At 57.6% G+C, this 57,086-nt stretch carries 54 protein-coding genes (2 of these 54 only partly in view); 38 read left to right on the top strand and 16 right to left on the bottom strand.

Features of this window, described 5'->3' with window-relative positions; genetic code table 11:
* Both acnB and yacL read left to right on the top strand, forming a co-directional pair.
* Positions 1 to 484, top strand: the 3' portion of a protein-coding gene (acnB, locus tag H0S68_RS20695; protein WP_046372654.1) for a bifunctional aconitate hydratase 2/2-methylisocitrate dehydratase. It extends 2,114 nt beyond the left edge of the window; only the last 484 of its 2,598 coding nucleotides appear in the window; its start codon lies beyond the left edge, outside the window; the stop codon is at positions 482 to 484.
* A 139-nt stretch (positions 485 to 623) separates the two neighbouring features.
* Positions 624 to 986: a protein YacL gene (gene yacL / locus H0S68_RS20690; protein ID WP_020828579.1), complete on the top strand. Its 363-nt coding sequence runs from the start codon at positions 624 to 626 to the stop codon at positions 984 to 986.
* Positions 987 to 1,020: 34 nt separating this feature from the next.
* On the opposite strand, the gene speD is transcribed toward yacL, so the two are convergent.
* The 3 genes from speD to H0S68_RS20675 form a co-directional block, all read right to left on the bottom strand.
* Complete coding sequence (gene speD, locus H0S68_RS20685) at positions 1,021 to 1,815, bottom strand: adenosylmethionine decarboxylase (protein WP_020828578.1); 795 nt, start codon at positions 1,813 to 1,815, stop codon at positions 1,021 to 1,023.
* A gap of 27 nt (positions 1,816 to 1,842) precedes the next feature.
* Positions 1,843 to 2,706 carry a polyamine aminopropyltransferase gene (gene speE / locus H0S68_RS20680; RefSeq protein ID WP_041415683.1) on the bottom strand — a complete coding sequence of 288 codons (864 nt, stop codon included), beginning with the start codon at positions 2,704 to 2,706 and terminating at the stop codon, positions 1,843 to 1,845.
* A 109-nt stretch (positions 2,707 to 2,815) separates the two neighbouring features.
* Complete coding sequence (locus tag H0S68_RS20675; protein ID WP_041415681.1) at positions 2,816 to 3,163, bottom strand: YacC family pilotin-like protein; 348 nt, start codon at positions 3,161 to 3,163, stop codon at positions 2,816 to 2,818.
* Between the two features lie 173 nt (positions 3,164 to 3,336).
* Here H0S68_RS20675 and cueO point away from each other — a divergent pair, with 173 nt between their 5' ends.
* Positions 3,337 to 4,926, top strand: coding sequence for a multicopper oxidase CueO (cueO, locus tag H0S68_RS20670; protein WP_262255778.1), 1,590 nt, complete (start codon positions 3,337 to 3,339; stop codon positions 4,924 to 4,926).
* A gap of 99 nt (positions 4,927 to 5,025) precedes the next feature.
* A complete protein-coding gene (hpt, locus tag H0S68_RS20665) occupies positions 5,026 to 5,562 on the top strand; it encodes a hypoxanthine phosphoribosyltransferase (protein ID WP_071827054.1) in 537 nt (178 codons plus the stop codon).
* A gap of 36 nt (positions 5,563 to 5,598) precedes the next feature.
* On the opposite strand, the gene can is transcribed toward hpt, so the two are convergent.
* The gene (can, locus tag H0S68_RS20660; protein WP_012146699.1) at positions 5,599 to 6,255 is read right to left on the bottom strand and encodes a carbonate dehydratase; all 657 of its coding nucleotides are present in this window, start codon (positions 6,253 to 6,255) and stop codon (positions 5,599 to 5,601) included.
* Between the two features lie 237 nt (positions 6,256 to 6,492).
* Between can and H0S68_RS20655 the strand changes: the two genes are divergently transcribed.
* From H0S68_RS20655 to H0S68_RS20645, 3 genes are all read left to right on the top strand, one after another.
* Entirely contained in the window at positions 6,493 to 7,416 is a 924-nt protein-coding gene (locus H0S68_RS20655) for an ABC transporter ATP-binding protein (RefSeq protein ID WP_020828573.1), read from the top strand.
* Positions 7,413 to 8,183, top strand: coding sequence for an ABC transporter permease (locus tag H0S68_RS20650; RefSeq protein WP_020828572.1), 771 nt, complete (start codon positions 7,413 to 7,415; stop codon positions 8,181 to 8,183). Before H0S68_RS20655 ends, H0S68_RS20650 begins: the two co-directional genes overlap by 4 nt.
* 289 nt (positions 8,184 to 8,472) lie before the next feature.
* On the top strand, positions 8,473 to 9,753 hold the full coding sequence (locus tag H0S68_RS20645; RefSeq protein ID WP_046372656.1) for a polysaccharide deacetylase family protein: 1,281 nt from the start codon (positions 8,473 to 8,475) through the stop codon (positions 9,751 to 9,753).
* A 203-nt stretch (positions 9,754 to 9,956) separates the two neighbouring features.
* Here H0S68_RS20645 and panD read toward each other — a convergent pair whose 3' ends face one another.
* The 3 genes from panD to panB form a co-directional block, all read right to left on the bottom strand.
* Positions 9,957 to 10,337 (bottom strand): aspartate 1-decarboxylase, encoded by a 381-nt coding sequence (gene panD, locus H0S68_RS20640; RefSeq protein WP_037416822.1) that lies wholly within the window; start codon positions 10,335 to 10,337, stop codon positions 9,957 to 9,959.
* Positions 10,338 to 10,472: 135 nt separating this feature from the next.
* Positions 10,473 to 11,327, bottom strand: a complete 855-nt coding sequence (panC, locus tag H0S68_RS20635) for a pantoate--beta-alanine ligase (protein WP_048760036.1) — start codon at positions 11,325 to 11,327, stop codon at positions 10,473 to 10,475.
* Positions 11,328 to 11,474: 147 nt separating this feature from the next.
* On the bottom strand, positions 11,475 to 12,269 hold the full coding sequence (panB, locus tag H0S68_RS20630; RefSeq protein WP_020828568.1) for a 3-methyl-2-oxobutanoate hydroxymethyltransferase: 795 nt from the start codon (positions 12,267 to 12,269) through the stop codon (positions 11,475 to 11,477).
* A gap of 169 nt (positions 12,270 to 12,438) precedes the next feature.
* Here panB and qseB point away from each other — a divergent pair, with 169 nt between their 5' ends.
* Both qseB and qseC read left to right on the top strand, forming a co-directional pair.
* Positions 12,439 to 13,101 (top strand): quorum sensing response regulator transcription factor QseB, encoded by a 663-nt coding sequence (gene qseB, locus H0S68_RS20625; protein WP_020828567.1) that lies wholly within the window; start codon positions 12,439 to 12,441, stop codon positions 13,099 to 13,101.
* Positions 13,098 to 14,456: a quorum sensing histidine kinase QseC gene (gene qseC, locus H0S68_RS20620; protein WP_128865423.1), complete on the top strand. Its 1,359-nt coding sequence runs from the start codon at positions 13,098 to 13,100 to the stop codon at positions 14,454 to 14,456. The genes qseB and qseC overlap by 4 nt, the downstream gene beginning before the upstream one ends.
* Positions 14,457 to 14,491: 35 nt before the next feature.
* On the opposite strand, the gene folK is transcribed toward qseC, so the two are convergent.
* From folK to thpR, 6 genes are all read right to left on the bottom strand, one after another.
* Positions 14,492 to 14,983, bottom strand: a complete 492-nt coding sequence (folK, locus tag H0S68_RS20615) for a 2-amino-4-hydroxy-6-hydroxymethyldihydropteridine diphosphokinase (protein WP_020828566.1) — start codon at positions 14,981 to 14,983, stop codon at positions 14,492 to 14,494.
* The gene (gene pcnB / locus H0S68_RS20610) at positions 14,983 to 16,533 is read right to left on the bottom strand and encodes a polynucleotide adenylyltransferase PcnB (protein ID WP_071844533.1); all 1,551 of its coding nucleotides are present in this window, start codon (positions 16,531 to 16,533) and stop codon (positions 14,983 to 14,985) included. The genes folK and pcnB overlap by 1 nt, the downstream gene beginning before the upstream one ends.
* A gap of 61 nt (positions 16,534 to 16,594) precedes the next feature.
* On the bottom strand, positions 16,595 to 17,506 hold the full coding sequence (gene gluQRS / locus H0S68_RS20605) for a tRNA glutamyl-Q(34) synthetase GluQRS (RefSeq protein ID WP_259218530.1): 912 nt from the start codon (positions 17,504 to 17,506) through the stop codon (positions 16,595 to 16,597).
* A 72-nt stretch (positions 17,507 to 17,578) separates the two neighbouring features.
* On the bottom strand, positions 17,579 to 18,034 hold the full coding sequence (dksA, locus tag H0S68_RS20600; protein ID WP_020828563.1) for an RNA polymerase-binding protein DksA: 456 nt from the start codon (positions 18,032 to 18,034) through the stop codon (positions 17,579 to 17,581).
* A gap of 183 nt (positions 18,035 to 18,217) precedes the next feature.
* Complete coding sequence (gene sfsA, locus H0S68_RS20595; protein WP_115058047.1) at positions 18,218 to 18,925, bottom strand: DNA/RNA nuclease SfsA; 708 nt, start codon at positions 18,923 to 18,925, stop codon at positions 18,218 to 18,220.
* Positions 18,922 to 19,464 (bottom strand): RNA 2',3'-cyclic phosphodiesterase, encoded by a 543-nt coding sequence (gene thpR, locus H0S68_RS20590; protein WP_020828561.1) that lies wholly within the window; start codon positions 19,462 to 19,464, stop codon positions 18,922 to 18,924. The genes sfsA and thpR overlap by 4 nt, the downstream gene beginning before the upstream one ends.
* Before the next feature lie 56 nt (positions 19,465 to 19,520).
* Here thpR and hrpB point away from each other — a divergent pair, with 56 nt between their 5' ends.
* The 9 genes from hrpB (at position 19,521) to H0S68_RS20545 (ending at position 32,380) form a co-directional block, all read left to right on the top strand.
* On the top strand, positions 19,521 to 21,983 hold the full coding sequence (gene hrpB, locus H0S68_RS20585; protein ID WP_242506320.1) for an ATP-dependent helicase HrpB: 2,463 nt from the start codon (positions 19,521 to 19,523) through the stop codon (positions 21,981 to 21,983).
* A 288-nt stretch (positions 21,984 to 22,271) separates the two neighbouring features.
* Entirely contained in the window at positions 22,272 to 24,776 is a 2,505-nt protein-coding gene (gene mrcB / locus H0S68_RS20580; protein ID WP_217331562.1) for a bifunctional glycosyl transferase/transpeptidase, read from the top strand.
* Between the two features lie 253 nt (positions 24,777 to 25,029).
* A complete protein-coding gene (gene fhuA, locus H0S68_RS20575) occupies positions 25,030 to 27,228 on the top strand; it encodes a ferrichrome porin FhuA (RefSeq protein ID WP_116691766.1) in 2,199 nt (732 codons plus the stop codon).
* A gap of 47 nt (positions 27,229 to 27,275) precedes the next feature.
* Positions 27,276 to 28,073 (top strand): Fe3+-hydroxamate ABC transporter ATP-binding protein FhuC, encoded by a 798-nt coding sequence (fhuC, locus tag H0S68_RS20570; protein ID WP_046372664.1) that lies wholly within the window; start codon positions 27,276 to 27,278, stop codon positions 28,071 to 28,073.
* Positions 28,073 to 28,981 (top strand): Fe(3+)-hydroxamate ABC transporter substrate-binding protein FhuD, encoded by a 909-nt coding sequence (gene fhuD, locus H0S68_RS20565; RefSeq protein WP_128865421.1) that lies wholly within the window; start codon positions 28,073 to 28,075, stop codon positions 28,979 to 28,981. Before fhuC ends, fhuD begins: the two co-directional genes overlap by 1 nt.
* Positions 28,978 to 30,966 (top strand): Fe(3+)-hydroxamate ABC transporter permease FhuB, encoded by a 1,989-nt coding sequence (gene fhuB / locus H0S68_RS20560; RefSeq protein ID WP_410528995.1) that lies wholly within the window; start codon positions 28,978 to 28,980, stop codon positions 30,964 to 30,966. Before fhuD ends, fhuB begins: the two co-directional genes overlap by 4 nt.
* 263 nt (positions 30,967 to 31,229) lie before the next feature.
* Positions 31,230 to 31,562 carry a type II toxin-antitoxin system RelE/ParE family toxin gene (locus H0S68_RS20555; RefSeq protein WP_046372667.1) on the top strand — a complete coding sequence of 111 codons (333 nt, stop codon included), beginning with the start codon at positions 31,230 to 31,232 and terminating at the stop codon, positions 31,560 to 31,562.
* A 1-nt stretch (position 31,563) separates the two neighbouring features.
* Positions 31,564 to 31,848 (top strand): NadS family protein, encoded by a 285-nt coding sequence (gene nadS, locus H0S68_RS20550; RefSeq protein WP_046372668.1) that lies wholly within the window; start codon positions 31,564 to 31,566, stop codon positions 31,846 to 31,848.
* A gap of 379 nt (positions 31,849 to 32,227) precedes the next feature.
* Positions 32,228 to 32,380, top strand: a complete 153-nt coding sequence (locus H0S68_RS20545) for a Hok/Gef family protein (RefSeq protein WP_041415673.1) — start codon at positions 32,228 to 32,230, stop codon at positions 32,378 to 32,380.
* Positions 32,381 to 32,506: 126 nt separating this feature from the next.
* Here the strand turns inward: H0S68_RS20545 and metK are convergent, their stop codons facing one another.
* Complete coding sequence (gene metK, locus H0S68_RS20540; protein WP_020828554.1) at positions 32,507 to 33,661, bottom strand: methionine adenosyltransferase; 1,155 nt, start codon at positions 33,659 to 33,661, stop codon at positions 32,507 to 32,509.
* 759 nt (positions 33,662 to 34,420) lie between these two features.
* On the opposite strand from metK, the gene H0S68_RS20535 reads away from it, so the two are divergent.
* From H0S68_RS20535 to rluF, 4 genes are all read left to right on the top strand, one after another.
* Entirely contained in the window at positions 34,421 to 34,564 is a 144-nt protein-coding gene (locus H0S68_RS20535) for a virulence promoting factor (RefSeq protein WP_115058053.1), read from the top strand.
* Complete coding sequence (gene speA / locus H0S68_RS20530) at positions 34,557 to 36,533, top strand: biosynthetic arginine decarboxylase (protein ID WP_041414938.1); 1,977 nt, start codon at positions 34,557 to 34,559, stop codon at positions 36,531 to 36,533. Before H0S68_RS20535 ends, speA begins: the two co-directional genes overlap by 8 nt.
* Before the next feature lie 330 nt (positions 36,534 to 36,863).
* Positions 36,864 to 37,784, top strand: coding sequence for an agmatinase (gene speB / locus H0S68_RS20525; protein ID WP_044553357.1), 921 nt, complete (start codon positions 36,864 to 36,866; stop codon positions 37,782 to 37,784).
* Between the two features lie 223 nt (positions 37,785 to 38,007).
* On the top strand, positions 38,008 to 38,871 hold the full coding sequence (gene rluF, locus H0S68_RS20520) for a 23S rRNA pseudouridine(2604) synthase RluF (RefSeq protein ID WP_020828550.1): 864 nt from the start codon (positions 38,008 to 38,010) through the stop codon (positions 38,869 to 38,871).
* Between the two features lie 49 nt (positions 38,872 to 38,920).
* Here the strand turns inward: rluF and H0S68_RS20515 are convergent, their stop codons facing one another.
* Entirely contained in the window at positions 38,921 to 40,168 is a 1,248-nt protein-coding gene (locus H0S68_RS20515) for an MFS transporter (protein WP_130016760.1), read from the bottom strand.
* A gap of 395 nt (positions 40,169 to 40,563) precedes the next feature.
* Between H0S68_RS20515 and H0S68_RS20510 the strand changes: the two genes are divergently transcribed.
* The 14 genes from H0S68_RS20510 (at position 40,564) to H0S68_RS20445 (ending at position 53,590) form a co-directional block, all read left to right on the top strand.
* Positions 40,564 to 40,881 carry a non-heme iron oxygenase ferredoxin subunit gene (locus H0S68_RS20510; protein ID WP_020828548.1) on the top strand — a complete coding sequence of 106 codons (318 nt, stop codon included), beginning with the start codon at positions 40,564 to 40,566 and terminating at the stop codon, positions 40,879 to 40,881.
* A gap of 2 nt (positions 40,882 to 40,883) precedes the next feature.
* Entirely contained in the window at positions 40,884 to 41,192 is a 309-nt protein-coding gene (locus tag H0S68_RS20505; RefSeq protein ID WP_044553351.1) for a recombinase-like helix-turn-helix domain-containing protein, read from the top strand.
* 20 nt (positions 41,193 to 41,212) lie between these two features.
* Complete coding sequence (locus H0S68_RS20500; RefSeq protein ID WP_128865418.1) at positions 41,213 to 42,256, top strand: aromatic ring-hydroxylating oxygenase subunit alpha; 1,044 nt, start codon at positions 41,213 to 41,215, stop codon at positions 42,254 to 42,256.
* Complete coding sequence (locus H0S68_RS20495) at positions 42,253 to 43,008, top strand: SDR family oxidoreductase (protein ID WP_217331559.1); 756 nt, start codon at positions 42,253 to 42,255, stop codon at positions 43,006 to 43,008. The genes H0S68_RS20500 and H0S68_RS20495 overlap by 4 nt, the downstream gene beginning before the upstream one ends.
* A gap of 24 nt (positions 43,009 to 43,032) precedes the next feature.
* Entirely contained in the window at positions 43,033 to 43,827 is a 795-nt protein-coding gene (locus H0S68_RS20490; RefSeq protein WP_020828544.1) for an IclR family transcriptional regulator, read from the top strand.
* A gap of 169 nt (positions 43,828 to 43,996) precedes the next feature.
* Complete coding sequence (locus H0S68_RS20485) at positions 43,997 to 44,938, top strand: VOC family protein (RefSeq protein ID WP_115058058.1); 942 nt, start codon at positions 43,997 to 43,999, stop codon at positions 44,936 to 44,938.
* Complete coding sequence (locus tag H0S68_RS20480; protein WP_130016759.1) at positions 44,935 to 46,146, top strand: NAD(P)/FAD-dependent oxidoreductase; 1,212 nt, start codon at positions 44,935 to 44,937, stop codon at positions 46,144 to 46,146. Before H0S68_RS20485 ends, H0S68_RS20480 begins: the two co-directional genes overlap by 4 nt.
* Positions 46,147 to 46,170: 24 nt before the next feature.
* Complete coding sequence (locus H0S68_RS20475; RefSeq protein ID WP_046372673.1) at positions 46,171 to 47,433, top strand: MFS transporter; 1,263 nt, start codon at positions 46,171 to 46,173, stop codon at positions 47,431 to 47,433.
* Positions 47,434 to 47,466: 33 nt separating this feature from the next.
* Positions 47,467 to 47,991 (top strand): cupin domain-containing protein, encoded by a 525-nt coding sequence (locus tag H0S68_RS20470; protein WP_020828540.1) that lies wholly within the window; start codon positions 47,467 to 47,469, stop codon positions 47,989 to 47,991.
* Entirely contained in the window at positions 47,991 to 48,809 is an 819-nt protein-coding gene (locus H0S68_RS20465; protein WP_262255784.1) for an alpha/beta fold hydrolase, read from the top strand. Before H0S68_RS20470 ends, H0S68_RS20465 begins: the two co-directional genes overlap by 1 nt.
* Entirely contained in the window at positions 48,806 to 49,600 is a 795-nt protein-coding gene (locus tag H0S68_RS20460) for an SDR family oxidoreductase (RefSeq protein ID WP_020828538.1), read from the top strand. The genes H0S68_RS20465 and H0S68_RS20460 overlap by 4 nt, the downstream gene beginning before the upstream one ends.
* A 17-nt stretch (positions 49,601 to 49,617) precedes the next feature.
* Positions 49,618 to 50,412: an aspartate dehydrogenase gene (locus tag H0S68_RS20455; protein ID WP_115058061.1), complete on the top strand. Its 795-nt coding sequence runs from the start codon at positions 49,618 to 49,620 to the stop codon at positions 50,410 to 50,412.
* A gap of 15 nt (positions 50,413 to 50,427) precedes the next feature.
* Positions 50,428 to 51,897: an aldehyde dehydrogenase gene (locus H0S68_RS20450; protein ID WP_020828536.1), complete on the top strand. Its 1,470-nt coding sequence runs from the start codon at positions 50,428 to 50,430 to the stop codon at positions 51,895 to 51,897.
* A gap of 52 nt (positions 51,898 to 51,949) precedes the next feature.
* Positions 51,950 to 53,590: a thiamine pyrophosphate-binding protein gene (locus H0S68_RS20445; RefSeq protein ID WP_046372677.1), complete on the top strand. Its 1,641-nt coding sequence runs from the start codon at positions 51,950 to 51,952 to the stop codon at positions 53,588 to 53,590.
* 39 nt (positions 53,591 to 53,629) lie between these two features.
* Here the strand turns inward: H0S68_RS20445 and H0S68_RS20440 are convergent, their stop codons facing one another.
* Complete coding sequence (locus H0S68_RS20440; RefSeq protein WP_020828534.1) at positions 53,630 to 54,382, bottom strand: M48 family metallopeptidase; 753 nt, start codon at positions 54,380 to 54,382, stop codon at positions 53,630 to 53,632.
* Positions 54,383 to 54,620: 238 nt separating this feature from the next.
* On the opposite strand from H0S68_RS20440, the gene tkt reads away from it, so the two are divergent.
* On the top strand, positions 54,621 to 56,615 hold the full coding sequence (gene tkt / locus H0S68_RS20435) for a transketolase (RefSeq protein ID WP_020828025.1): 1,995 nt from the start codon (positions 54,621 to 54,623) through the stop codon (positions 56,613 to 56,615).
* 353 nt (positions 56,616 to 56,968) lie between these two features.
* Positions 56,969 to 57,086, top strand: partial view of an ABC transporter substrate-binding protein gene (locus H0S68_RS20430; protein ID WP_369982361.1) — the 5' end (the start) only. 938 nt of this gene lie beyond the right edge of the window; 118 of the gene's 1,056 nt are visible here — the first part of the coding sequence; its start codon is at positions 56,969 to 56,971; its stop codon lies off the right edge, out of view.

Genomic DNA, 57,086 nt, shown 5'->3' with positions numbered 1-57,086 from the left:
GTTTATCGGTTCCTGCATGACCAACATCGGCCACTTCCGCGCGGCCGGCAAGCTGCTGGATCAGCACAAAGGCCAGTTGCCGACCCGTCTGTGGGTTGCTCCGCCAACCAAGATGGATGCGGCTCAGTTGACCGAAGAAGGCTACTACAGCGTATTCGGCAAGAGCGGTGCACGTATCGAGATCCCAGGTTGTTCACTGTGCATGGGTAACCAGGCGCGCGTGGCCGACGGTGCGACGGTGGTTTCCACCTCGACCCGTAACTTCCCGAACCGTCTGGGGACCGGTGCCAACGTGTATCTGGCTTCTGCAGAACTGGCGGCGGTGGCTTCGCTGCTGGGTCGTCTGCCAACGCCGGACGAGTACCAGACGTACATGGCACAGGTCGATAAGTCAGCGGCGGATACCTACCGTTATCTGAACTTTGACCAACTGGGTCAGTACACGGAAAAAGCCGACGGCGTGATCTTCCAAACCGCTGTTTAAGTCGCTATATTGCGCAACTGTTTAACGGGAGGCCTTGGCCTCCCGTTTTATTTTTCTCAGTTGCCAACTTTGCGAGCGCTCACTGAGTTAGTCATGAATTAATGTTTACACTAAGAGAAAGGGCTCAGGAGGGCGTGCTATGGATTACGAATTTCTGCGTGACGTTACCGGTCAGGTAGTGGTCAGATTTTCGATGGGGCATGAGGCGATTGGCCACTGGATCAACGAAGAACTCAAAGGCGACTTCAACCTGCTCGATCGCATCGAAGCCGGGGCGGCGCAAGTGAAGGGCAGCGAGCGTCAATGGCAGCTGGAAGGCCATGAATACACGTTGCTGATGGACGGGGAAGAAGTGATGATCCGCGCTAACCTGCTGGAGTTCGAGGGCGACGAGATGGAGGAGGGGATGAATTACTATGACGAAGAAAGCCTCTCATTCTGCGGCGTCGAAGACTTTTTGCAGGTATTGAAGGCCTACCGTTCTTTTATGCTGAAATACTGAACGTAAGGGCGCGGCGTGCCGCGCCCGATACAGATTACAGATGCGGAATATTGCGGCCGTAATAGATTTCCTGCATCTCTTTCCACAGCAGATCGGTAATCTCTTTACGCTCGGCTTCGCTCAGCGCGTCCGGTTTGGCATTAAACAGGTAGTGCTTCAGATCGAAATCCTTCAGCAACATCTTGGTATGGAAGATGTTTTCCTGATAAACATTCACGTCCATCATGTGGTACAGCGCCTTCATATCATCAGACATAAAGTTCTGGATCGAGTTGATCTCATGATCGATGTAATGCTTCAAGCCGTTTACGTCGCGGGTAAAACCGCGCACGCGGTAATCCATGGTGACGATGTCAGATTCCAACTGGTGGATCAGATAATTCAACGCTTTAAGCGGTGAAATCACGCCGCAGGTGGACACTTCGATATCGGCGCGGAAGGTGCAAAGACCGCCTTCCGGATGGCTCTCCGGATAGGTATGAACGCAGATGTGGCTCTTGTCCAGATGTGCGACTACCGTCTTTGACAGTGGGCCCGGGTGTTCTGAAGTATCGACATCGTCCGGGTCGACCGGCTCTTCGCTGACCAGAATGGTGACGCTGGCGCCCTGAGGCTCGTAGTCCTGACGTGCGATGTTGAGAATATTGGCGCCAATGATCGAGCAGGTCTCGCTGAGGATCTCGGTCAGGCGGTTGGCGTTGTATTGTTCGTCAATGTAGGCGATATAGCCAGCGCGGTCGTCCGCGGTTTTGGCGTAACAAATATCGTAAATACAAAAACTCAGGCTTTTGGTCAGGTTGTTGAAGCCGTGCAGTTTTAGCTTATGCAATTTGGTTCACCTCCTTTATCTTCTCGCTTAACGTGAAACGTTCAGTGCGTCGAGCAAATACTGCGGCAGAGCAAAGCTGCCCGCGTGAATTGCCGGGTTATAATAACGACAGTTTAAGCCGCTTTGATGAAAGCGATGTTGCAGCGTTGGCAAGTCGAGCTGACGCAGCGCCGGATTTTGGCTGGCCCAGGCGAAAGTCATAATGCCGCCGTAATAGGTCGGGATCGCCGCCTGGTAGAAACTGACGTCCTTGAAGTATTGGCTCAGCTTGGTGTGGCTATTGACCGCTTCGTCTTGCTGCAGGAAGCACACGCCGTTCTGCGCAACAAAAATGCCGCCCTCGTTCAGGCAGCGTGCGCAGCCTTCGTAGAATGCCGAGGTGAACAGGCTTTCGCCGGGGCCGATAGGATCGGTGCAGTCAGAGATAATCACATCGAATTTTTCATCGGTCTGATTAACAAAGTTGACGCCGTCGTCGATCACCAGCTTAAAGCGTGGATCGTCGTAAGCACCGGCATTGTGATTAGGCAGGTATTGGCGGCAGAATTCCACCACGCCGGCGTCAATCTCGACCATGGTGATTTGTTCAACGCCCTGATGACGGCTGACTTCGCGCAGCATAGCGCCGTCACCACCGCCGATGATCAGGATTTTCTTCGCCTGACCGTGAGCCAGCAGCGGTATGTGGGTCATCATCTCGTGATAGATGAACTCATCGCGCTCGGTGGTTTGCACCACGCCGTCGAGCGCCATAACGCGCCCCAGAACCGGGTTTTCAAAAATCACCAAATCCTGATGCTCGGTCTTCTCACGATACAGCACGTTCTCTACCGAGAAGTACTGGCCGAAGTTGGCATGCAGTGTTTCATACCAAATTTCTTTCTGGGTCATGTGCGGGAACTCCGTAATAACAGCCATGAAAAATTGGCGCAACATCATAGCTAACTCTGCCTGGTGATGCACGGCTGAATTTCAAACAGAGATAGCGGAAGGCGGGGGATTAGTTAGCGTAGGCCAGCAGGCTTAGCGAGTCGCGTGCCAGAGATTTGCATTTGTTCGGGGTAGGAATGGCGATACCACTGAGATCGCGATAGCTGTCTTCACCCAGAGCCTTCATATTAAAACTATTATAGTTGGTCAGATCCCAACGGTTTTGCTGCGCGAAATAAACGATGGCGCGTTTGATTTGCGCATTGGGCAAGTCGTTGTAGCCGCAATCGTTTTTCAAATAAATAAACACCGCCGTCAGATCGGCCAGATCTTCCGCTTCGGACTCATTCAGCGCCAGACTGGCGTTGGAGAACCCCAGCATGGTGAGCAACAGCACCAGTAAACTTGTTTTTTTCATCATGAAAATAGACCTGTTTGTTGTCTACAGACGTTATCACACTTGCCTGTAAAGGCACCAAATTTTATTACTCACAGGTAGCATAACCGGCAGCAAAGGCTTGACCTTCCGCTAAGGGGAGGGTTTAGGCTGACGTTTAGATGAGTTAGATCACTGAGAAAAGGGAGTCAGCGATGTTACGCCGTGATTTTATCAAACTGACCGCTGCGCTGGGCGCGGCAAGCGCTTTACCGTTGTGGAGCCGGGGCGCGTGGGCGGCTGAATTGCCGGCGTTACCGATCCCGCCACTGCTGATGCCGGACGCACAAGGGAACGTTGCTCTGGCGCTGCAAACCGGTGAGGTGAACTGGCTGCCGGGCAAGGCGACCCAAACCTGGGGTTTTAATGGCGCGTTGCTGGGGCCGGCGGTGCGCCTACAGCGTGGCAAATCGGTCACGGTGGATATCCGCAATGCGTTGCCGGAAGCCAGTACCGTTCACTGGCACGGTCTGGAAATCCCCGGTGACGTAGACGGTGGACCGCAGGCGCTGATTCAGCCAGGCGCAACGCGCAGGGTGCAGTTCACTATCGAGCAGCCTGCAGCTACCTGCTGGTTCCATCCGCACACCCACGGCAAGACCGGTCAGCAGGTGATGAAGGGCTTGGCCGGGCTGGTGCTGCTCGAAGATGACGAAAGCAGTAAGCTGCCGCTGCCGAAAACCTGGGGACAGGATGATATTCCGGTGATCCTGCAGGACAAGCGGCTGGGCAAGGACGCGCAAATTGAATACCAACTGGACGTGATGAGTGCTGCCGTTGGTTGGTTTGGCGACCGCATGTTCACCAACGGCGCTCAGTATCCGCGCCACGTGGCCCCTCGCGGCTGGCTGCGTCTGCGTTTCCTCAATGGCTGTAATGCACGCTCGCTAAACCTGGCCGCCAGCGATAACCGTCCACTCTATGTGATTGCCAGCGACGGCGGTTTTCTGGCCGAGCCGGTCAAACTAACCGAATTGCCGATGCTGATGGGCGAACGTTTCGAAGTGCTGGTGGATGCCTCTGACGGCAAAGCTTTCGATATCGTCACGCTGCCGGTCAAACAGATGGGCATGACGCTGGCACCGTTCGACCAGCCGCTGCCGGTATTGCATATCCAGCCTTCGCTGGCGCAGGGCATCAAGACGATGCCAGACAGCCTGGTGAAATTGCCAGCGCTGCCTGCGGTGACCGGCATTCAGGAGCGTTGGCTGCAGCTGATGATGAACCCGCAGTTGGATAAGCTGGGTATGCAGGCGCTGATGGATCGCTATGGCCATCAGGCCATGGCCGGCATGAGTATGGATCACGGCAGCATGAAGGGTATGGATCACGGCAGTATGAAGGGCATGGACCACGGCAATATGAAAGGCATGGATCACGGCGCGAAGCCGTTCGATTTCAGCCATGGCAATATGATCAACGGCAAGGCCTTCGACATGACCAAGCCGATGTTTGAAGCCAAACGCGGCAAGTACGAAAAGTGGACCCTTTCCGGCGAAGGCGACATGATGCTGCACCCGTTCCATATTCACGGCACCCAATTCCGCATCCTGTCGGAAAACGGTAAACCGCCGGCGGCCCATCGCAGCGGCTGGAAAGATACGGTGCGCGTAGAGGGTTGGCGCAGTGAAGTGTTGGTGCGCTTCGATCACCTGGCCAATAGCGATCACGCCTATATGGCTCACTGTCATCTGCTGGAACACGAAGATACCGGCATGATGATGGGCTTTACGGTAGCTGACTGATCTCCTCGTTGTCTTTCAAGTGGCGGCGCACTCGCGTCGCCACCGGCTTCAGGCTATGCTAAACTCTGCGCCCTTCTTCCGGCAACTGACCTGAAAACTATGAAACACACTGTAGACGTAATGATTTCCGAGCAGGAAGTTAAGACCCGTATTGCCGAACTTGGCCGCCAGATCACCGAACATTACCGCGACAGCGGCAGTGATATGGTGCTGGTCGGGCTGCTGCGCGGCTCCTTCATGTTCATGGCTGACCTGTGTCGCACCATCGAAGTGCCGCATGAGGTCGACTTTATGACCGCTTCCAGCTACGGCAGCGGCATGTCCACGACTCGCGACGTGAAAATCCTTAAGGATTTGGATGAAGATATCCGCGGCAAAGACGTGCTGATCGTGGAAGACATCATCGACTCCGGCAATACGCTGAACAAAGTGCGTGAAATTCTGGCGCTGCGTGGGCCGAAATCCTTGGCGATTTGCACCCTGTTGGACAAGCCTGAACGCCGTGAAGTGGAAGTGCCGGTTGAGTACGTCGGTTTCTCAATCCCGGACGAATTCGTGGTGGGTTACGGCATTGACTACGCTCAGCGCTACCGCCATTTGCCGTACGTCGGCAAAGTGGTGCTGCTGGACGAGTAAACTGCTGTGGGCGCGGCATGCCGCGCCCTATGAGCTTTAGATGCCTTTATCCTGTTGCAGCGTGGCCATGGCTTTGCGATAGCCCATTTCCAGGCTTTCGCGGCTGGTCGCAGCCACTTCCAAATCGCGCAGGCGGCCGTCCTGGATCCCGTACACCCAACCGTGAATCATCACTTTCTGGCCGCGTTTCCATGCTGATTGCATGATGGTGGAATGGCCCAGGTTGTAGACCTGCTCAATAACGTTGATTTCACACAGCACGTCGAGACGTTGTTCCGGTTCCAGTTCACCCAGCAGTGAGCTGTGTTTGTACCACAGGTCGCGAATGTGCAGCAGCCAGTTATTGATCAGCCCCAGTTCCGGGTTCTCGACCGCCGCTTCCACGCCGCCGCAGCCCAGGTGACCGCAGATAATAATATGCTCGACTTCCAGCACGTCGACGGCGTATTGCACCACCGACAGGCAGTTTAAATCGGTATGGATCACCAGGTTCGCCACGTTACGGTGAACAAACAGCTCACCCGGCTCCAATCCGGTCAGTCTTTCCGCCGGTACGCGGCTATCAGAACAACCTATCCATAAAAAACGGGGCTTTTGCGCCTGTGCTAAGCGTTCAAAAAAGTTTGGGTCTTCCTTGCTGATGTTAGCTGACCAGGTGTGGTTATTGGCGATAAGCTTTTCGATCTCTTTCATGGCGGTTATAGGCCTGTAACGAACAGATTGCGTTGGGGTAATATAGGACAAGCGTCACAATTTGGATATCGGAACAGTGGCGCCGGGCGATATTCGGCCACTTTTTATTCAATATGGCGGGATGGAACCTGAATATACCGCACGGATTTGCCTCAGTGAAAACGCTGCTGATGATAAGATCATCTTCATTACAAAAACGCAGCAGCATACTCATCGTCACAAGGTACTTTTTAACTTATGAATTATGCACTGGAATTAGCGCAGTTAACCAAGACTTACGCCGGTGGCGTCAAGGCGTTGCGCGGGATCGATCTCAATGTCGAAGCGGGGGATTTCTATGCCCTGCTGGGGCCGAACGGCGCCGGAAAATCCACGACCATCGGCATCATCAGTTCGTTGGTTAACAAAACCTCCGGCAGCGTACGGGTGTTCGGCTACGACATCGACAAAGACATCGTTAACGCCAAGCGTCAGCTCGGGCTGGTACCGCAGGAGTTCAACTTTAACCCGTTCGAAACCGTGATGCAGATTGTGGTCAATCAGGCGGGCTACTATGGCGTGACCCGCCGCGAAGCCTTGGCTCGTGCGGAAAAATACCTGACTCAGCTGGATTTGTGGGGCAAGCGCGAAGAACGCGCTCGCATGTTGTCCGGCGGCATGAAGCGCCGCTTGATGATCGCCCGGGCCTTGATGCATCAGCCAAAACTGCTGATCCTCGATGAACCGACTGCCGGGGTGGATATCGAGCTGCGTCGCTCGATGTGGGGCTTCCTGAAAGAGCTTAACGCCCAGGGCACCACCATTATTCTCACCACTCACTATCTGGAAGAAGCAGAAATGCTGTGCCGCAATATCGGCATTATCCAGAACGGTGATCTGGTAGAGAACACCTCGATGAAAGGCCTGCTGGCCAAGCTGAAGTCCGAAACCTTTATCCTCGATCTGGCGGCGAAAAGCCCGCTGCCGAAGCTGGACGGCTACCGTCATCGCCTGACAGACACCTCGACGCTGGAGGTGGAAGTGATGCGTGAGCAGGGCCTGAACGGCCTGTTTACCCAGCTCAGCGCACAGGGCGTCCAGGTCCTGAGCATGCGTAACAAGGCCAACCGGCTGGAAGAGCTGTTTGTCACCCTGGTTAACGGTAATGGAGAAAAAGCATGACGCGTTTGTATTGGGTGGCTTTGCAGAGCATTTGGGCTAAAGAGATCAACCGATTTGCCCGTATCTGGATCCAGACCCTGGTGCCGCCGGTGATCACCATGACGCTGTATTTCATCATCTTCGGCAACCTGATTGGTTCACGTATCGGCGAAATGCACGGTTTCGATTACATGCAGTTTATCGTTCCCGGCCTGATTATGATGGCGGTGATCACCAACTCGTACGCCAACGTGGCCTCGTCGTTCTTCAGCGCCAAATTCCAGCGCAATATCGAAGAACTGCTGGTGGCTCCTGTGCCGACGCACGTGGTGATTGCCGGTTACGTCGGCGGCGGCGTGGCGCGGGGTATCTGCGTCGGCGTGTTGGTGACCGTGATCTCGCTGTTCTTTGTGCCGCTGCAGGTGCATGCCTGGTGGGTGATTGTGGTCACGCTGCTACTGACGGCGATCTTGTTCTCGTTGGCGGGCCTGATTAACGCGGTGTTTGCCACCACCTTTGACGATATCAGCCTGATCCCGACCTTCGTGCTGACGCCGTTGACCTACCTGGGCGGGGTATTCTACTCGCTGACGCTGCTGCCGCCGTTCTGGCAGGCGGTGTCCAAGCTGAACCCGATCGTCTATATGATCAGCGGTTTCCGCTACGGTTTCCTGGGTATCAGCGATGTACCGTTGGCGTTCACCATGGCAGTGCTGGTGGCGTTTATCGCGGTGTTCTATCTGCTGGTCTGGTTCCTGATCGAGCGCGGCCGCGGTTTGCGCACCTGATAGTATGGCGTCCCCGGGCAGACGTACGGGGACGCGTTTATCAATCTGCGGCAAGCATCCCGTAAATCAATAAAATTGCTCGAATAACCCCTTTCTCCCCGCTGTTCAAATCGTGCTATGCTGACGCTCCACATTTTCTCCATTTTGTTATATACCCTATGAATTTCAAGTTGCAGCCAGGCGGCCAGCTCACTCATCCTCAGGTAAATCATGAGATGATCGAGTGCAGGTAACAACGCTGCAGTCTGAAATACGACGGGTATTACGTACTCGTAAGTAGAATATAACCATGCGGTCTACACACAAGATAGCGGCTGGAGTACTCGGCATCCTGTTGTCGTTTGCTTCCCCGGCCGGCCTGGCAAGTTTGTTGTCGGAAGACAGCGCCGTTAAATCCGAATATATGGAAGCGCAGCGCGACAGCGAGGTTTATTCGCTGATTGGCGAACACGTTATTCCGGTCGGCGAAGTGAAGCAGGGGCAACTGATTCAGGTGTTCCCGGCGGATGCGGAGTATTACGAGTTCAAATTCGGTCACGGCACCGGGTTTATCGATAAAGACGATGTGCGCGATCTTAAAAAATCGCGCAAGGTGAAGGACGATCTTGGCGAACTGAATAAGCCGCTGACCAACCAGAACCTGATCACTCAAAAGGCGATCAACGTCTATACCGATGCGGATAACACCAGTGATGTGTTTGGCGTGCTGGAAGAGAATCTGCGCTACCCGATTATCGGCAAGCTGAAGGATCGGCTCAACAATACCTGGTATGAGATCAACATTGGCGATCGTTTGGGTTATGTCAGTGAGCTGGACTGCGAGATCGACACTGGTATTCCGGTGCTGACCTACCATCACCTGCTGAAAAACGAAGAGAACAAGCGTTTCCGCCATACCTCGACCACCACTTCCGACGTGGCGTTCAGCAATCAGATGACCTACCTGAAGCAGGCGGGCTACGACACGATTTCCCTGTATCAGTTGGAAGCCTATCTGAACAACCAGATCAACCTGCCCGGCAAGGCCGTGGTGCTGACGTTCGATGACGGGCTGAAATCGGTCTACCGTTACGCTTACCCGGTATTGAAGAATTACGGCTTCCGCGCCACGGCGTTTATTATATCTTCACGCATCAAGCGCCACCCGCAAAAGTGGAATCCTGATTCGCTGCAGTTTATGAGCATTTCCGAACTGAAGCAGATCCAGGACGTGTTCGACGTGCAGTCGCATACGCATTTCCTGCATCGCACCGACGGCAATCGTCAACCGATCCTGCTGAGCCGTTCGCTGCACAACATAGAATTCGATTTTGAGCACTCGCGCCGCGCGCTGTCGCAGTTTAATCCGCATGTGCTGTATGTGTCATACCCGTTTGGCGGCTATAACCAACGGGCGATACAGGCGGCGAAGGATGCCGGTTTCCATATGGCGGTGACCACGGTGCAGGGCAAAGTGAAGCCGGGAGATAACCCCTATACGCTGAAGCGGTTGTACATTCTGCGTACCGACTCGATTCAGACCATGGCGGACAGAATCGCCAACAAGCCGGGAACGCTGGTGGTGCAGTAATCAGGAAGAAACGGGCGCCGACGGCGCCCGTTCAGATTATTGACAAAGGGGGATAAAAGCGTGGTTTTTCCCCCTTTGTGGTATCAGCCGAAAATCAATAAATTGATTTTCCTGATTTATTATCAAAACTGTTAGCGCCTGCCGCCAAACATTATAGGTTTGTCAGCAGTCACAACGGGCGTCGACGGCGCCCGTTGTGACTTTTAGGCGACCTGAACCGGCACGGCTTTCGCCTTGCGCTGCAGGTTATTGTCGCCTTCGAAGTAGGCCACTTTCGGATGGTGTTGACGGGCATCGGCATCGCTCATCTGCACGTAAGAACAGATGATCAGCTTGTCGCCGACGCAGGCGCAACGCGCTGCCGCCCCGTTGACCGAAATAATGCGCGAGCCGCGTTCGGCGGCGATGGCATAGGTTGAGAAACGCTGACCGTTATCAACGTTATAAATATCGATAGCTTCATATTCCAGAATGCCTGCGGCCTCCAGGAAGTCCTGATCGATGGCGCAGGAGCCTTCATAGTGCAAGTCGGCCTGAGTCACTTTCACCCGATGCAGCTTGCCTTGCAGCATAGTACGTATCATAACTTTACCTAACTGAGTATCCGCCTTCACAGGCGATTGAGGTTGAACATCCATCCGGCGTTTATCGTCACCGATAAGTCCCTCCATGTCTACTTTCAGAGGGGCTGTAACAGTGACGACTGCACAAAAAGTAGCTTACAGCGTCAGATCAACCTGCTGGTTGTCAATCAAGCGCGCCTTGCCGAGCCAGGCGGCCATCAGCACCACTGCCCGTTGGCTTTCCACGCCCAGCGGTTGCAGGCTGTCGGCGTCACGGATAAACAGTTCGTCCGGTGTGAAACCAGCGCTGCGCAACTGAGCGGCGGTGTGTTCCAGCAACTCGTCGACATGGCGTTCGCCGTTGCTGAGCTGTTCTGCCAGCGCATTCATGATCTTGCTGAGTTGAGGGGCGATTTTACGCTCTTCGGCGGTCAGGTAGCCGTTGCGTGAACTGAGCGCCAGGCCATCCTTAGCGCGTACGGTAGGCACGCCGACGATGTCGATGTCGTAACCCATGTCCGCCACCATTTTGCGGATCAACGCCAGTTGCTGATAATCCTTCTCGCCAAAACAGGCCAGGTCCGGCTGCACCAGGTTGAACAGCTTGCTGACAATGGTCGCGACGCCGCGGAAGTGGCCCGGACGGCTGGCCCCTTCCAATATGGAGGACAGGCCAGGTACGTCGACATAGGTTTGTTGCTCCAGCCCCTGAGGGTAGATATCGGCCGGCGCGGGTGCGAACACCAATTCTACGCCGCGACGGGTCAGCTTCTCGCTGTCCTCTTGCAGGGTGCGCGGGTAGCGCGCCAAATCGTCAGGGCGTTCGAACTGCATCGGGTTGACAAAAATACTGACCACCACGACATCGGCACGTGCACGTGCTTCATCGACCAGCGTCATATGGCCTTCGTGCAGGTTGCCCATGGTCGGCACCAGCGCGATGCGTTTACCCTCTTGACGCCAGCGGCGGATCTGCTGACGCAACAGAGGCAGGGTTTCGATAATTACCATTCCATAACTCCTTGATAGGCTATTTTGCTTGCCTGATTGCGATTGGGCAGTGCTCGTTCTCCTCACGTACTAGGTGTACGCTCCGGGAACTGCGCGCTGGCCGCACTCAACCAGGCGGCGCCAATCACGCCTATTTAAACCATGCCGTTAATTAAATGAGTGCTCTTCAGCGGGGTAAATTCCTTGCTCCACGTCCTGAATATAGTGTTGCACCGCCGAGCGGATATCGCCGCTTTGCGCCAGGAAGTTTTTAGCGAATTTAGGCGTGTGGCCGCCGGTGATGCCGAACGCGTCGTGCATCACCAGGATTTGGCCATCGGTGGCATTGCCGGCACCGATGCCAATCACCGGAATGGTCAGTTCTTCGGTGATCTTACGCGCCAATTCGGTTGGCACGCATTCCAGCACCAGTAGCTGCATGCCGGCCAGCTCCAGATTTTTGGCATCTTCCAGCAGTTGCTTGGCGGCAAGCTCATCACGGCCCTGCACTTTGTAGCCGCCAAACACGTTAACGGATTGCGGTGTCAGGCCAAGGTGGCCGCACACCGGCACGGCACGTTCGGTCAGCATTTTCACCGTTTCGCACAGCCAGCTGCCGCCTTCCAGCTTCACCATGTTAGCGCCGGCCTGCATCAGCTCGGCGGCATTGGCACAGGCCGATTGCGGCGTGGCGTAACTCATAAAAGGCATATCGGCCAGCAACAGACAGGCTGGGGCGCCGCGGCGGACGGCGCGAGTATGATAGGCAACGTCGGCGACGGTGACCGGCAGCGTGGAGTCGTGGCCCTGCAGCGTCATCCCCAGCGAGTCGCCTACCAGCAACACTTTAACGCCTTGCTCTTCAAACAGTTTGGCAAAGCTGGCATCGTAGGCGGTGAGGGAAGCAAACTTGCGTTGTTCCTGCTTCCACTGGCGCAAATGGGTCACGGTGGTGGGTTTCATCACTACGTCTCCTGAATAGGGCCGAGCGGTATGCACAGGGCCCTGGCTGCAAAAAAGTGCTGTCATTCTACTGTAACCCTAACGGGGTGGGTAGCGCAGATCATCATGCTTAAGAGCTTCTTAAGAACCTTGTGGTGTAATGGGCGGCAATGGCTAAAAAAGGACGCACATGCGAATTTTGCTGATAGAAGATGACAAGTTAATTGGCGACGGCATCAAGGCCGGCTTGACCAAACTTGGCTTTAATCTGGACTGGTTTACCGATGGTCTGGTGGGGAAAAACGCGCTGGAAAGCGCGCCTTACGACGCGGTTATTCTCGATCTCAGTCTGCCGGGTCTCGACGGTTTGGATCTGCTGCGACAGTGGCGGCAGGCTGGCCACGACGTGCCGGTGCTGATCCTCACCGCGCGTGATGCGTTGGAGCAGCGGGTCAGCGGCCTGCAGAGCGGCGCTGACGATTACCTGTGCAAGCCTTTTGCCCTGGCGGAAGTTGCGGCTCGCCTGCAGGCGTTGATCCGTCGTCGCCACGGCCAACTGATGCCGCAGCTGGTGCATGGCAATGTGGTATTTGACGCCGCCACCCGCAGCGTGAGCTGTAACGGTGAACCGGTCACGCTGACACCGCGCGAGCTGGCGGTGCTGGAACTGTTTTTGCACAACAAGGGGCGGGTGCTGGCGCGGCCGCTGATCCAGGAAAAATTGTACAACTGGGACGACGAGGTCAGCAGCAACGCGGTAGAAGTGCATATTCACCACCTGCGACGCAAGTTGGGCAATAGTTTTATCCGCACCATTCACGGCGTGGGTTATACCCTGGGGGATGTGCCGTGAAACATCTTAGTCTGCGGTTGCGGCTGATCCTGATCTTCAGCCTGCTGGCATTATTGACCTGGTGCTCCGCCAGTTTGGTGGCGTGGATGATGACGCGCAACAACATCAACGAAGTGTTCGATACCCAACAGATGTTGTTCGCCAAACGCCTGGCGACCGCCAATCTGGGGGATCTTTTGGCCGACGAAAATGCACGCAGCCTGCCGAAAACCAAGAAGCTGGTGCATCACGGTAAACGCGGCGAGCAGGACGACGATGCGCTGGCGTTCGCCATTTTCGACCGTAACGGCAAGATGTTGCTCAATGATGGCGAGAACGGGGCGGATTTCCTGTTTGATGGCGAGCGAGAAGGCTTTACCGATGGTGAACGCAAAGGCGATGACGATAGTTGGCGGCTGCTGTGGCTGACCAGCCCGGACGGGCGTTATCGCATCGTCGTGGGGCAGGAGTGGGACTATCGACGCGATATGGCGTTGGGCATGGTGACCGGGCAACTGGTGCCCTGGCTGGTGACGCTGCCGATCCTGATGCTGCTGATTGCCTTGATGGTCGGGCGAGAACTGAAGCCATTGCGCACGGTCGCCGCTGGACTGCGCAAGCGCGCTCCGGATGACGCCACACCGCTGGACGCGCGCCAGGTACCTACCGAAGTGCGCCCACTGGTGGATGCGCTTAACGCGCTGTTTGCCCGCATTAATGCGCTATTGGTGCGTGAGCGGCGCTTTACCTCCGATGCGGCCCATGAGCTGCGCAGCCCGCTGGCGGCGCTGCGGGTGCAGACGGAAGTGGTGCAACTGGCGGGTGATGATGAACAGATGCGCGAGCATGCGCTGGAAAACCTGACGGTGAGTATCGATCGCGCGACCCGGCTGGTGGATCAGCTGCTGACGCTTTCGCGGCTGGATTCCCTGTCTGATCTGGCCGAACTGGAAGCGGTCGACTGGGGGCAACTGGTGCCGATGACCCTGGCCGAACAGGATCGTCATGCCCATGCCGCAGGTGTCACGCTGCGCTATGAACAGCAGGGCACACCACCGCCGTTACAGGGGCAAGCGCTGCTGCTGTCGCTGCTGGTGCGCAATCTGGTGGATAACGCAGTGCGTTACACACCGGCAGGCGGCACCGTTACGGTGAAGCTTACAGAGCGGATGCTGAGGGTCGAAGACGATGGTCCGGGCGTGACGGAGGAACACCTGACAAGGCTGGGGGAACGTTTTTATCGCCCACCAGGACAGGAACAAACCGGCAGCGGGCTGGGATTATCCATAGTGCAGCGTATCGCCAGTTTGCATGGTCTGCGCGTCAGCTTTGCCAATCGGCCGGAAGGGGGATTTGTCGCGCAGGTGGTGCTGTGAGGGCGCCGTATATGAACTGCGCACGACGCTGGCGTTTACTTGGGTTTATGCCACAGTTCCATGCCGTTTTCCGGCACGCGCTTCAGGCAACTGGTCAGCGACTCGCCGTCCGGGAAAATCAGGTCAGGGGCGATTTCCGCCAGCGGGTAGAGCATGAACTCGCGTTCTTTCAGGCCGTAATGCGGCACCGTCAGGCGATCGGTATGAATAACCTGATCGCCGTACAGCATGATGTCTAAATCGAGGGAGCGTGGGCCCCAGCGCTCATCTTTGCGCACGCGGCCCTGATTGCGTTCTATCGCCTGGGTATGATCCAGCAGCTGTTCCGCGGGCAGCAAGGTATCCAGCGCCACCACCGCATTGAGAAAGTCCGGCTGGTTTTGCGGCCCCAGCGGCTTGGTACGGTAAAACGAAGAACAAAGGATCAACCGGGTGCGCGGGAGATGCTCCAGCGCTTCCAGTGCGGCCTTGACCTGTTGCAACGGGTGCGCCAGGTTACTGCCCAGCGCGATATAAACGCGGATCATTATTCCCCTTCTTTACGCGGCGTCCGACGGCGAGGGCGGCGTTGACGCGTGCGACGCGGCGCCGGATCGTCACCCAAGGTACTCAACATGTTCTTTTGGCGCGCCGGGGTGGCTTCCTGGAACTCGCCCCACCATTCGGTCAGACGCAACATCTCCTGGTTTTCTTCCACTTCGGCACGCAGCGCCAGCAGATCGTAAGCGGCGCGGAATTTCGGGTGTTCCATCAGCTTGTGCGCGCGCTTGCCCTGGCGGCGAGACAGACGGAGCTGCAACTGCCAGATATCGCGAACCAGCGTGGTAATGCGTTTCGGGATCGCCAATGAACGGCATTGCTCGTCCAGCACGTCATTCATCGCCAGTGCGAAGGCGTCGTAGTACGCCAGACCGCTTTCCTGCGCCAGTTTCTGCGCATGTTCCAGCAGCGGATACCAAAGCATAGCAGCAAACAGGAATGCCGGATTGACGCGCATGTCGTTTTGCAGACGGTAGTCGGTGTTCTTCAGCACCTGAACCAGAATACGCTCCATTGGCGTGTCATGGGTCGGGGTGAAGTGACGTGCGATCTGCGGGAACAACGGCTGGAACAGCTGGTATTCACACAGCTTCAGATAGGTTGGGTAACCGTAGCCTGCCTGCAGCAGTTTCAGCGACTCTTCAAACAGGCGTGCCGGTGGGATCTCATGCAGCAGCGAGGCCAGACGCGGGATCGGCTCGGCGGTTTCGTCACTGATGGTCATGTCCAGCTTGGCGGCAAAGCGCACTGCACGCAGCATGCGTACCGGGTCTTCGCGGTAGCGGGTTTCCGGATCGCCGATCAGACGAATCACGCCCTGCTTCAGGTCGCGCAGGCCGTCGACGTAATCACGCAGGGTGAAGTCCGCCACGCCGTAATACAGGCTGTTGATGGTGAAGTCGCGACGCTGAGCATCTTCTTCGATCGAACCGAAGATGTTGTCGCGCAGCAGCATGCCGTTTTGGGCCTGCTGGGAAGAGTTCTTGTCAGAATCCGGCGTTTGCTGTTCGTGGTGGCCACGGAAGGTGGCAACCTCGATGATTTCCGGCCCGAACATCACGTGCGCCAGGCGGAAACGGCGGCCCACCAGGCGGCAGTTACGGAACAGCTTGCGCACTTGCTCCGGCGTGGCGTTGGTGGTGATGTCGAAATCTTTCGGTTTTTTGCCCAGCAGCAGGTCACGTACACCGCCGCCGACCAGATAAGCTTCGAAGCCGGATTTATTCAGGCGGTACAGCACCTTCAGCGCGTTCTCACTGATGTCTTTACGTGAGATGGAGTGCTGATCGCGGGGGATAACGGTCATTGGGCCGGTTCCCTCTGCGGCAGGAAAAGGTGGGCGTTTACGCGGTGCCTGCCGGCGGGCAGGAGTATCTCTGCCGCGATCGGCGGAACGTTGCTGCGGCGCAGACGGCTTCGCAGCCACCGCGCTTTCTTCGCGGACTACGTTTGTATCGCTGACCGGCGCATCGTCACGCGGCAGCTTGTCATCGCGGGTTAGCACCTTACGGCAGAAATTGGCTACTCGGGTAAAAATGGTACACCTCGATAGTGTCTGAAAAAAATGGCGCTAACAAAAAATAGCGGCTAATCATAGCTCACCATGGCTCTTTTGAGAATGCTGATGTGTTTTCGTCCAGGGGAATAGCCTCCTGACGCGGCACATCATCCAGCTTCCAGTGTGCGATCGCCCAGCTCAATAATAACGGCAGGTCAAGATCTTGCCAGCTTTCCGGCACCGGTTGGCGCAGAAACTTCAGTGCGGCAACCAGCACCGGGCGCGGATCGCCTGTGGGCAGCGCGGGCGCATGGTTTTGCTTCGACAATTTGATGCCGTTGGCACCCAGCGCCAACGGCAGATGAACATAGGCGGGCACCGGCGCCTGTAACTGACGGTACAACGCAATCTGACGCACGGTAGGTTCGATCAGATCGGCGCCGCGCACGATTTCGGTCACGCCCTGAAAATGGTCATCAACCACCACCGCCAGGTTATAAGCGAACAGCCCATCGCGTCGACGGATAATAAAGTCTTCCCGCGCCAACGCCGGATCGGCCTGCAATTCACCCTGCAGGCGATCGTGAAAGGCATAAACCGGGCTGGATTGGCGCAAACGGATGGCGGCGCCCTGCGGGCCGAGATTCAAAGCACGGCAATGACCATCATAAAGACCGCCAATCTGCTGGATACGACTGCGGGTGCAGTTGCAGAAATAGCTCAGTCCCTGCTGATGCAGGTGTTCCAGAGTGGCGCGGTAAGCTTCGTGACGTTGGGATTGATAGATGACCTGGCCGTCCCAGTGGAGACCATAGTGTTCCAGAGCGGATAAGATACGATCGGCCGCACCGGCGACTTCGCGCGGGGGATCGATATCTTCAATGCGAACCAGCCATTGCCCGTGTTGGGCACGAGCCTGGAGGTAGCTTCCCAGAGCGGCAATCAGCGAACCAAAATGCAGATCCCCGGAAGGCGATGGGGCAAAGCGCCCCACATAATGTCTTTCTTGCATATCAGAGGGGAAACTTTCCCTTTTCTCTGTGCGGCGCACACTGACGCGCACGCCGCAGCGATAACAACTGTATTAGCCGGCCATCTGCTTTTCGCGGATTTCGGCCAGAGTCTTGCAGTCGATGCACAAATCGGCAGTCGGACGCGCTTCGAGGCGACGAATGCCAATCTCCACGCCGCAGGATTCGCAGTAGCCGAAATCTTCGTCTTCTACTTTTCGCAGCGTTTTCTCGATCTTTTTGATCAGTTTGCGTTCGCGATCGCGGTTACGCAGTTCAAGGCTGAATTCTTCTTCCTGAGTGGCACGGTCGGCCGGGTCAGGGAAGTTTGCTGCCTCATCCTGCATATGCGATACAGTACGGTCCACTTCATCCCTGAGCTGGTTGCGCCATGCTTCAAGAATGCGCTTGAAATGCGACAACTGGGCGTCGTTCATGTACTCTTCGCCCGGCTTCTCTTGGTACGGCTCCACCCCAGCGATGGCGAGAATGCTCAAGGACGAGGTTTTACGGGTTTGCCCTTCTTGCATGTTGCTTCTCCTACATACACACGCACTATCGAATCCCCAATGCGGGGGAAAAACAGGCCGCTATAAATACCAGATGGGGAGTAGGTTGGCAATTATTCCTGTCGCCTGCTTGACAATGGTGTGAAGGAAGGCGTATTTGGCGATGCGATAACCGGTAGTCGGATTATTTGTACCCGGTCAGCGCTAATCGATAAAAAACGGTAACTTATCGCAGAGAGATATACCGTCAGGTGATAATTTAGCCCCATAACAAACCACTTCTACGCCCAACTGCTGAACCTGTGCCAACAGTGCCGCATAACGCTCATCTATATGATGTGCCGGTGCGACCTGCTCAATACCGCTATGTAACACAGCAAAGAACAATACCGCCCGTTGCCCGTTTTCAACCACGCTTTGCAACTCACGCAAGTGTTTCTGTCCTCTGAGCGTTACCGCATCAGGAAAGTAACCACGTTGTTGTTGCAGTAATGTGACTGACTTAACTTCAATATAGCAGTTGGCTCGATTTTCTGCCTGTAATAACAAATCGATACGGCTATTTTCACTGCCATATTTTACTTCGCTGCTGATTTTACTGTAACCGGATAATTCATTGATTAGATTCTGTTCGATTGCCTCGCGTACCAGCCCATTGGCACGCAGGGTATTTACGCAGATCCAATCCCCCTGTTGGGTATGCGTCAGTTCCCAGCTGTGGGCGTATTTGCGTTTGGCATTATCCGAGGTGGAGTACCAAACGGTGTCGCCGGGAGTCGCACAGCCGGTCATGGCCCCGGTATTGGCGCAGTGCAGCGTGAAGGTTTCCCCTTCTGGCGTGACGACGTCCGCCAGAAAGCGTTTGTAACGTTTAATCAGCGTGGCATGGCGCAGGGGGGGCGTAAAAATCATGGGGTGTCCTGAGGGGCTAAGGGCCATTGTTCAAGCATCTGATAACGCGTGCGGCCGTTTTCAAAAACTGACTGGTATAAGGCGAATTCGTTGGCGCTGAAGTGCCAGCCCGGCGTTGCGGGCGGTATGGCGACCGGCTGGGTCGCGGAGCGCAGCAGGGTGATATGCGGATGAAACGGCATTGGGCTTTGGTAGCAGCCGCTGCGCGCCGCCTGCGAGCGCAGCAATTCCGCCAGTTGCAACAGCCCACGTGGTGCGCGCCGGGTGCCAAGCCAAACGACGCCGGGACGCGGCCAGTGACCGAGATCATCGAGCACCATGCTGAAACCGGGCTGACTGATGCGACCGGCCAGTTTTTTCAACGCCGTTTCTTTCTGCGCCGTGACGTCGCCGAGAAAGGCCAGCGTCAGGTGCAAATTGGCGGCCGCGACCGGCCGACCGGCTTCCGGCGTAAAGGCATCGGCACGCCAGCGGATCACCTGCTGCTGCAGCGCATCAGGCAAGGTCAGGGCGAAAAACAGGCGGCGCGAACTGGACATAGATACCCGGCAAGTAAATGAAACGCAGAGTCTAATGCTACAATGTGCGCCGTCTAATGTTAACCACTACGGAGAGTTCTGTGTCTTCACTGCCCGTCAGCGCGGTTCTTGATGAATTGCTTACTGCGCTGCAATCCGCTCCGCAGGTTCTGCTGCATGCGCCGACCGGCGCCGGTAAATCGACCTGGCTGCCATTGCAGATCCTGGCTAAAGCCGGATTGCCTGGCCGCATTATCATGCTCGAACCCCGGCGGTTGGCGGCGAAGAACGTGGCGTACCGGTTGGCGCAGCAGTTAGGGGAAGAACCCGGTCAGACCGCGGGCTACCGCATGCGCGCCGAAAGCAAAAGCGGGCCGGAGACCAAGCTGCTGGTGGTGACCGAAGGCATTCTCACCCGCATGCTGCAGCAGGATGCCGAGCTGCAGGGCGTTTCACTGGTGATCCTCGACGAATTCCACGAGCGCAGCCTGCAGGCCGATTTGGCGTTGGCGCTATTGCTGGACGTCCAACAAGGGCTGCGCGACGATCTGAAACTGCTGATCATGTCGGCGACGCTGGATAATGCCCGTTTGGCGCAGCTGTTGCCACAGGCACCGGCGGTGGTATCTGCCGGGCGCAGCTTCCCGGTAGAGCGCCAGTATCAGCCCCTGGCCAGCCACCAACGGCTGGAGGACGGCGTGGCGGCGGCGGTGAAGCGCCTGCTGTCTGAGCAAACGGGATCGCTGCTGCTGTTCCTGCCCGGCGTGGCAGAAATCAACCGGGTGCTGGAGCGGTTGAACGGTGAAGTGGCGGCCGATACCGAGCTGTGCCCACTGTACGGCGCTTTACCGCTGGCGCAGCAGCAGAAGGCGATTCAACCGGCGCCGACCGGTCGCCGTAAAGTGGTGCTGGCGACCAATATTGCCGAAACCAGTCTGACCATCGAAGGTATTCGGTTGGTGGTGGACAGTGGCTTGGAACGCGTTGCGCGTTATGACGTGCGCAATGGTCTGACGCGGCTGGTGACTCAACGTATCAGCCAGGCGTCGATGATCCAGCGCGCAGGCCGCGCCGGGCGTCTGGAACCGGGCATCTGCTGGCATCTGTTTGCCAAAGAGCAGGCTGAACGGGCGGCAGAGCACGCCGAGCCGGAAATCCTGCAAAGCGATCTCGCCGGTTTTTGGCTGGAACTGCTGCAATGGGGTTGCCATGACGTCGGGCAACTGACCTGGCTCGACCGTCCGCCGGAAACGGCGCTGACCGCCGCAAAAAGGCTATTGCAGCAGCTTGGCGCCACCGATGACGCCGATAAGCTCACGGCGCGGGGCCGACAAATGGCTGTTCTGGGCTGTGAGCCGCGTTTGGCGGCGATGCTGACCCACGGCGCAGAACTGGGGGCGGATGGGTTGGCGACGGCCGCTGCTTTGGCTGCGTTGCTGGAGGAACCCCCGCGCGGTGGGCAAATGGATATCGGCTACTGGCTGAGTCGTCCGCAGCCAAATTGGCAGCGCCGCGCCACACAGCTAGCTCGCCGTCTGCAGGTGAAAGCGGGGCGGATCGATGTCGAACTGGCACCGCGGCTGCTGGCATTGGCGTTTACCGATCGCATTGCCCAACGACGGGGGCAGGATGGCCGCTATCTGCTGGCCAATGGCATGGGCGCGGCGATGAATCAGGATGAAGCATTGTCACGTGCCCCCTGGCTTATCGTGCCAAGCCTGCTACAGGGGCACAACAGCCCCGATGCGCGTATCCTGCTCGCGTTGCCGGTGGAAATTGATGCACTGGCGGCGCAGTTGCCGGCGATGGTTTCCCAGCAAACGGCGGTGGAATGGGATGAAGAAAAGGGCACTTTACGTGCCTGGAAACGCCAGCAAATTGGTCGTCTGACGCTGCGTGCTCAACCGTTGGCCAAGCCGGCGGACGAAGAGCTGCAGCAGGCATTGATTAACTGGGTTCGCGCTCAGGGCATAGCGGTACTCAACTGGGATACCGCCGCCGAACAGCTGCGGCTGCGCTTGCAGTGTGCGCAAAACTGGTTGCCGGAGGCCGCCTGGCCGCCGGTCGACGATGAGTCGCTGTTGGCCTCGCTGGAGCAGTGGTTATTGCCGTCGCTCGGTGGCGTGCGGGACATGCGCGGATTAAAACAGGTGAATATCGCCGAGGCTTTGGCGCGGTTGCTTAACTGGCAGCAAAAACAGCGGCTGGATAATGCGCTACCCACTCATTACACTGTGCCGACCGGCAGCCGCTTGCCCATCCGTTATGATGCCGGAAAACCTCCGGCGCTGGCGGTGCGTTTACAGGAAGTGTTCGGTGAACAGCGCAGCCCGATGTTGGCCGAAGGTCGCATCCCGGTGGTGCTTGAGTTACTCTCACCGGCGCACCGGCCGTTGCAAATTACCGGCGATCTGGCGGCGTTCTGGCAGGGGGCTTACCGGGAAGTGCAAAAAGAGATGAAAGGGCGCTACCCGAAACACGTGTGGCCGGACGATCCGGCGAATACCGCCCCGACGCGGCGCACGAAAAAATATCAGTAGCCTCGTCATATTTGACGCCGCATCTGTGTTGGCTGTGTTCACTTACCCGAATCACTTACTAGAGTAAGCTCATCGGGATAAGCTCTCTCATCGCGTTACTCGGCAGAGCCTCGCCCCGTTGGGGCCAGCGCAAGCGCTGTTCAACAAAACCGTTGGTTTTGTTGTGATGCAACGCCAATTATTTAGAAGAAGAATTCAGATGTTTCTTCTGTTCAGCGGTCTGGCGCCGCGACAGATTAAGCGACTCATAATGGCCGGCAGTGCCGCCAAGTCTGGAGAACAACAGCAATGGCTGGGGATGACCGCGAGCCCATCGGGCGCAAAGGGAAACAACCAACACGCACCGCGTCGCGCAAGCCGCCGCGCCGTCGTCGAGATGACGATTACGATGATTACGAGGAAGATGAGTACCAGGATGACGATGATGATTATGAAGACGAGGAAGAACGCATGCCGCGTAAGGTAAAAGCGACTCCGCCGCGTAAAAAACGCCGTTGGCTCGGCCTGCTGATCAAACTGATTCTGGTGGTTGCCGTGCTGTTGGCGATCTATGGCGTGTACCTGGATTCGCAGATCCGCAGCCGCATTGACGGCAAGGTCTGGCAGTTGCCGGCGGCGGTTTATGGCCGCATGGTCAACCTGGAACCGGGCATGCCGTACAGCAAAAAGGAAATGGTCAATTTACTCGAGGGCATGCAATACCGCCAGGTAAGCCGCATGACGCGCCCGGGTGAGTTTACCGTGCAGGCCAACAGCATTGAGTTGCTGCGTCGTCCGTTTGATTTCCCGGACGGCAAAGAAGGGCAGATCCACGCGCGTCTGAATTTCCAGAACAACCGTCTTGCGAATATCGAGAACATGGAAAACCAGCGCAGCTTCGGCTTCTTCCGTCTCGATCCGCGTCTGATCACCATGTTGCAGTCGCCGAACGGCGAACAGCGGCTGTTCGTGCCGCGCGCCGGTTTCCCTGACCTGCTGGTGGATACGCTGATTGCCACCGAAGACCGTCACTTCTATGAGCATGACGGCATCAGTCCTTACTCCATCGGTCGTGCGGTGCTGGCTAACCTGACCGCCGGACGTGCGGTGCAGGGCGGCAGTACCCTGACGCAGCAGTTGGTAAAAAACCTGTTCCTGACCAACGAGCGTTCGCTGTGGCGTAAGGCCAATGAAGCCTACATGGCGTTGTTGGTGGATTACCGTTACAGCAAGGATCGCATCCTTGAGCTGTATCTGAACGAGGTTTATCTCGGCCAGAGCGGCAACGATCAAATTCGCGGTTTCCCGTTGGCCAGCCTGTATTACTTCGGCCGCCCGGTGGACGAACTGAGCCTGGATCAGCAGGCGCTGCTGGTGGGCATGGTCAAGGGCGCGTCACTGTATAACCCTTGGCGTAACCCGAAGCTGGCGCTGGAACGTCGTAACCTGGTGCTCAAACTGCTGCAGAACCAGGGCGTTATTGATGCTGAACTGTACGACATGCTCAGCGCTCGTCCACTGGGCGTGCAGCCGAAAGGTGGGGTGATCACACCGCAGCCGGCGTTTATGCAGATGGTGCGTCAGGAGCTGCAAGCCAAGCTGGGCGACAAGGTTAACGACTTGTCCGGGGTGAAAATCTTCACCACGCTGGATCCGGTGTCGCAAGATGCGGCGGAAAAAGCGGTTGAAGACGGCGTGCCGGCCCTGAAGGCGGCTCGTCATGTTCAGGATCTGGAAGCGGCGATGGTGATTGTCGATCGTTTCAGCGGCGAAGTTCGCGCCATGGTCGGCGGTGCCAACCCGCAGTTTGCCGGGTTTAACCGTGCCATGCAGGCGCGTCGCCTGGTCGGTTCACTGGCCAAGCCGCCGACGTATCTGACTGCGCTGTCTGAGCCGGACAAATATCGTCTGAACACCTGGCTGGCGGATCAGCCGCTGACGCTGAAATTGTCGAACGGCACCGTCTGGCAGCCAAACAACTATGACCGCAAGTTCCGCGGGCAGGTGATGCTGGTGGATGGCCTTGCCTTTTCACTCAACGTACCGACGGTAAACCTGGGTATGTCGGTTGGCCTGGATCAGGTCAGCGCAACGCTGCAGCGTTTGGGCATTCCGAAAGCTGAAATCAATCCGGTGCCTTCGATGCTGCTCGGCGCGATTGGCCTGACGCCGATGGAAGTGGCGCAGGAATACCAGACCATTGCCGGTGGCGGTAACCGTGCTCCGCTGTCAGCGGTGCGTTCGGTGATTGCTGAAGACGGCTCAGTGCTGTACCAGAGCTTCCCGCAGGCGGAACGCGTGGTACCGGCACAGGCGGCTTACCTGACGCTGTATGCGATGCAGCAGGGCGTAGCGCGCGGGACTTCCCGCTCATTGTCGGTGAAATTCCCCAACTACAATCTGGCGGCGAAAACCGGTACCACCAACGACCTGCGCGACAGCTGGTTTGCCGGTATCGACGGTAAAGAAGTGGCTATCGCCTGGGTAGGACGCGATAACAACGGCCCAGCCAAGCTGACCGGTGCCAACGGTGCGCTGACGCTGTATCGCCGCTATCTGGAAAACCAGACGCCGCTGCCGCTGATGCTGCAACCGCCGGAAGGTATCAACCAGATGACTATCGACGGCAGCGGTAACTTCGTCTGTGGCGGCGGTGGGCGTACCATTCCGGTATGGACCGATAATCCGCAAGGGTTGTGCCAGGCGACTCAGGCCGCTCAGCAGCAGCAACAAGAGCAGCAGCAACAGCCAGCGGGCGAACAAAAAGATGCTGACGGCGTTGCCGGCTGGATCAAGGACATGTTCGGCAAGTAAGCGACCTTGCATGTCACCGCTCAGGTGAAAAGTTTTTCTTTATTATTAAGCCCGTAACTTCCCGTTGCGGGCTTTTTTATTTCTCTGCGCAGTTTATTTCCACCTGCTTGATGTGGCTAAGCGGTTAATCGCACACCAATTTACCGGCTGAATTCGACTTGCAGTTTAATTTAGCTTCTGCATAAAATGCCGCGATTATAATAATTATTATCGTTTACATTCGTTATCAAATAATTCATCAGAGAAACCACCTATGTCGACCAAGCGTCTTCCTTCCGCGGCCAAGCAGAGCCGTTCTCACGTCAGTGGGTTAGCGATGACTATCGCTGCCGCCCTTGGCACGCTGGCTATGCCGGCATTTTCCGCCGATACCAAGTCCGCCGCCAAGGAAGAGACCCTTACCGTGGTGGGCAGCAGCCAATCGCAGCAGGAAAACGCCTGGGGACCGGTAGGGACCTACGCGGCCAAACACAGTGCCACCGGTACCAAAACCGACACGCCGATTGAAAAGACTCCGCAGTCGGTTTCCGTCGTGACGCGTGAAGAGATGGATATGCGCCAGCCGGATACGGTAAAAGGCGCACTGGCTTATACGCCGGGCGTAATGGTGGGCAACCGCGGCGCCTCTACCGCTTATGATGCCGTAAATATTCGTGGTTTCAGTTCGGTAGGTACCAACATGTACCTGGATGGGCTGAAGCTGCAGGACGATAACTATTCCATTTACCAAATTGACCCTTACTTCCTGGAACGTGCGGAAGTGTTGCGCGGTCCTTCGTCGGTGCTTTATGGCAAGAGCAACCCGGGCGGGGTTGTCGCCTTGGTCAGTAAGCGGCCGACCACGGAAACCCTGCGTGAAGTTCAGTTTAAAATGGGTACCGACAATCTGTTCCAGACCGGCTTCGACTTTGGCGGGGCATTGGATGATGACGGCATTTATTCCTATCGCTTGACCGGTCTGGCGCGAGATGAAGATCAGCAGCAGGTCGGTGAGAAGAGCAAACGCTATGCGATTGCGCCTTCTTTCAGCTGGCGGCCGGATGATCGTACGTCACTGACATTCCTCAGCAGTTTCCAGGATGACCCAAGCGTGGGCTTCTATGGCTGGCTGCCGAAAGAGGGGACGGTACAAAATGGGATTAACGGCAAGTTGCCAACCAGTTTCAACGACGGTGAGCCAGGTTATAACAACATCTCGCGTAAGCAACAGATGGTGGGATACGCCTTTGAGCATGGCTTTGATGATGTGTGGACCCTGCGTCAAAACCTGCGTTATTCCAAGATGGACGTGGACTACCGTTCTATCTATGGCCAGGGCATCAGCGCGACCAATCCTGCAGAGTTGACGCGTGGGGTGATGAACTCGAAAGAGCATTTGTCGAGTTTTGCAGTGGACACTCAGGCGCAGGCAAAGTTTGCGACGGCAGCGGTTGATCACACCTTGCTGATGGGGGTGGACTACATGCGTATGCGTAACGACGTCGTTTATCAGTATGGCAGTGCTTCTAGCCTTAATGTGGTGGCGCCGCAGTACGGCAATCAAAGCTATACCATTACCGGCGGCGCCAGTCAGGTTAACCGCCAAGAGCAGACCGGGCTTTACGTGCAGGATCAGGCCGAGTGGAACAACTGGGTACTAACCATGGGCGGGCGTTATGACTGGAGTGACACCAACAGCACCAACCGCCTGAAACAGAATTTGGTATCAAAACAGAAGGACAACGAGTTCACCGGCCGCGCGGGTTTGAACTATGTATTTGAAAACGGTATTGCGCCCTATGTCAGCTACAGTGAATCCTTTGAACCTACTTCAGGGACTGACTTTAGTGGCAATACCTTCGCCGCTTCCAAAGGCAAGCAGTATGAAGCCGGGGTGAAGTTTGCACCTAAAGATCGCCCAATTACTGCCAGCATTGCGATTTATCAGCTGACCAAAACCAACAATAAGGTGGCGGATCCCGATCCGGATCACTCGTTTGCTAGCGTGCTAGGAGGGGAGATCCGCTCCCGCGGGGTAGAGCTGGAAGGCAAAGCCGCACTGACGGCCAACGTCAACCTGCTGGGGTCTTATACCTACACGGATGCCGAGTACACCAAGGACACCACGCTACAGGGCAATACCCCGGCGGCGATTCCAAAACATATGGCTTCAGTGTGGGCGGATTACACCTTCCATGAAACCGCACTCAGCGGGTTGACCCTGGGCTCCGGCGTTCGCTATGTCGGTTCCAGCTATGGTGATGAAGCCAACACCTTTAAAGTAAAGGACTATACGGTTGTAGATGCGGCGATAAAATACGATTTGGCGCGTTTCAATCTGCCAGGCTCCTCGATTGGCATCAACGTGAACAACCTGTTTGATAAAGAATACGTCTCCAGCTGCTTTGCCACCTATGGCTGCTACTGGGGCGCTGAACGTCAGGTGGTCGCCACCGCAACCTTCCGCTTCTAATCGGATTACCGGGGCGGCGCCATGTCGCCCCGGACAGAGTAGGACCTATGCAGGATAAACACCTCAATCACGACGCCACCTTTACCCTGGACAGCGCCAGCTTTGCCGTTCCCGGCCGCGTGCTGCTACAACCCTTGTCGTTGACCTTTCCCGTGGGGAAAGTCTGCGGGCTGATCGGCCACAACGGCTCCGGCAAATCGACCTTGCTGAAAATTCTCGGTCGCCACCAAAATCCAACCGCCGGTACGGCGCGGCTTAACCAGCAGTTGCTTAGCCAATGGGACAGCAAGGCCTTCGCACGTCAGGTCGCTTATCTCCCTCAACAATTGCCCGCCGCGGAAGGGATGACGGTGCGCGAACTGGTGGCGATTGGCCGCTACCCCTGGCACGGCGCCTTGGGCCGCTTTGGCGTTAACGATCGCCAACAGGTGGAAGAGGCGATTGCGCTGGTGGGGCTGAAGCCGTTTGCCAACCGCCTGGTCGATAGCCTGTCCGGCGGCGAGCGTCAACGCGCCTGGCTGGCGATGATGGTGGCGCAAGACAGCCGCTGCCTGTTGCTGGACGAGCCGACTTCGGCGCTGGATATTGCCCATCAGGTTGAGGTACTGGCTTTGATCCAACGTCTGAGCCATGAGCGTGGCCTGACGGTGATTGCGGTGCTGCATGACATCAATATGGCCGCACGCTACTGCGACCATCTGGTGGCGTTGCGCGGCGGCGAGATGATTGCCCAGGGCACCCCGCTGGAGTTGATGCAGGGTGACGTGCTGGAGCAAATCTACGGTATTCCTATGGGTACGCTGCCGCATCCAAGCGGCGGCGCGCCGGTGAGTTTTGTCTACTGATGCCTGATTCTTCTGATTTTCATCATGATGCCGTTCGCCGTCGCCTGCTGACGGCCATGGCGCTGTCGCCCCTGCTGTTTTCCTTGCCGAGCCAGGCGGCGGCAACGCCACCCGATCTTGCGCGTATTGTGGCGCTGGAGTGGTTGCCTGTCGAGCTGCTGCTGGCGCTGGGGATCACGCCGCTGGCCGTCGCGGATATCCACAACTACAACCTGTGGGTAGAAGAGCCGAAAATGCCGGCGTCGGTGATCGACGTCGGTCAACGCACCGAACCGAATCTGGAATTGCTGCAGCAGCTGCGGCCCTCGCTGTTGCTGCTGTCGCAGGGATACGGGCCGACGCCGCAAAAGCTGGCCCCTATCGGCCCGACCATGAGCTTCGGCTTCAATGACGGCAGCGGCAAACCGCTGACGGTGGGCCGGAAGTCGTTAGTGCAACTGGCGCAGCGGCTGGGCCTTGAGGCACGGGCAGAGCAACACCTGATCCAGTTCGACCGATTTATCCAGGATGCGCGTCAGCGGCTGCAGTCTTACAGCCGACAGCCGCTGCTGCTGTTTTCCCTGCTGGACACGCGCCATGCGCTGGTCATTGGCCAGAAAAGCCTGTTCCAGGAGGTGATGGACCAGCTTGGGATCCAAAATGCCTGGGAGGGGGAAACCAATTTCTGGGGTACGGCGGTAGTGGGCATTGAGCGCCTGACGGCGGTAAAAAATGCGCGCGCGATTTATCTCGATCACGGCAATCAGGCCATGATGGAAAAAGTCAGTTCTACCCCACTGTGGCAGGCATTGCCGTTTGTCAGGCAGAACCAATTGCGTCAGGTGCCGGCTGTGTGGTTTTACGGCGCGACGCTGTCAGCGATGCGTTTTTGCCATCTGCTGGAGCAGGTGCAGGAGAGTTATTCATGAGCGCACGCATTCGCGCATTACCGCTGACATTGCTGCTGTTACTGTTGGCGGCGGCGGGCGGCCTGACGATCTACAATCTGCTGCAACAGCTGCCCTGGGCACTGTGGGGACAGGCGCTGAGCGCGCCGAACATCGACGATGTGCGCCAAATGCTGTTCCACTACAGCCTGTTGCCACGGCTGTCGGTGTCTCTGTTGGCCGGTGCCGGCTTGGGGCTGGTTGGCGTACTGTTCCAGCAGGTGCTGCGCAATCCGCTGGCGGAACCGGCGACGCTCGGCGTGTCAGCTGGGGCGCAGCTTGGGCTGACTATTGCCACTTTGTGGATGTTGCCGGGCGGTGAGATGACCCGGCAACTGGCGGCAATGGCTGGCGCCATCCTGGTCGGCGGGCTGGTGTTCGGCGTGGCCTGGGGCAAACGTATGTCCCCGGTGACGCTGATCCTGGCCGGGCTGGTGCTGGGGCTGTATTGCGGGGCGGTCAACAGTCTGCTGGCACTGTTCAACTACGATCAACTGCAGGGTCTGTTCCTGTGGAGCACCGGTGCGTTAAACCAGCAGGACTGGAGCACCGCGCAGTTTATCCTGCCGCGCCTGCTGATTGCCGGGGTGTTGGCTGTGCTGCTGTTGCGCCCGCTGACCTTGCTGGGGCTGGACGATGGCGTTGCGCGCAATCTGGGTTTAGGGTTGTCGATGGCGCGTTTTTGCGCGCTGGCGGTGGCGATAATTTTCAGTGCGATGTTGGTGAATGCGGTAGGCGTCATTGGCTTTATTGGCCTGTTTGCACCGCTGATGGCAAAAATGCTGGGCGCGCGCCGTCTGGCGCATCGCATGATGCTGGCGCCGTTGCTGGGGGCGCTGCTGCTGTGGTTGACCGACCAGGTGATGATCTGGTTGACGCAGGTCTGGCGTGAGATCCCGACCGGGGCGGCAACGGCGCTGTTTGGTGCTCCGCTGTTGCTGTGGTTGTTGCCGCGGTTGCGCAGTGCCGCTACGCCGCCACCAATGAACCTGGGTGACAGGGTACCTGCCGAACGCGGTCATCTGTGGGGGTGGGCAGCACTGGCAGCGACGGTGTTGCTGGCCGGCATTGTCGTGGCATTGATGTTTGGTCAGAACGCCACAGGCTGGCACTGGAGCCAGGGCGCAGAGCTGGAGTCATTGATGCCGTGGCGCTGGCCACGCGTGCTGTCAGCGCTGGCTGCGGGCATGATGCTGGCGGTGGCGGGGACCTTGATCCAAAAGCTGACCGGCAACCCGATGGCCAGCCCGGAAGTGCTGGGTATCAGCTCCGGCGCGGCCTTTGGCGTGGTGGTCATGCTGTTTATCGTGCCGGGGGATGCCTTTGTCTGGCTGCTGCCGGCCGGCAGCCTGGGGGCAGCGGCGACGCTATTGGTGATTATGATCGCCGCCGGGCGCGGTGGTTTTTCCACCGAACGCATGCTGCTGGCCGGTATTGCGCTCAGCACGGCCTTTACCACCACTATTTTCCTGCTGCTGGCAAGCGGCGATCCGCGTATGGGCGGGTTGCTGACCTGGATTTCAGGTTCCACCTACTCGGTGACGCCGGAACAGGCGGTACGTACGGCGGCCATTGCTGCGCTGCTGATCGCGTTGGCGCCATTGTGTCGCCGCTGGCTCAGTATTCTGCCTTTGGGCAGTGCCACGGCCCGTTCGGTGGGGATTGCGCTGACGCCGGTGCGAGTGGTCATTCTGCTGCTGGCTGCTACGCTGACGGCGATGGCGACGTTGACCGTGGGGCCGTTGAGCTTTATCGGCCTGATGGCGCCGCATATGGCACGTATGCTGGGCTTCCGCCGTGCGTTACCGCAGATGGTGATAGCTGCGCTGTTGGGGGGCTTGCTGATGGTGTTTGCCGACTGGTGTGGCCGCATGGTGATGTTCCCGTACCAGATCCCTGCCGGGCTGTTGGCCACCTTTATCGGGGCGCCGTATTTCGTTTATTTGCTGCGTAAGCAAACTTCGTAACCGACGTCCTTCCTGCCGTTTCTATCCTCCAAGGCTCAGCATCGCTGGGCCTTTATTTTTTCGTCTTTTCATACCATTGTAAAGCTTTGCGTGCGGCTGCGCAGTACGGGTATTCAGTGTGGAAAGAGGGCTGAGATCTGAGGGGCGATGCATATACTGCGTGCGGGGCTCAGGATCCTATCTCGAGTGCCCATACTCACGTTAACTTGGTGTACATAGTACATTTCGTGGTGTACTTTGTACCTTAAATGGAGAGGGTGCCAGTGAGTCATGCGCTAGTATTTATTGAGACCCCGATGTTTACGCGGCAGATCAAGCTAATAGCCACGGACGACGAGCTAAAAGAACTCCAGAAAGAACTCATCGAATCACCGGGTAAAGGCGATTTGATACAGAAAACCGGCGGGTTGCGGAAAGTCAGGATGGCAACAGGCCCCCAGGGAAAAAGGGGAAGTGCCAGAGTGATTTACTTTCTGGCGACCAAAGAGGTGATCTATCTGGTGATGGCCTATCCGAAAAGCATTAAAGACAGTCTGACCGATATGGAAAAATCAGAGCTGAAGAAATTAACGAAATTGTTGAAAGATGAGGTGTGACATGAGCTTTTTTGACGATATGAAAACGTCTCTTGAAGAAGCTGTCGCCATTAAGAACGGGGTTAAGTCCCCTGCTAATGTTACGCGTTATGATATCGCAGATGTGAAGGCGATCAGGGCGCAGCTTAATGTTTCTCAGAGCGAAATGGCAAAGGTATTGGGTACCAGCGTTGATACCATTAAGAGCTGGGAAACCAAAAGACGTAACCCAACCGGGCTGGCTGCAAAAGTGTTGGCGGCGATCCAGGCTAACCCCGCTTTCTTCCGTGAGCTTGCCTCACACTAGACGATCTCCGGTGTTCTTATCCACGATGAAAGTGTCTGGGATGAGTAGATCATTACAGTCAAGTAAAGCCAGAAAATTGCTGGGTACACTTAAGCGCTAACAGCCAACTGTTGGCGCTTTTTATTTTCGTATTTTCATACCATTGCAAAGCTTTGCGTACGGCTGCGCAGAACGGGTATTCAGTGTGGAAAGGGGGCTGAGATCTGAGGGGCGGTGCATATACTGCGTGCGGGTGCTCTGGATCTTTCGTCCCGAGCATTCGTAAGGGATAGAAAGAGAAAAGCCCCGTGTCGATATACATCAACCCGAGGCCAACTCTAACGCCAGACAACGTTAGGTTAGCTTCTTACCCGCCGAGAGGCAAGGAGAAGGAGGCATGATGCCGAACAAAGGGAGTGTCCTAAAACTGGTCGTTATTTGTGCCACTGTAATATCACTGGCATGGATAACACGCAGCAAACTTTGTGAGCTGCGGATCCGATCGGGCAACACGGAAGTTGCGGCCATTCTGGCTTACGAATCCAAAAGGTAAGGCAACCCAACGGCGGGAGTATTGCTCCCGCCTGTTGGTTGTTTGAGCGTGGATCCACGAGCACCCATCCGCTAAAAACAAAAACGGCAAGCCAAGGCTTGCCGTTTTCACATTCGATACGCAGGCTTATTTCAGGCCGGCAGCATCGCGCAGCAATTCTGCTTTGTCGGTCGCTTCCCAAGGGAAGTGCTCGCGGCCGAAGTGACCGTAAGCTGCAGTTTCGCGGTAGATCGGCTGCAGCAGATCCATCATCTGGATCAGGCCGTATGGACGCAAATCGAAGAACTCGCGTACCAGCAGGGTCAGCTGTTCGGTAGGGACTTTCTCGGTACCGAAGGTTTCCACCATGATGGAGGTTGGCTCCGCCACGCCGATAGCGTAGGAAACCTGGATCTCACAGCGGTCAGCCAGGCCGGCGGCAACGATGTTTTTCGCCACGTAGCGCGCTGCGTAAGCCGCTGAACGGTCAACCTTGGACGGATCCTTACCGGAGAACGCACCGCCACCGTGACGAGCCATGCCGCCGTAGGTATCAACGATGATTTTACGTCCGGTCAGGCCGCAGTCGCCCATTGGGCCACCGATAACGAAACGGCCGGTCGGGTTGATGTGGTATTTGGTGCTGGCGCTCAGCCATTCTGCAGGCAGAACCGGCTTGATGATCTCTTCCATCACCGCTTCTTGCAGATCTTTCAGAGAGATATCTTCGGAATGCTGGGTGGACAGTACCACCGCATCGATACCGACGATTTTGCCGTCGTCATATTGGAAGGTGACCTGGCTTTTCGCATCCGGACGCAGCCACGGCAGAGTGCCGTTTTTACGGACTTCGGACTGGCGCTGCACCAGACGGTGCGCGTAGGTCACCGGTGCCGGCATCAGCACTTCGGTTTCGTTGGTAGCATAGCCAAACATCAGGCCCTGGTCGCCAGCACCCTGTTCCAGAGGATCGGTACGGTCAACACCCTGATTGATATCCGGGGATTGCTTGCCGATGGCGCTCAGTACGGCACAAGAGTTGGCGTCGAAGCCCATATCCGAATGAACATAGCCGATTTCGCGCACGGTTTTACGGGTGATCTCTTCGATATCTACCCAGGCGCTGGTGGTGATTTCGCCGCCAACCAGAACCATGCCGGTTTTAACGTAGGTTTCGCAGGCTACGCGTGCTTTAGGATCCTGTTCCAGGATGGCGTCGAGAACGGCATCGGAGATCTGGTCAGCGATTTTATCAGGATGTCCTTCGGAGACGGATTCGGACGTGAATAGGTGTTTAGCCATGGTGTTCTTTACCTTGCATAAGACGGGTTAGAAATTACTGCACAGCGCTGGAGATCCGGCATCAAAGCGAAGGGTCTTCTGCTGATGGCGCGAGATGCTTCCTGCAACGCCCCTCAGGCAAAGCCGTTAAGCAGTTTATCAGTTAACCAGTATAGATGGATTAACATCTGGACGTCTATTTTAGGTCAGGCCTTAGCCGGATTGCCAGTATTTTTTTGCCCTTTCGCTCTTTTGCGCAAAGCTTCCGGCGCCATTTTCATCGCTTGAAACAGTTTCCGACAAATTTTCATTTTGCATTTTCCCCGTGTTATCGGTATAAACTGCGCGCGCGGCTCATTTGGTGCACAGTGTGGGGTACGAAGTTGTAAACTTCTGTGACGCCTCCACGGGTGGTCTGATTGTCAGCCGCAGACGCCAACCTTTGGCGTCGCCGCTTCATAGAACGGTCACGTTCTTACACTATTAATAGAGGCTCAGTCGTTCATAGAGGGCGACGTGCGTGGAGGTGGTTGGATTAATGATCCGTTGTCTACCGGTTGTTGGTTCTCAACAGCAGTGCCGTTCTGGCGCACATTCTTCTGCTATTTCCCGTCTTGTCTCTACACCACCTTCCAGGTGTGATAAACACTTGGGCGCTACTCAGGATTCTCGGGCCGGTTAACGGTCGTCTGAAGAACTGAACAAGGGTAGCCTGCAGCCTTCCTGTGGGATGTTTCTTGACCCGATTCACGAGGTTTGAACAGGGTGTCTTACAATTATATGAGTAATAAACCGATCGCTGACCGCGAACGGCAGTTTTATTCGCTGCCGCAAGGGCGGTTTGTTGGGTTGTTCTCGCGGGTTGTAGCTGCGATAGTGGCTGACTGTATCGTCAGTACGCGATGTGAGGCGAGTAATGTCTGATGATCTTTTGATTCACCGTCCGTCAGCAACGGGCGAATCTATATCTTTGCGCTCCATGCAGGAGGTTGCCATGAATGATCGTGATGCCAGCAAGATGCTGCGCACTTATAACGTCGCCTACTGGGGCAACAATTATTATGACGTCAATGAACTGGGCCACATCAGCGTGTGCCCGGATCCGGACGTCCCGCAGGCACGTGTCGATCTGGCCGAGCTGGTGAAGCAGCGTCAAAACGACGGTTTACGCCTACCGGCACTGTTCTGCTTCCCGCAGATCCTGCAGCACCGTCTGCGTTCGATCAATGCCGCGTTCAAACGTGCGCGTGAGTCGTTCGGCTATGAAGGTGGCTATTTCCTGGTTTACCCGATCAAGGTAAACCAACATCGCCGCGTGATTGAATCTCTGGTCAATTCCGGCGAACCGCTGGGGCTGGAAGCCGGCTCCAAGGCCGAACTGATGGCGGTGCTGGCGCATGCTGGCATGACCCGCTCGGTGATCGTGTGTAACGGCTATAAAGACCGTGAATATATCCGTCTGGCGCTGATCGGCGAAAAGCTGGGGCACAAGGTGTACCTGGTGATCGAGAAGATGTCCGAGATCAACATGGTGCTGGAAGAGGCCGAGCGGCTGAACGTGGTACCACGCCTGGGCGTGCGTGCGCGTCTGGCGTCGCAAGGCTCCGGTAAATGGCAGTCGAGCGGCGGCGAAAAGTCCAAGTTCGGTCTGGCAGCCATTCAGGTACTGAAGCTGGTGGAAACCCTGCGTGAAGCGGGCCGTCTCGACAGCCTGCAACTGCTGCACTTCCACCTGGGTTCGCAGCTGGCCAATATTCGCGATATCGCCACCGGCGTACGTGAGTCGGCGCGCTTCTACGTCGAACTGCATAAGCTGGGCGTGAACATCCAGTGCTTCGACGTGGGCGGCGGTCTGGGCGTAGATTATGAAGGTACCCGTTCGCAGTCCGACTGTTCGGTGAACTACGGCCTGAACGAATACGCCAACAACGTGATCTGGGGCATCGGCGACGCCTGTAATGAACACGGTTTGCCGCACCCGACGGTGATCACCGAATCCGGTCGTGCAGTGACCGCGCATCATACGGTGTTGGTATCCAACGTGATCGGCGTTGAACGCAACGAATTCAGCGAACCATTACCGCCTGCTGAAGACGCGCCACGCGCGCTAGAAAGCATGTGGGAAACCTGGCAGGAAATGAACGAGCCGGAAAATCGCCGCTCGCTGCGTGAATGGCTGCACGACAGCCAAATGGATCTGCACGACGTTCATACTCAATATGCACACGGCATGTTGGATCTGACCAAGCGTGCCTGGGCTGAGCAGCTGTATCTGAACATCTGCAACAAGATCCAGCAGCAGTTGGATCCGAGCAACCGTGCACACCGCCCAATCATCGACGAACTGCAAGAGCGTATGGCTGACAAGTTCTACGTCAACTTCTCACTGTTCCAGTCGATGCCGGACGCCTGGGGTATCGATCAGCTGTTCCCAGTACTGCCGTTGGAAGGCCTGGATAAGCCGCCGGAAGGCCGCGCGGTGCTGCTGGACATCACCTGTGACTCGGATGGCACCATCGATCACTACATCGACGGTGACGGCGTGGCGACCACCATGCCAATGCCACCGTACGATCCGGAAAACCCGCCGGCGCTGGGCTTCTTTATGGTTGGCGCCTATCAGGAGATCCTCGGCAACATGCACAACCTGTTCGGCGACACCGCCTCGGTTGACGTGTTCGTGTTCCCTGACGGTACGGTAGAAACCGAGTTGTCCGATGAAGGCGATACCGTTGCCGATATGCTGGAATACGTGCAGCTTGACCCTACCGCACTGTTGGCCAAGTTCCGCGATCAGGTGAAAGAAACCGATCTGGACAGCGAACTGCAGGCGCAGTTCCTGGAAGAGTTCGAAGCCGGTTTGTACGGTTATACTTATTTAGAAGATGAATAAGTAGAGCGCTTCTGAAAGGCCGGGCATCCAACGGATGTCCGGCCTTTTTTATACCCTGATGCCAAATCACAATGTCAGGCACCCGTAAGGGCAACGGTCACACGACGGTAGGATTCAGGGTATATACTGGCTAACGACGAGCAGCCGATATGATGATGCGCGCTCTTGAAGCGCGAGCGAAATGCGGCGATAATCTGCTGCATAGGCAGTACTGAAACAGATTTCGAATGGATCCCTTTCTCGTCGGGCTAACGACGCGGGAGGGATTTTTTTTTGCCAGCGTCTGTGTGATTTTTCAACAGGCGAAACGTTGAAATATGAGGGTTTACTATGAGTACCTTAGGCCATCAGCCCGATAATTCCTTAGTGTCCAATGCTTTTGGTTTCCTGCGCTTTCCGCTGAACTTTATGCCTTACGACAGCGATGCAGAGTGGGTCATCACCGGCATTCCATTTGACATGGCAACCTCCGGCCGCGCCGGTGGCCGTCACGGTCCGGCGGCAATCCGTCAGGTTTCCACCAACCTGGCTTGGGAAGGCAACCGCTGGCCGTGGAACTTTGACCTGCGCGATCGTCTGAATGTCGTCGATTGCGGCGACGTGGTGTTCAACTTCGGCGATGCTCAGGACATGAGCGACAAGCTGCAGGCGCACGCGGAAAAACTGCTGAAAGCCGGCAAGCGCATGCTCTCCTTCGGCGGCGACCACTTCGTGACTCTGCCGTTGTTGCGCGCACACGCCAAACATTTCGGCAAACTGGCACTGGTGCACTTTGATGCCCATACCGACACGTATGCCAACGGCAGCCAATACGATCACGGCACCATGTTCTTCCATGCGCCGAACGAAGGCCTGATCGATCCCACTCGCTCAGTGCAGATCGGCATCCGTACCGAGTTCGACCATGACAACGGCTTCACCGTACTGGACGCGGCACAGGTTAACGATCGTAGCGTTGACGATCTGCTGGCTCAGATCAAACAGATCGTCGGTGATATGCCGGTTTATCTGACCTTCGACATCGACTGCCTGGATCCGGCATTCGCACCGGGTACCGGTACGCCGGTCATCGGCGGGTTGACGTCCGATCGTGCGTTGAAACTGGTGCGCGGCATGCAGTCGCTGAACATCGTCGGTATGGACGTGGTAGAAGTCGCCCCGGCGTATGACCAGTCCGAAATCACCGCGCTGGCTGCGGCGACCCTGGGTCTGGAGATGCTGTATCTGCAAGCGGCTAAAAAAACCAAATAAGTTCCTAATAGTATTAACAGGCGGTTATGGGCGGTAAGCCGAGTCGCTTGTAACGGTACCATAGAGAAATACACACAACCGGTATCTATATACCCTATGGATTTCAAGTCGCAGCTAGGCACCCAGCTCGCTCATCCCCAGGAGCTTACTTTTGTAAGTGACTGGGGTGGGGGAGTGCAGGTAACAACGCTGTGACTTGAAAGACGACGGGTATGGAGAAAACATGCTGACCAAGCCTTCCACACGTCTTAACAAATATATTAGCGAGAGCGGCATCTGCTCTCGCCGCGACGCCGATCGTTATATCGAACAAGGCAACGTTTTTATCAATGGCAAGCGCGTTACTCTTGGCGATCAGGTATTCCCAGGGGACGTCGTCAAGGTCAACGGTCAGCTGATTGAGCCTCGTAACGAAGACAACCTGATCTTTATCGCGCTGAACAAACCGGTCGGGATCGTCAGTACCACCGAAGAGGGCGAGAAAGACAATATCGTCGATTTCGTCAACCACAGCACCCGTATCTTCCCGATCGGACGCTTGGACAAAGACTCGCAGGGGCTGATCTTCCTCACCAATCACGGCGATCTGGTGAACAAGATCCTGCGTGCGGGCAACGACCATGAAAAAGAATACCGGGTGACGGTCAACAAACCGGTCACCGACGACTTTATCCGTGGTTTGGGTGCCGGCGTGCCAATGCTGGGTACGGTGACGAAAAAATGCAAAGTGAAGAAAGAAGCGCCCTTTGTGTTTCGCATCGTGCTGGTACAGGGGCTGAACCGTCAAATTCGCCGCATGTGCGAGCATTTCGGCTATGAGGTCACCAAGCTGGAACGCACTCGCATCATGAATGTGAGCATGGCAGGTTTGCCACCGGGTGAATGGCGTGATTTAACCGACGACGAACTGGTCGAACTGTTTAAGTCGATAGAGGGTTCCACTTCGGAGGCCAAACCGGCGAAGAAAGCCAAACCGGCAGTGAAAAAACCGGCCGGCGGCGGGGCGAAAAGCGCCGACAAACCCAGCAACAGCGCGCCTGCGCGCAAGCGCTTTGCTCAGCCGGGTCGTAAAAAGAAAGGGCGCTGAGGCCCGGTAACATAAATACGGATCGGGGCGCATGTGCGCCCCGACTGCTTTACGCCCGCCTGGCTTCTCGCGTCATCCGCATCCGGCCAAACAGAATACAGCCCGCCAACAGCGTTACTAGCTGCGACACCATCAGCACCGCAAATCCTGAAGACACCTTGCCCTGGCTAGCCATCACCATGCCCATAATCATCGGCACAAACGCCGAAAACATATTGCCGATGCCGTTAATCAGTCCGTAGGCGCTGCCGACCGCCTGCGGCTGCGCATAATGTTGCAACAGAGTTGGGATCGCTGCCCCCTGAGCCCCCCAGCAGGCATTGGCCGCCAGCAGGAAGAAAGCAATCCAGCCGAACTGATGACTGTGCATCACGCCATAGATACACAACGCAGTTGTCGCACCGCCAAAGGCGAAAATCAACGGTGCCTGATAGGGGCGAATGCGGTCAAGCAGCACGCCGCCGAGATATTTGGAGGCGATGCTGACGATAAACGGCAGCGAAGCCATCCAGCCCATTTGTTTGATGGAGAATCCTTTCTCGTCGGTCAGGTAAGCCGGCAGCCAGGAGCTGGAGCCCCACAGGTAGCTCAGGGTCGCGATCTCGATCAGCATGATCCAACCCAGCATCGGGGTATGCCAGGCCAGGGCGAAGGTGTGCCAGACACGGCTCAGAACCGGCTGAGGATCGACGGCGCTCGGCGGTAACGAGCGCGGATGGATAAACAACCGCACCAGCGCTAGCCCCAGCAGCAGGTTGATCAGCGCCAGCAGATAGAAAGAGACCGCCCAGCCGAAGTGCGCCATCAGGAAACTGACCAGCGGAAAGCCTATCACCAGGCCCAGGGAAACGCCCAATGTGCTGACGGCATTGGGTTTACCGCGCTCATCGGCGGCGAAGTGATCGCCGATGTACATGGTTTTCAATGAGAACAGCGGCCCTTCGCTGACGCCAAGCAGTGCGCGTACCGCAAACAGCAGCAATAACGACCCCGCCAGCGGTGAGGCGGCAGTCAGTAGCGCCCAGAGCACAATGCTGAGCGTCAGCGCGCGGCGATAGCCCATCAGGGTTTCCAGAAAGGGCGTCAGCAGCATGGCGGAAAGCCCGTAACCGAGCAAAAACACCGTCATCAGCATGCCCTGATGCGCACGGTTACCGTCGAGCTGAAAGTGTTGCAAGAAGTCGGGGTTTACCAGCATCACGGCAATATTGACCCGATCGGCATAGGCGATGACGATCAAAAACAGCAGGGCCACAACCCCGAACCAGCGTTGACGTTGTTGCACAATGCGCTCCATGTAAGCTCCTTTGGCGGGCGAATAACGAATTTAGACAGCAGTAAACTAACCCGCTGATTTCACAGTGATGAAAAGCAGGTTTGAGTCGTTTTTATGTAAATTTATTGTTATCAAAAAGGGTGTTTCAGACAGCGAGATAGCACTTTTACTCGCATTGCATCAGCCAGATCAACGTCTTTTTATCCATGAATTAGTGATAGAAAGCACAGATTTCATCAGTTTTTCATATCGGTGCATTTTTTCGTGATCCTTCCCGCATTTGTCATGTTTAAACAACTTTCCATTAACAATTGCCGCTTTGCTCTCTTGACGAAAGTTTCACCAGACTTATAGTGAGTGTATTAAATAAGAAACTGAGTTTCATATATGAAACAATCAGATAGAGGACAAAAGCAATGAGCTGGACGAAAGTGTGCGAAGTGTCTCAGGTGAAAGAAGATTTTCCTTTCTCCGCCAACGTGGAAGGGAAAGAGGTCGGGGTGTATCTGATCGACGGCAACTATTACGCGCTGGAAGACGTTTGCCCACATGCCTATGCCTTGCTCAGCCAGGGGTTTGTTGATGACGGCAAGGTCGAATGCCCGTTGCACGAAGCATTGTTCGACGTACGTACCGGCCAATGCCTGCGTGAGCCAGGCGGCCGCGATCTGCAAACCTATGCCACCCGGGTGATCGACAATCAAATCCAAATCACCTTTATTGCGGAGGAGTAATCATGCAGCACATCACCGATTTCAATCCCTGGCTGCCGGACACCCAACAGGTGATCCCGGCGCGCGAAGGCGGCAATGGCCAAATCCATCAGCCGGGCCAATTTCAGAACGTCATCTGGCAAACCCGCGCTCGCGTACCCGACGGTTTCGAGACCGCGTTGGTCACGGCGCTGGAAGAGATCTTCGATCAGGGTGCAGAAGAGCTGGAGCAGATCGTCAGCGCCCTGAATCAGCGTCGCCTGTTCGATCGCAATGGCCAGCCGTGGAATGAGACGGCGTTCCGCGAATTCCTTCACGTTAACGGTTTCTGAGCAGCATCCGGGAGAAGACAATGACAGCAAACACAACATCCTCCGCACAGACCTTACAGGACTATCTCGACCAGGGGCTGCGCGGCATGTGGTATCCGGTGCTGGCCAGTTGGGAAATCGGCAATAACCCGGTGGGCATTACGCGTCTGGAGCAACAGATTGTGGTGTGGCGCGACGGCGACGGCGCGATCCATGCGCTGGAAGATCGCTGCCCGCATCGCGGTGCGCGCCTTTCCATGGGCTGGAACCTGGGCGATCGCATCGCCTGCTGGTATCACGGCGTGGAAGTGGGCGGCGACGGTACGGTAAAAGACGTGCCGGCGGTCGATCGTTGTCCGCTGGTGGGGCAGAAATGCCTGCGCTCTTACCCAGCCAAAGAAGCCTACGGTGCGGTGTTCCTCTATTTCGGCGTGACGGCGGATGAAGAGCCGGCTGAATTGACCTTCCCGCCGGAACTGGCGGACGAAGCGGCCTACAGCAACTTCCTGTGCACCGCCAGTTGGGACTGCAACTACCAGTACGCGCTGGAAAACGTGATGGATCCGATGCACGGCACCTACCTGCATTCGTCCTCGCACTCGATGGCGGAAGGGGATCGCAAGGCGGACATGGCGCTGGAGCCGACCGAAAACGGTTTCATCTTTAAGAAGAATGGTCAGATCGGCGTTAACTTTGACTGGGTGGAGTTTGGCAGCAGCGGCGCCTACTGGATGCGTTTGTCGATCCCGTACAAAAAGCGCTTCGGGCCGGGTGGTCACTTCTGGATCATCGGCATGGTGGTGCCGGAAGATAAGGATCACTGCCGGGTGTTCTTCTGGCGTATCCGTAAGGTGAAAGACTGGCAGCGTGACATGTGGCGGTTTATGTATCGCAACCGCCTGGAATCGCTGCACTGGGACGTACTGGAGCAGGATCGTATCGTGCTGGAAAATATGGCCCCGAACGCGCGTGGCCGCGAGTATCTGTATCAGCATGATGTGGGGTTGTCTCGCTTGCGCCGCATGATGCAAAAAGAAGCGCAGAAGCAGCTGGCGAAGCTCAGTGAGCTGGAGGCGGCGCAGTGAACGGCTTGCTGACGGGAAAACGCATTGTGGTGACCGGCGCGGCGCGCGGGCTGGGGCGGAGTTTCGCCGCAGCCATCAGCGAGGCCGGTGCCAGAGTGGTGATGTGCGATATTCTGGCGGATGAACTGGCAGACAGCGCCGCGAACCTGCGCGAGCAGGGCGCACAGGTTGAAACGCAGGTGATCGATTTGGCCGAACCGGCGTCGATCAGCGCGGCATTCACCGCCATTGCCGAAGGCGGTGCGATCGACGGGTTGGTGAACAACGCGGCGCTGGCTACCGGCGTCGGTGGCAAAACCATGATGGAATACGATATCGATCTGTGGGATCGGGTGATGCAGGTCAACGTACGCGGTACCTGGCTGGTGAGTCAGGCAGCGGTACCCCTGTTGGCGCAAACCCCACATGCCAAGATCGTTAACGTGGCTTCGGATACCGCACTGTGGGGCGCACCGCGCCTGATGGCTTACGTGGCCAGCAAAGGAGCGATCATCTCCATGACCCGCTCAATGGCGCGTGAACTGGGTCCGCAGGGGATTTGCGTGAACGCAATCGCACCGGGACTGACGCGGGTAGAGGCCACCGAATACGTGCCCGCCGAGCGTCATCAACTGTACGAACAAGGGCGTGCATTGGCCGGGGCACAGCACCCTGACGACGTTAATGGCTCGGTGCTCTACCTGCTGTCGCCGTTGGCGAATTTCGTGACCGGCCAACTGTTGCCGGTTAACGGCGGCTTTGTTTTTAACTAATCAACCTTTAGCCAGGAGCAGCACATGGCGGACGATCAAGCGTGTAAATATCTGATCCCAGGACTGGATCGCGGGTTACAACTGTTGCTGGCGTTTGGCGAGCAGCATAAGGAAATGACTTTTGCCCAATTGCATCGCCTGGTCGACATGCCAAAGGCTACCGCCTATCGCGTGGTGCAAACTCTGGAGCATCTGGGTTTTCTGGAGCGCAACCCACGGACCAACACCTTTGCGCTGGGTATCAAAGTGCTGCGCCTCGGCTTTGAATATATCGCTTCTCTGGACGTTGCCCAGGCCGGTCAGCCGGTGATAGAGCAACTGCGCGATCGCAGCCAGTGCAGCAGTCATCTGGCGATCCGTGATGAGCGCGACGTGATCTACATCGCCCGCGTCAGCGCCGCCGGTTCGCAAATCAATCAGGTCAGCGTTGGCACCCGCCTGCCGGTGCACCAAACCTCACTGGGCCGCATGCTGCTGACCAGCGCTACCCGCGACGAATTCGACCAGCTCTATCCGCAGGAACAATTGCCGGGCAGCGGTCCGGGGACCCCGGCAGATCGTGAAGCGCTGTGGCAGATGGTGCAGCAGGATAAGGCGCGCGGCTATGTGATTGGCGAGTCGTTTTTCCGCCATGGCATCTCTTCGATCGTCTATCCAATCTTTAACCGCGAGCAGCGGGTCGAGGCCGTGGTCAGCATTATGGTGCCGTTCGATGAGATCCCAAAAGCAGATCGCGAACGGCTGCGCATGGAAGTGCGTGACGCCGCAGAGAAAATCTCCGGCTTTCTGGGCGCGCCGCCGCAGGCTAACGTCGGCTAACTGACAACCCCTTGTTTTCGTAGGGGGGCTGCAAGCCGCGTTCGCATTAATCGGGGCGACTGTATTCGTCCCCTACCAATGAATCAGGCAGGGATAAGGCTCATGGCAAACAGGGGCCGGGGTTTGTCATGCCTGAAAACCGCATTCAGCGAGAACGTGAGGCACAACAATGAGCGTAATCGGAATCGAAAAACTGGAATTTGGCGTCGAAGATCTGCCAACCTGCGAAAAATTCATGCAGGACTTCGGCCTGCAGGCGGCACAACAGCACTGGGGCGAACGTCAACGTGAATTCACCACCCTGAGTGGGGCGCGCGTGGTGCTGCATCCGTTGCAGAGCGAGACCTTGCCGGCGGCGTTTGAGGGCGGTTCGACTCTGCGCCGCATGACCTGGGGCGTGGGCAGCCCGGCGGAATTGGCCGCTTTGCAGCCGCTGTTGGCGCAGATGCCGGGCTTCCGTCAGGTGGGGGAAGAGCTGGAGTGTATCGATCCGAACGGTATGACGCTGCGCTTTAGCGTCAGCCAACAGCGCGAAGTCGATTTACCGGTATCACCAATCAACCAATGGGGTGATGTGCGCCGCATCGATCAGCCCAGCCCGGTATATGCGCAGGCACAGCCGATCAATATTGGCCACGTGGTGTTCTTCGTCGAAGATCTGGCCGCCACCGAACGTTTCTACCGTGAGGTACTGGGCTTCCAGGTCTCGGATCGCTATATCGATCGGGCAGTGTTCCTGCGCACTCAGGCGCGCGGCGGGCATCACAACCTGTTCCTGCTGAAATTGCCGAATCGTCCACGTGGCCTGAATCACGTAGCTTTTACCGTGCGCGACATCCACGAGGTGATCGGCGGCGGTATCGCCATGAACAAAGAGAAGTGGAGCACCTTTATCGGCCCCGGTCGCCATCCGATTTCCTCAGCCTATTTCTGGTACGTCAACAGCCCGACTGGCGGCGCGTTTGAGTACTACACCAACGATGACTATCTGACTGAAAACTGGCAGCCGCGCGAGCTGGAACACTCGCTGGTGTCGTTCACCGAGTGGGCGGTGGAAGGGGGGATCGACCACGATACGCGCCGCCAGCAGAAAAAACCGGAGGCGCTATGAGCCAGCCAGAAGCGGCGGGGATCGTCATTATCGGCGGTGGCCAGGCTGGCGGTTGGGCGGCGAAAACGCTGCGCGATCGTGGCTATGCGGGCCGGCTGACGGTGATCAGCGACGAACCCTATGACTTTTATGAACGCCCGCCGCTTTCCAAGGCGGCGTTGCTGGACGGCGAAGCGCCGCTCAGCCGATTGTTCAGCGAACAGGTGGTCGCCGGGTTGAATCTCAACTGGTGCCGGCCGTTACGTGCCGAATCCATTGATGCAAAAAAACAAATCGTCAGCCTCAGCGACGGTCGGCAGCTGCAGTTTGATCAACTGCTGATTGCCACCGGTGGCCGACCGCGCCTGCCGGACGCCCGTTGGGCCAGTCACCCTCGGGTGATGACGCTGCGTTCCTGGGATGATGCGGCGAAGCTGCGTCAGGCGCTGCAAGGATGCCGTCGACTGGCGATCGTCGGTGGTGGCTGGATTGGGCTGGAGATTGCCGCTTCGGCGCGGCGCCTCGGTGCTGACGTGACGGTCTTTGAACGCCAGCCGGCGCTGTGCATGCGCAGTGTCGGCGCGGATGTCTCCCTGGCGCTGCTGGAATTGCATCAACAGCAAGGCGTGACCCTGCACTGCGGCTGCGGTGACATTCAGCTGGAAGATCGTGACGGTAGCGCCTGGATCGGCAGCGGCGTCAGCGATCCTCAGCCGTTTGACCTGGTGGTGGTGGGGATTGGCGTCGAGTTGAATCTGGAACTGGCGCGCAGTGCCGGGCTGAAGATTGACGTGGGGATCGTGGTTGACGGCCAGGGGCGCACCAGCCACCCGGCGATTTTCGCCGCCGGCGACGTGGCGCGTCACCCGACGCTGGGCCTGTGCCTGCAGTCCTGGGCCTATGCGCAGAATCAGGCGATCAGCACCGCTTGCGCGATGCTGGACGCCTTTGCCGCCCCTTACGATGACGTGGCCTGGCTGTGGTCGGATCAATACGATGCCAATATCCAGATCCTCGGCGTGCCGACCGGTGGCGTGCACCATGTGGTGCGGCGCACGCCGCAATCGCAGGTGTTCTTTACGTTAAATGCCGATCGTCAGTTGGTGCAAATGGTGGCGTTTAACGACGCTCGTACCATCAAGCTGGGCAAACGCTGGCTGGCCAGTGGGCGCGTGCTGGAACCGCAGCAGTTGGCGGATGCGGAGTTTTCTTTGATGGCGTTGAAATAACGCCCGTAACCTCGGGAGCGTTTCATGACTACGCAAGAGATTGACGCCCGCGCTGAACGGGTGGGGGATGCTGTTGCCGAAAATCCGCAGCAACGAGTGCGCTGGTCGGTGCCCATCGCGCTGTTTGCCTGCGTGCTGCTGGCGTTTTTCGACAAGATCAGCATCGCGGCGCTGTTTTCCGATACTGAATTTCAGCAGGCGCTGGGCATCAGTTTTGACCCGGCGCGGCTGGGGTTGCTGATGAGCGCGTTTTTGTTCTCCTACGGCATCTCTTCGATGTTGCTGAGCGGAATTGGCGACCGCTTGAACCCGGTCAAGGTGCTGATTGGCATGATGGTGGTGTGGGGCGTACTGATGGTGCTGATGGGCATGACGCGCTCTTATCACAGCATGATGACGCTGCGCATTTTGCTCGGCATTGCCGAAGGTCCGCTGCTGCCAATGGCCTACGCCATCATTCGCCAGGCCTTCCCGCAGCGCCTGCAGGCACGCGCCACCATGTTGTGGCTGCTGGGTACGCCATTGGGCGCCGCGCTCGGCTTCCCGGTCACGCTGTACATCCTTAACACCTTTGACTGGCAGACCACCTTCTTCTTTATGGCGTTCCTGACGCTGCCGGTGATGCTGCTGGTGCTGTTCGGCATGCGTCATCTCAACGTGTCACGCCCCGCGGCGGCTAGCGTTTCCAAACCGGCTATTGCCGAACGTAAACAACATCGCCATGAGCTGCTGCGCAATCCGCATTTTTGGATGATCTGCCTGTTTAACATCGCCTTCCTGACCTACCTGTGGGGCATGAACGGCTGGCTGCCGAGCTACCTGATCAAGGGCAAAGGTATTCATCTGGAGCACGCCGGTTATCTGTCATCGCTGCCGTTTATCGCCATGCTGCTGGGCGAAGTGGTCGGCGCCTGGCTGTCGGACAAACTGGATCGTCGCGCGCTGGCCTGTTTTGTCTCGCTGTGCGGCGCCGGGCTGGGGCTGGCCGTGGTGCTGCAGCTGCAGGGCACCTACAGCGTGATCGCCGCCATGGCTTTCAGCACCTTTATGTGGGGGGCCGGTGCGCCAAACATCTTTGCCCTGCTGGCGAAAGCCACCAGCAGCAAGGTCAGCGCCACCGCCGGCGGTATTTTTAACGGATTGGGCAATTTTGCCGGTGCGCTGGCACCGGTGCTGATGGGGGCGCTGATCGCCGCCACCGGCAACATGGATAACGGCTTGCTGTTCCTGGTGGTGATGGCCCTGATCGGCTGCATCATTCTGCTGCCGTTGCTGAAGAAGTATTGATTTAACCGTTTGATTCAACAGAGGAGTTACAACATGTCCCAGGTTGAGAAGCAAGCCGGCGTCAAGCCGCAGGATCAATCGATTGAGCATTGGGTGGAATCGCGTATCGCCCGCTTTGAAGGCCGTAAATATGACTGGAACGCGTTGAAGTTCCAGGCCGATTACGACCCGAAATACCGCCGTGCGCAGATGCGCTACATCGGTACCGGCGCCACCGGGGTAGCCAGCGACACCAATACCATTCCGGCAGGCAACTTCACCTTCTCCACCATGGTACTGCCTTCGAAGTGCGAGGGCCCGCTGCACCTGCACGATGACGTGGAAGAGGTGTTCTTTATGCTGAAGGGCAGCATCACGCTGATGATCCAGGACGGTAGCGAATATTACGAAACCAAGCTGAAAGAGCGCGATCTGATCTCGGTGCCGGCCGGAGTCTACCGTGGGTTGTTCAACCACGGCGAAGAAGAGGCGTTGATGTGCGTGATGCTCGGCACCGCCAAACCGGAAACCCCGACCTACCCGGCTGATCACCCGTTATCCAAAGTGAAACGCAACTGATGAACGGCCTGGCGCAACGTCAGCAGGCGCGCTGCGGGGAGTTTACCCTGAGCTGGCGCGAGGCGGGTCACGGTCGCCCGGTGGTGTTGCTGCACGGCATCAGTTCCGGTTCGGCTTCGTGGATCAAGCAGTTCAATGACTCGGGGCTGGCCGACGGTCATCGCTTGCTGGCCTGGGACGCCCCAGGCTACGGCGGCAGCCTGCCGCTGACGATCAGCGAGCCGGATGCCGCCGCCTACGCCGCCGCGCTGGCGGCGCTGGTGGCGCACTTGCAGTTGGAGCAACCGCTGATCGTCGGCCACTCACTCGGTGCCTTGATCGGTAGCGCCTATGCTGCCGGTTATCCCGACGGATTATGTGGGCTGGTGCTGGCGGATCCGGCGCAGGGCTACGCCAACGCACCGCTGGAGAAACGCCAACAGGTTTATAGCCAGAGAAAACAGATGATTGAGCAGCTTGGGCCGCAGGGCTACGGCGAGCAGCGGGCGGCGGCGTTACTGCGTGAAGCTGCGGATCCCCAAGATATTGCCTGGGTACGCAACGGCATGCAGCAGCTGGATCCCGAGGGGTTTCTCAATGCCGCCTGGATGCTGGCCAACGACGATATCGGCCGCTATCTGGCGCAGTACCGCGGCCCGTTGCAGGTGTGGTGCGGTGACTGCGATCGGATCACGCCACCGGAAGCGGCGGCGATGCTGGCGCAACAGCAGGACGCGACACTGCGCCTGATTGAGGGGGCCGGGCATGCCAGCTATCTCGATGCGCCGGGGCAATTTAACCGCTATCTGCAGGATTTTACGGGAGCAATTCAACCATGAATTTTCAGCTTGAGAAACGGGTCGCGGTGGTCACCGGCGGTTCGTCGGGCATCGGTTTCGAAACCCTGCGTCTGCTGCTGGCGGAAGGCGCGAAGGTGGCATTTTGCGGCCGCAATCCGGACAAACTGGCCGGTGCCGAAGCCAGCCTGCGCCATGAGTTTCCGCAGGCGGAGATCCTGGCACTGTGCTGCGACGTGCTGGATGAGTCGCAGGTAACGCAGTTTGCCGCCCAGGTGACTGCACGCTTCGGCGGCGTAGATTTGTTGATCAACAACGCTGGCCAGGGGTTCGTTGCGCATTTTGATCAAACGCCGCGCACCGCCTGGCTGCATGAGGCGGAGCTAAAGCTGTTCGGCGTGATTAACCCGGTGCAGGCATTTTTGCCGGCGTTGGAGCGTTCGGATATCGCTTCCATCACCTGTGTGAATTCGCTTTTGGCCTTGCAGCCGGAAGAACACATGATCGCCACCTCGGCAGCGCGTGCGGCACTGCTCAACATGACGCTGACGCTGTCGAAAGAGCTGGTGGACAAGGGGATTCGCGTCAACTCGATCCTGTTGGGCATGGTGGAGTCCGGCCAGTGGCGCCGCCGCTTCGACGAGCGCAGCGATAAAGATCAAAGCTGGGAGCAGTGGACGGCGGCGATTGCCGAACGACGCGGCATCCCGATGAAACGCCTGGGAAAACCGCAGGAGCCGGCACGGGCGCTGTTGTTCCTGGCTTCGCCTCTGGCGTCCTTTACCACCGGGGCCGCGCTGGACGTCTCCGGCGGCTTTAACCGCCATCTTTAACCGCAGAGGCTGAAAAGATGAAGAAGATCATGATGATTGGTTACGGCGCAATGGCCACAGAAGTGCTGTCCCGCCTGCCGGACGGGGTGAGCGTTGGCTGGATTGTCGCGCGTGCGGCTCATCATGCGGCGATTGCCAACGCCTTTGGTGGCCAGGTGCAGGCGTTAACCCACCCCGACCACTGTGCTGAAAAACCGGATCTGGTGCTGGAGTGCGCCAGCCAGCAGGCGGTGGCGGAGTTCGGTGAGGCGGTGGTCACGCGCGGTTGGCCTTTAGCGGTGATCTCTACCGGCGCATTAGCGGATGCCGCGTTGCAGCAGCGTTTGCAGCAAGCCTGTCGGCAGCATCGGGGCCAGGTGATCGTGCTGTCCGGTGCGGTGGCGGGCATGGACGGCTTGGCGTCGGCACGTGAGGGCGGTCTGGACAGCGTCACTTATCAGGCGTGTAAAAGTCCGGCCAGCTGGCGCGGCAGTATGGCAGAGCAATTGATTGATCTCGATGCGGTAAGCGAGGCGCAGGTGTTTTTCGAAGGCTCGGCACGGGAGGCGGCGCGGTTATTCCCGGCGAACGCCAATGTAGCGGCAACCATTGCGCTCAACGGCCTGGGAATGGACGCCACCCGGGTGCGGTTGCTGGTCGATCCCGCGACCCGACGCAATACCCACCGGCTGCAGGTGTGCGGCAATTTCGGTGAGTTTCACATTGAGCTGAGCGGCAACCCGCTGGCAAGCAATCCCAAGACATCAACCCTGGCGGCGCTGAGCGCGGTACAAGCCTGCCGCCGTCTGATCGACGGTGGTTTTATTGCCTGAACGGCAGGAGCGAGTATGGAAAGGTTAAAGATTTTTGTGGCTGGGCGTTGGTGTGAAGGGCGTGGCGATGAAATGGCCTCGCAGTTCCCGGCCGACGGCAGCGTGAATGCGCGGCTGCGTGCCGCCAGTATTGAAGACGTCAATGATGCGGTAGCCGCGGCTGAACGCGCCTGGCGGGCCCCCGAGTGGCGTGGGCTGGTGCCGCATCAGCGAGCCAACATTCTGTACCGCGTCAGCAACCTGATTATGGCGCAACTGGAAGAGTTGGCGCAGCTGCAGACCCGCGACAACGGCAAACCCCTGGCGGAAACCCGTGGGCTGGTGGCCAGCGCGGCGGCGACGGCTCGCTACTTTGCCGCTGCCTGCGAGGTGCTGGAGGGCGAACTGCCGACCCAGCGCAGCGCGGAGATCATGACGCTGAGCCAGTATCAGCCGCTGGGCGTGATCGCGGCCATTACGCCGTGGAACTCGCCAATCGCCAGTGAAATGCAAAAGGTGGCCCCCGCACTGGCGGCGGGCAATGCGGTGATCCTCAAACCGGCCGAAGCGACACCGCTGATGGCGCTAAAGCTGGCGGAACTGTTTGAGCAGGCAGGCCTGCCCGCCGGACTGCTTAGCGTGCTGCCGGGCAAAGGCTCGGTGATTGGCGAGGCGCTGGCGCGTCACCCGTTAGTGAAAAAGATTTCTTTTACCGGGGGGACCAATACCGGTCGCCATTTGGCGCATATCGCCGCCGAGAAGCTGATCCCTACCTCGCTGGAGCTGGGCGGCAAGTCACCGACCATCGTGCTGGAGGACGCCGATTTGGAACAGGCGGCTCGCGGGATCTGCTACGGCATTTTCAGCTCCGCTGGCCAGGCCTGCATTGCCGGCTCGCGGCTGTTTGTGCACCGCTCGCTATATCAGCCGCTGCTGGCGCGCCTGAGCGAGCTGGCGGCCGGGCTGCGGGTCGGCAATCCGCTGACGCCGGGCGTGCACCTCGGCCCGCTGATTAACGACAAGCATCGCCAAAGCGTGGCGGATTATGTGGCGCTGGCGCAGCAAGAAGGCGGCCGGGTGGTGATAGGCGGCGAAGCGCCGGCCGATCCGCTGCTGGCCGGCGGCAGCTATTACCTGCCAACGATTATCGAAGGGTTGAGTAACCGTGCCCGCGCTTGCCAGGAAGAGATTTTTGGTCCGGTACTGGTGGCACTACCGTTCGATAACGAACAACAGTTGATCGAGCAAGCCAACGATTCGGTGTACGGGTTGGCCGCCGGGATTTGGAGCCGGGATTTCCCGCGGGCGATGGCGCTGGCGGAACAATTGGAAACCGGCACCGTGTGGATCAACACCTACAAAACATTCTCTATTTCTACGCCTTTCGGCGGTTTCAAAGAGAGCGGTCTGGGCCGCGAAAAGGGTCTGCACGGCATCAAGGCCTATATGCAGCAGAAAAGCCTTTACCTGGCGCTGAGCCATCAGGCGAACCGCTGGAGCGATTAGCTTTGAGCGACGGTGCGTACCCCCTACAACGAACACAATAAGAAGGCAGATGATGAGCGATAAAATAACGGTTGGCGAGGCGATAGCCCGGACTCTGGAACAGTACGAGGTGTCGGCGATGTACGGCATCATTTCGATTCATAATCTGCCGATTGCCGATGCGGTAGGGCAACGTGGCAACATCCGTTTCGTACCGGCGCGTGGCGAAGCGGGCGCGGTCACCATGGCCGATGCCCACGGCCGTTTCTCCGGTCTGGGCGTAGCCTTGACCAGCACGGGCGCGGGGGCCGGCAATGCGGTCGGTGCCATGATCGAAGCGCTGAATGCCAACACGCCGTTGCTGCACATTACCGGCCAGGTGGAGAAGGCCTATCTGGATGCCGACGCCGGGTTCATTCATGAGACCCGCGATCAGCTGGGTTTCCTGCGCGCCTGCTCCAAACGCGCATATCGGGTCAACTCAGCGGAACAGGCGGTGGCCGTGATCCAGCGGGCTATCCTCGATGCGCAGACGGTGCCTTGTGGCCCGGTGGCGGTCGAGATCCCGATCGATATTCAAAGTAGCCTGGTTTCCAGTTCGGTGCTGAGCCAGCCCGTGGCGCCTGCGCCGCTGCCGGCGGCCAGTGACGAGGCGGTTGAGCGCCTGTATCAGCGGGTGAAACAGGCCAAACGCCCATTGCTGTGGTTGGGTGGCGGTGCGCTGGCCTGCGCCGATGCGGTACGCAAACTGGCGGATGCCGGCATGGTGGTGATCTCCAGCACCCATGGGCGCGGTATCCTGCCTGATAGTCATCCGCGCAGCCTGCGTGCGTTCCACAACTCACCGAGCATTGAGGCGATCCTGACGCAGTGCGATTTGACGCTGGTGGCCGGTTCACGCTTGCGCAGCAATGAGACGCGTACCTGGACGTTGCCGCTGCCGCGCCCGCTGGTTCAAATTGATATCGATCCGGCGGCGGCCAACCGCAACTATCTGGCCGACGAGCAAATCAACGGTGACTGCGGCGCCTTGCTTAACGCGCTGGCTGCTCGTTTGAGCCCGGGTGAAAAAGTGAATGCCGAGTGGGATGCCGAGATAGCCACGGCGATACAGCAGGCGGAAAGTGCGCTGCGCCAGCAGTCGGGAGAGTATGCAAAATTGAACGACGCCATCGCCGCTGCGTTGCCGCAGGACGGTCTGTTGGTGCGTGATATCACCGTTTCCGGCAGCGTGTGGGGCAGCCGTTTGTTCCGCGCCATTTCGCCGCTCTGCAACATTCACTCGCTGGCCGGGGCGATTGGCATGGGTCTGCCAATGGCGATTGGCACGGCGATCGCCAACCCGCAGCGCAAGGTGGTGGGGCTGGTCGGGGACGGGGGGCTGGCGTTAGGCCTGGGCGAACTGGCAACCATGGCGCAGGAGCAGGCCAATATTACCCTGTTGATCATGAACGACGGCGGTTACGGCGTGATGCGGGGCATTCAGGACAAGTATTTTGCCGGCCGTCAGTATTATAACGAACTGCACACTCCCGCATTTACCCAGGTTGCCGAGGCGATGGGGCTGAAGGCGTGGAAAGTGGACAGCGCGGCGCAGTTCAACGGCGTGCTGGCGGAAGCGATTAATTATCCGGGGCCGTCGGTGGTGGAAGTGGATATGAACAGCATTGGGCCGCTAACCTTCGCCGGGCCACCGCAAAAGACATTGTACTGATGAAATGAAAAACGCCCGGCATCTGCCGGGCGTTGTGTTTTACTTGCCTGCTGCGATGCGCTCGCGAATATGCTGTGCGCGCGCTTCGGAAGCGGGGTGATCGTCGAACATGCTGCTCTGACGGCCGGCCTCCATTTTAGCCAGTTTTTCAAAGCTGGTGACCAGGCCGTTCGGGTCGATGCCGCGTTGTTTCAGCAGATCGAACGAATAGTCATCGGCTTCGCTTTCCTGTTTTTGGGAGAACTGAGCGTTAACCAGCTTCTCGCCCATATCCGCCAACTGTGACTGCGACAGCGAACCTATGATGCCGCCGGTCGAGGCCGCTGCGGTACGCAATGCCACGGTGCCGTAAGCGACCTGCATTGCTTTGCGGGTATGGCCCAGCGCCACGTGGCCCATTTCGTGGCCCAGCACGCCTTCCACTTCATTGTCGGTCATCATGTCCATCAGCCCGCTGTAAACGCGGATACAGCCGTTGGCCATTGCCCAGGCATTCACGTCTTTTGTGACGTAGACCTTATAGTTGGCCGGCGTGCCGTTGATATTATCTCCCAACGCCGCCGCGATTTTGTTCAGGCGTTTGGCATAGGTACTGTCGGCCGGCGCGATTTGTGCCTTGCTGTCCATCTCTGCGCAGGATTTATCACTCAGGATTTTTACGTCGTTATTGCTCAGCGTCGCGGCCTGGAACGCCTGCGCGCCAGACTGCATCAGGGTATCGGTGTTCAGGTTTTGACAGCCGCTTACCAAAGTGGCAATGCTTAATGCAATCAAAGAGGTACGGATCTTCATAAAGCCATTTTCCTGTGAGAGTAACAAGGGGGTCGTGTCATTTTAGTTTAGGGAAATCTTGCCGCTTGAGACTAGTGTACGCCGACAATCGGGAAAATAGTGTTATTCCGAAAAACCGACCAATTGTGCTAATAAGTTGTGAACTCGCTCTCATTTGGTATTAGGGATTGCCGTTTTAATGCGGAGTCTGAGAAAATAGAAAACTTGACTGATTTTTTAATCCGACCTGGAGTAAAACATGTCCTCTCGTAAAGAGCTTGCCAACGCCATCCGCGCACTCAGCATGGACGCCGTACAAAAAGCAAATTCCGGCCACCCGGGTGCACCTATGGGCATGGCGGACATCGCCGAAGTCCTGTGGCGTGACTACCTGAACCACAACCCGACCAACCCGCACTGGGCTGACCGTGACCGCTTCGTCCTCTCCAACGGCCATGGCTCCATGCTGATTTACAGCCTGCTGCACCTCACCGGCTACGACCTGCCGATGAGCGAGCTGGAAAACTTCCGCCAGCTGCACTCCAAAACCCCGGGTCACCCGGAATACGGCTACACCCCAGGCGTGGAAACCACTACCGGCCCACTGGGCCAGGGCATCGCCAACGCCGTCGGCTTCGCCATTGCCGAACGCACCCTGGCCGCGCAGTTCAACCGCCCGGGCCATGACGTGGTCGACCACCACACCTACGCCTTTATGGGCGACGGCTGCATGATGGAAGGCATCTCTCACGAAGTCTGTTCCCTGGCCGGTACCCTCAAGCTCGGCAAACTGACTGCGTTCTACGATGACAACGGCATCTCCATCGACGGTCACGTGGAAGGCTGGTTCACCGACAACACCGCCGAGCGCTTTGAAGCCTACGGCTGGCACGTGGTGCGTCACGTGGACGGCCACAACCCGGATGCCATCAAGGCCGCGATTGAAGAAGCCCGCAAGGTCACCGACAAGCCGTCCCTGCTGATGTGCAAAACCGTGATTGGTTTCGGCTCCCCGAACAAGGCCGGTACCCACGACGTGCACGGTGCTGCACTGGGCGCCGCCGAAGTGGCCGCCACCCGCGAAGCCCTGGGCTGGAAATATGCCGCCTTCGAAATCCCGCAGGACATCTATGCCCAGTGGGATGCCAAAGAAGCCGGCAAGGCGAAAGAAGCGGCCTGGAACGACAAGTTCGCCGCCTACGCCAAGGCCTTCCCGGAACTGGCTGCCGAGTTCAAACGCCGCATGAACGGTGAACTGCCGGCCAACTGGAAAGCCGACGCCAAAGCCTTCGTCGAGCAGCTGCAGGCCAACCCGGCCAACATCGCCAGCCGCAAGGCCTCGCAGAACGCGCTGGAAGCCTTCGGCAAGGTGCTGCCTGAGTTCCTCGGCGGCTCCGCTGACCTGGCGCCAAGCAACCTGACCATGTGGTCCGGCTCGAAAGCGCTGAACGTTGACCCGGCGGGTAACTACATCCACTACGGCGTGCGCGAGTTCGGCATGACCGCCATCACCAACGGCATCGCGCTGCACGGCGGCTTCCTGCCGTACTCCGCGACCTTCCTGATGTTCGTGGAATACGCCCGTAACGCGGTGCGCATGGCGGCGCTGATGAAAATCCGCAACGTGTTCGTTTATACCCACGACTCCATCGGTCTGGGCGAAGACGGCCCGACGCACCAGCCGGTTGAGCAGATTGCCAGCCTGCGCGTGACCCCGAACATGAGCACCTGGCGTCCGTGTGACCAGGTGGAATCGGCGATTGCCTGGCAGTACGGCATCGAGCGCAATGACGGCCCGACCACGCTGATTTTCTCGCGTCAGAACCTGACCCAGCAGCCGCGTACCGCGGAGCAGCTGGCCAACGTTTACCGCGGCGGCTACGTGCTGAAGGACTGTGCCGGTACGCCGGACGTCATCCTGATTGCCACCGGTTCGGAAGTGGGCATCACCGTGGAAGCGGCAGACAAGCTGAGCGCGGCGGGCACCAAGGTGCGCGTGGTCTCGATGCCGTCTACCGACGCCTTCGACAAGCAGGACGCGGCTTACCGTGAATCCGTGCTGCCGGCGGCGGTCACTGCCCGCGTGGCGGTGGAAGCGGGTATCGCGGACTACTGGTACAAGTACGTGGGCCTGAACGGCGCTATCGTGGGCATGACCACCTTTGGTGAGTCGGCACCGGCAGAGCAGCTGTTCAAAGAGTTCGGCTTCACCGTGGATAACGTGGTGGCCAAGGCGCAGGCACTGCTGAAATAAGGCATCTCGCGTCGCATTACCCCAGGCCCGGCACCTTGCCGGGCTTAGTCTAATGACAAACAGCCGAAAAACGTGGTTTTCGGCTGTTTGGGGTAAATCTGAAGACATAATCCTTTGTTTTTATTCGTCCCCAGATCGGAATTTTTAACTGCAAAGGACTTTGTCATCAATCTGAGCCCGGGCATCTTGCCGGGCTTTTTCTTGCCCAAAAATCGCCCAACCTCACAAAATACGAAGATAAAAAATCAACGGCGTTGCTTAAGAACACTTATTAACTATATGTTAATTTTTAGTTTATTAAATGTAACCAGGAGTTGATTATGTTAACAAGAATCGGCGCGTCGGTGGTGGCGATGGCGGTACTGGGTGCAGTGCCTGCTTACGCTGAGTTCCCTGCAGGCTATCCAGCCGACTATCAGAAAATTGTGGATGGCGCGAAGAAAGAGGGCAAGGTAGTGGTGTATTCCACCA

Source organism: Serratia sp. AXJ-M, from assembly GCF_046531865.1.
Classification (GTDB): domain Bacteria; phylum Pseudomonadota; class Gammaproteobacteria; order Enterobacterales; family Enterobacteriaceae; genus Serratia; species Serratia liquefaciens.
The sequence above is the reverse complement of the archived record's forward strand: the minus strand, read 5'-3'. Positions and strand labels throughout refer to the sequence as shown.

Excerpts from the sequence above, each read along its gene's own strand:
- yacL (WP_020828579.1), top strand. The coding sequence starts at position 624 with ATGGATTACGAATTTCTGCGTGACGTTACCGGTCAGGTAGTGGTCAGA.
- speE (WP_041415683.1), bottom strand. The coding sequence starts at position 2,706 with ATGACCCAGAAAGAAATTTGGTATGAAACACTGCATGCCAACTTCGGC.
- H0S68_RS20675 (WP_041415681.1), bottom strand. The coding sequence starts at position 3,163 with ATGAAAAAAACAAGTTTACTGGTGCTGTTGCTCACCATGCTGGGGTTC.
- cueO (WP_262255778.1), top strand. The coding sequence starts at position 3,337 with ATGTTACGCCGTGATTTTATCAAACTGACCGCTGCGCTGGGCGCGGCA.
- hpt (WP_071827054.1), top strand. The coding sequence starts at position 5,026 with ATGAAACACACTGTAGACGTAATGATTTCCGAGCAGGAAGTTAAGACC.
- can (WP_012146699.1), bottom strand. The coding sequence starts at position 6,255 with ATGAAAGAGATCGAAAAGCTTATCGCCAATAACCACACCTGGTCAGCT.
- H0S68_RS20655 (WP_020828573.1), top strand. The coding sequence starts at position 6,493 with ATGAATTATGCACTGGAATTAGCGCAGTTAACCAAGACTTACGCCGGT.
- H0S68_RS20650 (WP_020828572.1), top strand. The coding sequence starts at position 7,413 with ATGACGCGTTTGTATTGGGTGGCTTTGCAGAGCATTTGGGCTAAAGAG.
- H0S68_RS20645 (WP_046372656.1), top strand. The coding sequence starts at position 8,473 with ATGCGGTCTACACACAAGATAGCGGCTGGAGTACTCGGCATCCTGTTG.
- panD (WP_037416822.1), bottom strand. The coding sequence starts at position 10,337 with ATGATACGTACTATGCTGCAAGGCAAGCTGCATCGGGTGAAAGTGACT.
- panC (WP_048760036.1), bottom strand. The coding sequence starts at position 11,327 with ATGGTAATTATCGAAACCCTGCCTCTGTTGCGTCAGCAGATCCGCCGC.
- panB (WP_020828568.1), bottom strand. The coding sequence starts at position 12,269 with ATGAAACCCACCACCGTGACCCATTTGCGCCAGTGGAAGCAGGAACAA.
- qseB (WP_020828567.1), top strand. The coding sequence starts at position 12,439 with ATGCGAATTTTGCTGATAGAAGATGACAAGTTAATTGGCGACGGCATC.
- folK (WP_020828566.1), bottom strand. The coding sequence starts at position 14,983 with ATGATCCGCGTTTATATCGCGCTGGGCAGTAACCTGGCGCACCCGTTG.
- gluQRS (WP_259218530.1), bottom strand. The coding sequence starts at position 17,506 with ATGCAAGAAAGACATTATGTGGGGCGCTTTGCCCCATCGCCTTCCGGG.
- dksA (WP_020828563.1), bottom strand. The coding sequence starts at position 18,034 with ATGCAAGAAGGGCAAACCCGTAAAACCTCGTCCTTGAGCATTCTCGCC.
- sfsA (WP_115058047.1), bottom strand. The coding sequence starts at position 18,925 with ATGATTTTTACGCCCCCCCTGCGCCATGCCACGCTGATTAAACGTTAC.
- thpR (WP_020828561.1), bottom strand. The coding sequence starts at position 19,464 with ATGTCCAGTTCGCGCCGCCTGTTTTTCGCCCTGACCTTGCCTGATGCG.
- hrpB (WP_242506320.1), top strand. The coding sequence starts at position 19,521 with ATGTTAACCACTACGGAGAGTTCTGTGTCTTCACTGCCCGTCAGCGCG.
- mrcB (WP_217331562.1), top strand. The coding sequence starts at position 22,272 with ATGGCTGGGGATGACCGCGAGCCCATCGGGCGCAAAGGGAAACAACCA.
- fhuA (WP_116691766.1), top strand. The coding sequence starts at position 25,030 with ATGTCGACCAAGCGTCTTCCTTCCGCGGCCAAGCAGAGCCGTTCTCAC.
- fhuC (WP_046372664.1), top strand. The coding sequence starts at position 27,276 with ATGCAGGATAAACACCTCAATCACGACGCCACCTTTACCCTGGACAGC.
- fhuD (WP_128865421.1), top strand. The coding sequence starts at position 28,073 with ATGCCTGATTCTTCTGATTTTCATCATGATGCCGTTCGCCGTCGCCTG.
- fhuB (WP_410528995.1), top strand. The coding sequence starts at position 28,978 with ATGAGCGCACGCATTCGCGCATTACCGCTGACATTGCTGCTGTTACTG.
- nadS (WP_046372668.1), top strand. The coding sequence starts at position 31,564 with ATGAGCTTTTTTGACGATATGAAAACGTCTCTTGAAGAAGCTGTCGCC.
- H0S68_RS20545 (WP_041415673.1), top strand. The coding sequence starts at position 32,228 with ATGCCGAACAAAGGGAGTGTCCTAAAACTGGTCGTTATTTGTGCCACT.
- metK (WP_020828554.1), bottom strand. The coding sequence starts at position 33,661 with ATGGCTAAACACCTATTCACGTCCGAATCCGTCTCCGAAGGACATCCT.
- H0S68_RS20535 (WP_115058053.1), top strand. The coding sequence starts at position 34,421 with ATGAGTAATAAACCGATCGCTGACCGCGAACGGCAGTTTTATTCGCTG.
- speA (WP_041414938.1), top strand. The coding sequence starts at position 34,557 with ATGTCTGATGATCTTTTGATTCACCGTCCGTCAGCAACGGGCGAATCT.
- speB (WP_044553357.1), top strand. The coding sequence starts at position 36,864 with ATGAGTACCTTAGGCCATCAGCCCGATAATTCCTTAGTGTCCAATGCT.
- rluF (WP_020828550.1), top strand. The coding sequence starts at position 38,008 with ATGCTGACCAAGCCTTCCACACGTCTTAACAAATATATTAGCGAGAGC.
- H0S68_RS20515 (WP_130016760.1), bottom strand. The coding sequence starts at position 40,168 with ATGGAGCGCATTGTGCAACAACGTCAACGCTGGTTCGGGGTTGTGGCC.
- H0S68_RS20510 (WP_020828548.1), top strand. The coding sequence starts at position 40,564 with ATGAGCTGGACGAAAGTGTGCGAAGTGTCTCAGGTGAAAGAAGATTTT.
- H0S68_RS20505 (WP_044553351.1), top strand. The coding sequence starts at position 40,884 with ATGCAGCACATCACCGATTTCAATCCCTGGCTGCCGGACACCCAACAG.
- H0S68_RS20500 (WP_128865418.1), top strand. The coding sequence starts at position 41,213 with ATGACAGCAAACACAACATCCTCCGCACAGACCTTACAGGACTATCTC.
- H0S68_RS20490 (WP_020828544.1), top strand. The coding sequence starts at position 43,033 with ATGGCGGACGATCAAGCGTGTAAATATCTGATCCCAGGACTGGATCGC.
- H0S68_RS20485 (WP_115058058.1), top strand. The coding sequence starts at position 43,997 with ATGAGCGTAATCGGAATCGAAAAACTGGAATTTGGCGTCGAAGATCTG.
- H0S68_RS20480 (WP_130016759.1), top strand. The coding sequence starts at position 44,935 with ATGAGCCAGCCAGAAGCGGCGGGGATCGTCATTATCGGCGGTGGCCAG.
- H0S68_RS20475 (WP_046372673.1), top strand. The coding sequence starts at position 46,171 with ATGACTACGCAAGAGATTGACGCCCGCGCTGAACGGGTGGGGGATGCT.
- H0S68_RS20470 (WP_020828540.1), top strand. The coding sequence starts at position 47,467 with ATGTCCCAGGTTGAGAAGCAAGCCGGCGTCAAGCCGCAGGATCAATCG.
- H0S68_RS20465 (WP_262255784.1), top strand. The coding sequence starts at position 47,991 with ATGAACGGCCTGGCGCAACGTCAGCAGGCGCGCTGCGGGGAGTTTACC.
- H0S68_RS20460 (WP_020828538.1), top strand. The coding sequence starts at position 48,806 with ATGAATTTTCAGCTTGAGAAACGGGTCGCGGTGGTCACCGGCGGTTCG.
- H0S68_RS20455 (WP_115058061.1), top strand. The coding sequence starts at position 49,618 with ATGAAGAAGATCATGATGATTGGTTACGGCGCAATGGCCACAGAAGTG.
- H0S68_RS20450 (WP_020828536.1), top strand. The coding sequence starts at position 50,428 with ATGGAAAGGTTAAAGATTTTTGTGGCTGGGCGTTGGTGTGAAGGGCGT.
- H0S68_RS20445 (WP_046372677.1), top strand. The coding sequence starts at position 51,950 with ATGAGCGATAAAATAACGGTTGGCGAGGCGATAGCCCGGACTCTGGAA.
- H0S68_RS20440 (WP_020828534.1), bottom strand. The coding sequence starts at position 54,382 with ATGAAGATCCGTACCTCTTTGATTGCATTAAGCATTGCCACTTTGGTA.
- tkt (WP_020828025.1), top strand. The coding sequence starts at position 54,621 with ATGTCCTCTCGTAAAGAGCTTGCCAACGCCATCCGCGCACTCAGCATG.